Source organism: Compostibacillus humi (assembly GCF_014637175.1).
In the GTDB taxonomy this organism is placed as follows: Bacteria; Bacillota; Bacilli; order Bacillales; family Amphibacillaceae; genus Oceanobacillus; species Oceanobacillus humi.
Genome location: NZ_BMEV01000020.1, coordinates 1 through 51,342, shown reverse-complemented (window position 1 = coordinate 51,342; position 51,342 = coordinate 1). Strand labels below are relative to the sequence as shown.

General features: G+C 41.2%; 63 protein-coding genes and 2 pseudogenes. 58 read left to right on the top strand and 7 right to left on the bottom strand.

Features of this window, described 5'->3' with window-relative positions:
- Window positions 1–721: 721 nt before the first annotated feature.
- The 38 genes and pseudogenes from rpsJ (at window position 722) to IEV18_RS06930 (ending at window position 23,367) form a co-directional block, all read left to right on the top strand.
- Window positions 722–1,030: a 30S ribosomal protein S10 gene (gene rpsJ, locus IEV18_RS07115; protein ID WP_188391694.1), complete on the top strand. Its 309-nt coding sequence runs from the start codon at window positions 722–724 to the stop codon at window positions 1,028–1,030.
- Between the two features lie 29 nt (window positions 1,031–1,059).
- A complete protein-coding gene (gene rplC / locus IEV18_RS07110; protein WP_188391693.1) occupies window positions 1,060–1,689 on the top strand; it encodes a 50S ribosomal protein L3 in 630 nt (209 codons plus the stop codon).
- A 26-nt stretch (window positions 1,690–1,715) separates the two neighbouring features.
- The gene (gene rplD, locus IEV18_RS07105; RefSeq protein WP_188391692.1) at window positions 1,716–2,339 is read left to right on the top strand and encodes a 50S ribosomal protein L4; all 624 of its coding nucleotides are present in this window, start codon (window positions 1,716–1,718) and stop codon (window positions 2,337–2,339) included.
- A complete protein-coding gene (gene rplW, locus IEV18_RS07100) occupies window positions 2,339–2,626 on the top strand; it encodes a 50S ribosomal protein L23 (protein WP_188391691.1) in 288 nt (95 codons plus the stop codon). Before rplD ends, rplW begins: the two co-directional genes overlap by 1 nt.
- A 27-nt stretch (window positions 2,627–2,653) precedes the next feature.
- Complete coding sequence (gene rplB / locus IEV18_RS07095; RefSeq protein WP_188391690.1) at window positions 2,654–3,484, top strand: 50S ribosomal protein L2; 831 nt, start codon at window positions 2,654–2,656, stop codon at window positions 3,482–3,484.
- A 57-nt stretch (window positions 3,485–3,541) separates the two neighbouring features.
- On the top strand, window positions 3,542–3,820 hold the full coding sequence (gene rpsS / locus IEV18_RS07090; protein WP_188391689.1) for a 30S ribosomal protein S19: 279 nt from the start codon (window positions 3,542–3,544) through the stop codon (window positions 3,818–3,820).
- 18 nt (window positions 3,821–3,838) lie between these two features.
- Window positions 3,839–4,180, top strand: coding sequence for a 50S ribosomal protein L22 (gene rplV / locus IEV18_RS07085; protein ID WP_188391688.1), 342 nt, complete (start codon window positions 3,839–3,841; stop codon window positions 4,178–4,180).
- Between the two features lie 3 nt (window positions 4,181–4,183).
- Window positions 4,184–4,825: a 30S ribosomal protein S3 gene (gene rpsC / locus IEV18_RS07080; RefSeq protein ID WP_188391687.1), complete on the top strand. Its 642-nt coding sequence runs from the start codon at window positions 4,184–4,186 to the stop codon at window positions 4,823–4,825.
- Between the two features lie 18 nt (window positions 4,826–4,843).
- Window positions 4,844–5,278, top strand: a complete 435-nt coding sequence (rplP, locus tag IEV18_RS07075; protein ID WP_188391686.1) for a 50S ribosomal protein L16 — start codon at window positions 4,844–4,846, stop codon at window positions 5,276–5,278.
- Complete coding sequence (rpmC, locus tag IEV18_RS07070; RefSeq protein ID WP_188391685.1) at window positions 5,268–5,462, top strand: 50S ribosomal protein L29; 195 nt, start codon at window positions 5,268–5,270, stop codon at window positions 5,460–5,462. Before rplP ends, rpmC begins: the two co-directional genes overlap by 11 nt.
- A 28-nt stretch (window positions 5,463–5,490) precedes the next feature.
- Window positions 5,491–5,754: a 30S ribosomal protein S17 gene (gene rpsQ, locus IEV18_RS07065; protein ID WP_188391684.1), complete on the top strand. Its 264-nt coding sequence runs from the start codon at window positions 5,491–5,493 to the stop codon at window positions 5,752–5,754.
- A 41-nt stretch (window positions 5,755–5,795) separates the two neighbouring features.
- Window positions 5,796–6,164: a 50S ribosomal protein L14 gene (gene rplN / locus IEV18_RS07060; protein ID WP_188391683.1), complete on the top strand. Its 369-nt coding sequence runs from the start codon at window positions 5,796–5,798 to the stop codon at window positions 6,162–6,164.
- A gap of 36 nt (window positions 6,165–6,200) precedes the next feature.
- Entirely contained in the window at window positions 6,201–6,512 is a 312-nt protein-coding gene (gene rplX / locus IEV18_RS07055) for a 50S ribosomal protein L24 (RefSeq protein ID WP_188391682.1), read from the top strand.
- Between the two features lie 26 nt (window positions 6,513–6,538).
- Entirely contained in the window at window positions 6,539–7,078 is a 540-nt protein-coding gene (gene rplE / locus IEV18_RS07050; RefSeq protein WP_188391681.1) for a 50S ribosomal protein L5, read from the top strand.
- 29 nt (window positions 7,079–7,107) lie between these two features.
- Window positions 7,108–7,293, top strand: coding sequence for a type Z 30S ribosomal protein S14 (locus tag IEV18_RS07045; RefSeq protein ID WP_092494501.1), 186 nt, complete (start codon window positions 7,108–7,110; stop codon window positions 7,291–7,293).
- 29 nt (window positions 7,294–7,322) lie between these two features.
- Window positions 7,323–7,721, top strand: coding sequence for a 30S ribosomal protein S8 (gene rpsH / locus IEV18_RS07040; RefSeq protein WP_188391680.1), 399 nt, complete (start codon window positions 7,323–7,325; stop codon window positions 7,719–7,721).
- A 29-nt stretch (window positions 7,722–7,750) separates the two neighbouring features.
- Entirely contained in the window at window positions 7,751–8,287 is a 537-nt protein-coding gene (gene rplF, locus IEV18_RS07035) for a 50S ribosomal protein L6 (protein ID WP_188391679.1), read from the top strand.
- A 31-nt stretch (window positions 8,288–8,318) separates the two neighbouring features.
- A complete protein-coding gene (gene rplR / locus IEV18_RS07030; RefSeq protein ID WP_188391678.1) occupies window positions 8,319–8,681 on the top strand; it encodes a 50S ribosomal protein L18 in 363 nt (120 codons plus the stop codon).
- Window positions 8,682–8,704: 23 nt separating this feature from the next.
- Window positions 8,705–9,205 carry a 30S ribosomal protein S5 gene (gene rpsE, locus IEV18_RS07025; RefSeq protein WP_188391677.1) on the top strand — a complete coding sequence of 167 codons (501 nt, stop codon included), beginning with the start codon at window positions 8,705–8,707 and terminating at the stop codon, window positions 9,203–9,205.
- Between the two features lie 16 nt (window positions 9,206–9,221).
- Window positions 9,222–9,404 carry a 50S ribosomal protein L30 gene (gene rpmD / locus IEV18_RS07020; RefSeq protein WP_188391676.1) on the top strand — a complete coding sequence of 61 codons (183 nt, stop codon included), beginning with the start codon at window positions 9,222–9,224 and terminating at the stop codon, window positions 9,402–9,404.
- Window positions 9,405–9,436: 32 nt separating this feature from the next.
- Window positions 9,437–9,877: a 50S ribosomal protein L15 gene (gene rplO, locus IEV18_RS07015; RefSeq protein WP_188391675.1), complete on the top strand. Its 441-nt coding sequence runs from the start codon at window positions 9,437–9,439 to the stop codon at window positions 9,875–9,877.
- A complete protein-coding gene (gene secY / locus IEV18_RS07010; protein WP_188391674.1) occupies window positions 9,877–11,166 on the top strand; it encodes a preprotein translocase subunit SecY in 1,290 nt (429 codons plus the stop codon). Before rplO ends, secY begins: the two co-directional genes overlap by 1 nt.
- A 32-nt stretch (window positions 11,167–11,198) precedes the next feature.
- Complete coding sequence (locus IEV18_RS07005) at window positions 11,199–11,843, top strand: adenylate kinase (RefSeq protein WP_188391673.1); 645 nt, start codon at window positions 11,199–11,201, stop codon at window positions 11,841–11,843.
- A gap of 148 nt (window positions 11,844–11,991) precedes the next feature.
- Window positions 11,992–12,318, top strand: coding sequence for a KOW domain-containing RNA-binding protein (locus tag IEV18_RS07000; RefSeq protein ID WP_188391672.1), 327 nt, complete (start codon window positions 11,992–11,994; stop codon window positions 12,316–12,318).
- A complete protein-coding gene (gene infA, locus IEV18_RS06995) occupies window positions 12,305–12,523 on the top strand; it encodes a translation initiation factor IF-1 (protein WP_121524869.1) in 219 nt (72 codons plus the stop codon). The genes IEV18_RS07000 and infA overlap by 14 nt, the downstream gene beginning before the upstream one ends.
- A gap of 26 nt (window positions 12,524–12,549) precedes the next feature.
- Window positions 12,550–12,663, top strand: a complete 114-nt coding sequence (rpmJ, locus tag IEV18_RS06990) for a 50S ribosomal protein L36 (protein ID WP_010095733.1) — start codon at window positions 12,550–12,552, stop codon at window positions 12,661–12,663.
- 17 nt (window positions 12,664–12,680) lie between these two features.
- A complete protein-coding gene (gene rpsM / locus IEV18_RS06985; RefSeq protein ID WP_188391671.1) occupies window positions 12,681–13,046 on the top strand; it encodes a 30S ribosomal protein S13 in 366 nt (121 codons plus the stop codon).
- Window positions 13,047–13,067: 21 nt separating this feature from the next.
- On the top strand, window positions 13,068–13,457 hold the full coding sequence (gene rpsK, locus IEV18_RS06980) for a 30S ribosomal protein S11 (protein ID WP_188391670.1): 390 nt from the start codon (window positions 13,068–13,070) through the stop codon (window positions 13,455–13,457).
- 203 nt (window positions 13,458–13,660) lie between these two features.
- A pseudogene (locus tag IEV18_RS06975) lies at window positions 13,661–14,571 on the top strand (DNA-directed RNA polymerase subunit alpha).
- Window positions 14,572–14,606: 35 nt separating this feature from the next.
- The gene (rplQ, locus tag IEV18_RS06970; protein WP_188391669.1) at window positions 14,607–14,960 is read left to right on the top strand and encodes a 50S ribosomal protein L17; all 354 of its coding nucleotides are present in this window, start codon (window positions 14,607–14,609) and stop codon (window positions 14,958–14,960) included.
- Window positions 14,961–15,227: 267 nt separating this feature from the next.
- Window positions 15,228–16,067, top strand: a complete 840-nt coding sequence (locus IEV18_RS06965) for an energy-coupling factor ABC transporter ATP-binding protein (RefSeq protein WP_188391668.1) — start codon at window positions 15,228–15,230, stop codon at window positions 16,065–16,067.
- Window positions 16,043–16,906 (top strand): energy-coupling factor ABC transporter ATP-binding protein, encoded by an 864-nt coding sequence (locus tag IEV18_RS06960; RefSeq protein WP_188391667.1) that lies wholly within the window; start codon window positions 16,043–16,045, stop codon window positions 16,904–16,906. The genes IEV18_RS06965 and IEV18_RS06960 overlap by 25 nt, the downstream gene beginning before the upstream one ends.
- Window positions 16,906–17,709 carry an energy-coupling factor transporter transmembrane component T family protein gene (locus IEV18_RS06955; protein ID WP_188391666.1) on the top strand — a complete coding sequence of 268 codons (804 nt, stop codon included), beginning with the start codon at window positions 16,906–16,908 and terminating at the stop codon, window positions 17,707–17,709. Before IEV18_RS06960 ends, IEV18_RS06955 begins: the two co-directional genes overlap by 1 nt.
- Window positions 17,710–17,724: 15 nt before the next feature.
- On the top strand, window positions 17,725–18,474 hold the full coding sequence (gene truA, locus IEV18_RS06950) for a tRNA pseudouridine(38-40) synthase TruA (protein ID WP_188391665.1): 750 nt from the start codon (window positions 17,725–17,727) through the stop codon (window positions 18,472–18,474).
- Window positions 18,475–18,612: 138 nt separating this feature from the next.
- Complete coding sequence (rplM, locus tag IEV18_RS06945) at window positions 18,613–19,050, top strand: 50S ribosomal protein L13 (protein ID WP_188391664.1); 438 nt, start codon at window positions 18,613–18,615, stop codon at window positions 19,048–19,050.
- Window positions 19,051–19,069: 19 nt separating this feature from the next.
- The gene (gene rpsI, locus IEV18_RS06940; RefSeq protein WP_188391663.1) at window positions 19,070–19,462 is read left to right on the top strand and encodes a 30S ribosomal protein S9; all 393 of its coding nucleotides are present in this window, start codon (window positions 19,070–19,072) and stop codon (window positions 19,460–19,462) included.
- Between the two features lie 181 nt (window positions 19,463–19,643).
- Window positions 19,644–21,704 carry a catalase gene (locus IEV18_RS06935; protein ID WP_188391662.1) on the top strand — a complete coding sequence of 687 codons (2,061 nt, stop codon included), beginning with the start codon at window positions 19,644–19,646 and terminating at the stop codon, window positions 21,702–21,704.
- 253 nt (window positions 21,705–21,957) lie between these two features.
- Window positions 21,958–23,367 (top strand): ISLre2 family transposase, encoded by a 1,410-nt coding sequence (locus IEV18_RS06930; protein ID WP_188391661.1) that lies wholly within the window; start codon window positions 21,958–21,960, stop codon window positions 23,365–23,367.
- Between the two features lie 34 nt (window positions 23,368–23,401).
- On the opposite strand, the gene IEV18_RS17430 is transcribed toward IEV18_RS06930, so the two are convergent.
- On the bottom strand, window positions 23,402–24,196 hold the full coding sequence (locus tag IEV18_RS17430; protein WP_268235415.1) for a GntT/GntP/DsdX family permease: 795 nt from the start codon (window positions 24,194–24,196) through the stop codon (window positions 23,402–23,404).
- A complete protein-coding gene (locus IEV18_RS17425; protein ID WP_268235414.1) occupies window positions 24,181–24,816 on the bottom strand; it encodes a GntT/GntP/DsdX family permease in 636 nt (211 codons plus the stop codon). Before IEV18_RS17425 ends, IEV18_RS17430 begins: the two co-directional genes overlap by 16 nt.
- Window positions 24,817–25,083: 267 nt before the next feature.
- Between IEV18_RS17425 and IEV18_RS06920 the strand changes: the two genes are divergently transcribed.
- The 3 genes from IEV18_RS06920 to gnd all read left to right on the top strand — a co-directional run bounded on the left by IEV18_RS06920 (window position 25,084) and on the right by gnd (window position 30,582).
- The gene (locus IEV18_RS06920; protein ID WP_188391660.1) at window positions 25,084–27,501 is read left to right on the top strand and encodes a Lon protease family protein; all 2,418 of its coding nucleotides are present in this window, start codon (window positions 25,084–25,086) and stop codon (window positions 27,499–27,501) included.
- A gap of 222 nt (window positions 27,502–27,723) precedes the next feature.
- Window positions 27,724–29,121, top strand: coding sequence for a glucuronate isomerase (gene uxaC / locus IEV18_RS06915; protein ID WP_188391659.1), 1,398 nt, complete (start codon window positions 27,724–27,726; stop codon window positions 29,119–29,121).
- 51 nt (window positions 29,122–29,172) lie between these two features.
- A complete protein-coding gene (gene gnd, locus IEV18_RS06910) occupies window positions 29,173–30,582 on the top strand; it encodes an NADP-dependent phosphogluconate dehydrogenase (RefSeq protein WP_188391658.1) in 1,410 nt (469 codons plus the stop codon).
- 61 nt (window positions 30,583–30,643) lie between these two features.
- Here the strand turns inward: gnd and IEV18_RS06905 are convergent, their stop codons facing one another.
- Window positions 30,644–31,843: an ROK family protein gene (locus IEV18_RS06905; protein WP_188391657.1), complete on the bottom strand. Its 1,200-nt coding sequence runs from the start codon at window positions 31,841–31,843 to the stop codon at window positions 30,644–30,646.
- A 231-nt stretch (window positions 31,844–32,074) separates the two neighbouring features.
- Between IEV18_RS06905 and mgsA the strand changes: the two genes are divergently transcribed.
- The 14 genes and pseudogenes from mgsA to IEV18_RS06840 all read left to right on the top strand — a co-directional run bounded on the left by mgsA (window position 32,075) and on the right by IEV18_RS06840 (window position 45,897).
- Window positions 32,075–32,491 (top strand): methylglyoxal synthase, encoded by a 417-nt coding sequence (gene mgsA / locus IEV18_RS06900; protein WP_188391656.1) that lies wholly within the window; start codon window positions 32,075–32,077, stop codon window positions 32,489–32,491.
- A gap of 181 nt (window positions 32,492–32,672) precedes the next feature.
- Window positions 32,673–33,935: a nickel pincer cofactor-dependent isomerase, group 22 gene (locus IEV18_RS06895; RefSeq protein ID WP_188391655.1), complete on the top strand. Its 1,263-nt coding sequence runs from the start codon at window positions 32,673–32,675 to the stop codon at window positions 33,933–33,935.
- 15 nt (window positions 33,936–33,950) lie between these two features.
- The gene (locus IEV18_RS06890) at window positions 33,951–34,721 is read left to right on the top strand and encodes an SDR family oxidoreductase (RefSeq protein ID WP_188391654.1); all 771 of its coding nucleotides are present in this window, start codon (window positions 33,951–33,953) and stop codon (window positions 34,719–34,721) included.
- Window positions 34,722–34,869: 148 nt separating this feature from the next.
- Complete coding sequence (locus IEV18_RS06885; protein WP_188391653.1) at window positions 34,870–36,342, top strand: gluconokinase; 1,473 nt, start codon at window positions 34,870–34,872, stop codon at window positions 36,340–36,342.
- Window positions 36,343–36,509: 167 nt separating this feature from the next.
- Window positions 36,510–37,520 carry a hypothetical protein gene (locus tag IEV18_RS06880; protein WP_229733576.1) on the top strand — a complete coding sequence of 337 codons (1,011 nt, stop codon included), beginning with the start codon at window positions 36,510–36,512 and terminating at the stop codon, window positions 37,518–37,520.
- Between the two features lie 80 nt (window positions 37,521–37,600).
- On the top strand, window positions 37,601–37,807 hold the full coding sequence (locus IEV18_RS17235; protein ID WP_229733575.1) for a hypothetical protein: 207 nt from the start codon (window positions 37,601–37,603) through the stop codon (window positions 37,805–37,807).
- 228 nt (window positions 37,808–38,035) lie between these two features.
- Window positions 38,036–38,334, top strand: a pseudogene (locus IEV18_RS17565) (Gfo/Idh/MocA family protein).
- Window positions 38,335–38,378: 44 nt separating this feature from the next.
- A complete protein-coding gene (locus tag IEV18_RS06870; protein WP_188391651.1) occupies window positions 38,379–38,735 on the top strand; it encodes a Gfo/Idh/MocA family protein in 357 nt (118 codons plus the stop codon).
- A gap of 549 nt (window positions 38,736–39,284) precedes the next feature.
- Window positions 39,285–40,343: a TRAP transporter substrate-binding protein gene (locus tag IEV18_RS06865; protein ID WP_188391650.1), complete on the top strand. Its 1,059-nt coding sequence runs from the start codon at window positions 39,285–39,287 to the stop codon at window positions 40,341–40,343.
- Between the two features lie 90 nt (window positions 40,344–40,433).
- The gene (locus tag IEV18_RS06860; RefSeq protein ID WP_188391649.1) at window positions 40,434–40,922 is read left to right on the top strand and encodes a TRAP transporter small permease; all 489 of its coding nucleotides are present in this window, start codon (window positions 40,434–40,436) and stop codon (window positions 40,920–40,922) included.
- A gap of 30 nt (window positions 40,923–40,952) precedes the next feature.
- Window positions 40,953–42,248: a TRAP transporter large permease gene (locus tag IEV18_RS06855; protein WP_188391648.1), complete on the top strand. Its 1,296-nt coding sequence runs from the start codon at window positions 40,953–40,955 to the stop codon at window positions 42,246–42,248.
- Window positions 42,249–42,296: 48 nt separating this feature from the next.
- A complete protein-coding gene (locus IEV18_RS06850; RefSeq protein ID WP_188391647.1) occupies window positions 42,297–44,711 on the top strand; it encodes a glycoside hydrolase family 31 protein in 2,415 nt (804 codons plus the stop codon).
- A 349-nt stretch (window positions 44,712–45,060) separates the two neighbouring features.
- Window positions 45,061–45,468 (top strand): DUF948 domain-containing protein, encoded by a 408-nt coding sequence (locus tag IEV18_RS06845; RefSeq protein ID WP_188391646.1) that lies wholly within the window; start codon window positions 45,061–45,063, stop codon window positions 45,466–45,468.
- 27 nt (window positions 45,469–45,495) lie between these two features.
- Window positions 45,496–45,897, top strand: coding sequence for a DUF948 domain-containing protein (locus IEV18_RS06840; protein WP_188391645.1), 402 nt, complete (start codon window positions 45,496–45,498; stop codon window positions 45,895–45,897).
- Between the two features lie 454 nt (window positions 45,898–46,351).
- Here IEV18_RS06840 and IEV18_RS06835 read toward each other — a convergent pair whose 3' ends face one another.
- The gene (locus IEV18_RS06835; RefSeq protein ID WP_188391644.1) at window positions 46,352–46,750 is read right to left on the bottom strand and encodes a DUF948 domain-containing protein; all 399 of its coding nucleotides are present in this window, start codon (window positions 46,748–46,750) and stop codon (window positions 46,352–46,354) included.
- 133 nt (window positions 46,751–46,883) lie between these two features.
- On the opposite strand from IEV18_RS06835, the gene cwlD reads away from it, so the two are divergent.
- Together cwlD and salA are read left to right on the top strand one after the other, a co-directional pair.
- Window positions 46,884–47,603 (top strand): N-acetylmuramoyl-L-alanine amidase CwlD, encoded by a 720-nt coding sequence (gene cwlD / locus IEV18_RS06830; RefSeq protein ID WP_188391643.1) that lies wholly within the window; start codon window positions 46,884–46,886, stop codon window positions 47,601–47,603.
- 79 nt (window positions 47,604–47,682) lie between these two features.
- Window positions 47,683–48,744 carry an iron-sulfur carrier protein/transcriptional regulator SalA gene (gene salA / locus IEV18_RS06825; protein ID WP_188391642.1) on the top strand — a complete coding sequence of 354 codons (1,062 nt, stop codon included), beginning with the start codon at window positions 47,683–47,685 and terminating at the stop codon, window positions 48,742–48,744.
- A 98-nt stretch (window positions 48,745–48,842) separates the two neighbouring features.
- Here salA and gerD read toward each other — a convergent pair whose 3' ends face one another.
- Window positions 48,843–49,499: a spore germination lipoprotein GerD gene (gene gerD, locus IEV18_RS06820; RefSeq protein WP_188391641.1), complete on the bottom strand. Its 657-nt coding sequence runs from the start codon at window positions 49,497–49,499 to the stop codon at window positions 48,843–48,845.
- A 133-nt stretch (window positions 49,500–49,632) separates the two neighbouring features.
- Here gerD and IEV18_RS06815 point away from each other — a divergent pair, with 133 nt between their 5' ends.
- Window positions 49,633–50,271, top strand: a complete 639-nt coding sequence (locus IEV18_RS06815) for a KinB-signaling pathway activation protein (RefSeq protein WP_308421553.1) — start codon at window positions 49,633–49,635, stop codon at window positions 50,269–50,271.
- 93 nt (window positions 50,272–50,364) lie between these two features.
- On the opposite strand, the gene pdaB is transcribed toward IEV18_RS06815, so the two are convergent.
- On the bottom strand, window positions 50,365–51,123 hold the full coding sequence (gene pdaB, locus IEV18_RS06810; protein ID WP_188391640.1) for a polysaccharide deacetylase family sporulation protein PdaB: 759 nt from the start codon (window positions 51,121–51,123) through the stop codon (window positions 50,365–50,367).
- Window positions 51,102–51,342, bottom strand: a 241-nt coding sequence (locus tag IEV18_RS17230) for a hypothetical protein (protein WP_229733574.1), incomplete at its 5' end; no start/stop codon positions are given. The genes IEV18_RS17230 and pdaB, both read right to left, overlap by 22 nt.

The following is a 51,342-nucleotide window of genomic DNA, read 5'->3' as shown; positions in this document are numbered from 1 at the left end:
GCTAGATATGAAATTTTGCGTCATACATAATCTGGAACCGCCGTATACGGAACCGTACGTACGGTGGTGTGAGAGGGACGGAGGTTAGTCACCTCCCCCTATCTCAATTTCAGTTTAAGTTTTCTGAATGAAACTGCGCAGCTTTTAACAGACTGTGATACTCAGGTTAAAGATTGTGCTCGGACAGAGTCGATCATTGGAACTGATTTTGTAATATACATTATTAAACATAAAACTCATATTGTTGCTGTTAACCATGCAATGGAAATACACGGAGGAATCTGCAGGAACAGCACAAGTTGAAGACCTCACAGAGCGTAGTGCGAGGAGGCTGAGGTCGTGCCGGTGGAATGAGAAGTGTATCTCCGAACTGGCAAATTAGCGGTTCAAATCCAAAATGTAGCTTTACAGCTTCCGCGTTTGGCCATAGCGGGAAAAACTAGATTATATATGGATTCTGATGCCGATTTTTTCTGAAATTTATTCCGGGATTCCCTTGCAATCAATGTTTCACCAATGTATAATAACTAAATGTGTGACCATAAATTTGGGATAATTTAAGGTTGCTTTGACCATACTGTTTTGTTATAATACTAACGTTGGTCAAAAAAGGCGATGAAGTGAGAGGTTGTTGGTACGCCCGGCCCCTTTGCCATGGCTGGCTGCCAAGAAATTTTCACGGAGAAGTCTATCAAGATATGGGCGAAAAGGAGGGAAAGTAATGGCAAAAGAAAAAATCAGAATCCGCTTAAAAGCATATGATCACCGTATTTTAGATCAGTCTGCTGAGAAAATCGTAGAAACAGCAAAACGGTCTGGAGCAAATGTTTCTGGTCCGATTCCATTGCCTACAGAAAAATCCGTTTATACGATTTTACGTGCGGTTCATAAATATAAGGATTCACGTGAACAATTCGAGATGCGTACACATAAACGTCTGATCGACATTGTGGATCCAACGCCAAAAACGGTGGATTCATTAATGCGGCTTGACTTACCATCTGGTGTAGATATCGAAATCAAACTATAAAAAACTGTTTATAAATGGAGGTGTAACGGATGACGAAAGGAATCTTAGGTCGTAAAATCGGCATGACGCAGTTGTTTACTGAAAACGGTGAGTTAATCCCGGTAACTGTAATCGAAGCAGAGCCGAATGTAGTTTTACAAAAAAGAACATTGGAAAATGACGGCTATGAAGCGATTCAATTAGGGTTTGCCGATAAGAAAGAAAACCGCGCCAACAAAGCGGAAAAAGGTCATGCTGAAAAAGCAAACACAACCCCTAAGCGCTACATTCGTGAAATCCGTAATGCTAATCTTGACGAATATGAAGTAGGTCAAGAAATTAGTGTTGGAATTTTTGAAGCTGGTGAAAAAGTGGATGTTACCGGAACGTCTAAAGGTAAAGGATTCCAAGGCGCGATTAAACGCCACGGCCAGCAGCGCGGACCAATGTCCCACGGTTCCCACTACCATCGTGGTCCAGGTTCCATGGGTGCCATTGATGCAATGCGCGTATTTAAAGGAAAGAAATTGCCTGGACGTATGGGTTCTGATCAAGTAACGATTCAAAACTTAGAAGTAGTTAGCGTTGATACTGAGAAGAATCTTATCCTTATTAAAGGAAACGTTCCAGGAGCGAAGAAATCTTTCGTAAAAATCACAAGTGCGATTAAAGGTAACTAATTTTAAAGACGAAGGGAGGATATGTCATGCCTAAAGTAGCACTATACAAACAAGACGGTAGCAATGTTGGTGAAGTAGAATTAAACGACGATGTGTTCGGTATCGAACCACATGAGCACGTATTGCATGAAGCGGTAGTAATGCAGCGTGCATCATTAAGACAAGGTACGCACAAGGTGAAAAACCGTTCCGAAGTGCGCGGCGGCGGTCGCAAACCATGGCGCCAAAAAGGAACAGGCCGTGCTCGTCAAGGTTCTATCCGTTCCCCGCAATGGGTTGGCGGAGGTGTTGTATTCGGTCCGACACCAAGAAGCTACAGCTATAAACTGCCGAAGAAAGTTCGTCGTTTAGCATTAAAATCTGCTCTTTCTTCTAAGGTAAAAGAAGATAACATTATCGTATTGGATTCGATTCAAATCGATGCTCCAAAAACAAAAGAAGTCGTAAATATGCTTAAAGCATTGAACGTAAACGACAAAGCAGTTGTAGTGACTGCAGAAAAAGACGAAGTGGTGATTCGTTCAGCAAATAACCTTCAAACAGTTAAAGTATTAACTGTAGAAGAGATGAACGTATTAGATTTGCTTGCGCATGACAAGCTCATCATCACGAAAGATGCAGCGGAAAAAGCAGGGGAGGTGCTTGCATAATGAAAGATCCACGTGATATTATTAAGCGCCCTGTCATCACAGAACATTCAACTGATTTGATGGCAGAAAAGAAGTACACTTTTGAAGTATCCCCTAAGGCAAATAAAACGGAAATCAAAAACGCTATTGAAGAAATCTTTGGCGTGAAAGTTGTTAAAGTAAACACAGCTAACCAAAAAGGTAAATTCAAGAGAATGGGAAGATACGGCGGCTTCCGCCCGAATCGCAAAAAAGCGATTGTACAGCTTTCCGAAGACAGTAAAGAATTAGATTTCTTTGAAGTATAAGATTGATAAGAGAAGGAGGGAAAAAAGATGGCGATTAAAAAGTACAGACCAACGTCAAACGGTCGCCGGAACATGTCTGTATTAGATTTCTCAGAAATCACTACAGATAAACCGGAAAAATCCCTGCTTGCGCCACTATCAAAACGCGGTGGACGTAATAACCAAGGGAGACAAACAGTTCGTCATCAAGGCGGCGGTCATAAGCGTCAATACCGTATTATCGATTTCAAACGCAACAAAGATGGAATACCAGGACGCGTTGCTACAATCGAGTACGATCCAAACCGTACAGCCAATATTGCATTAATCCATTATGTTGATGGTGAAAAACGTTATATTTTAGCACCTAAGGGACTACAAGTTGGACAAATGATAGAATCAGGAGAAAATGCAGATATCAAAGTAGGTAATGCATTGCCACTTGCAAACATCCCTGTAGGTACCGTTATTCATAACGTAGAATTAAAACCAGGTAACGGCGGACAATTAGCTCGTTCTGCAGGTGCTGAAGCACAAATTCTAGGACGGGAAGGAAAATATACACTAGTACGTTTAGCTTCTGGTGAAGTTCGTTTAATTTTGAGCACTTGCCGTGCAACTGTAGGTCAAGTGGGCAATGTTGAACACGAACTCGTTCGCGTTGGTAAAGCAGGACGTTCCCGCTGGTTAGGCAAACGCCCGGCTGTTCGCGGATCTGTTATGAACCCGAATGATCACCCGCACGGTGGTGGTGAAGGACGCGCGCCAATCGGACGCAAATCACCAGTTACACCTTGGGGTAAACCAACACTTGGATACAAAACGCGTAAACGCAATAAACCGTCTGATAAGTACATTGTTCGTCGACGCAAAAAATAGTAAAAATAACAGACGGGTAATATCTCCCGTCTCTTACTTGCGGAAGGAGGTTTATCCATGGGTCGTAGTTTGAAAAAAGGACCTTTTGCAGATGACCATTTGTTGAAAAAGATTGACAAATTGAACGAAGAAAACAGCAAAAAGGTAATTAAAACCTGGTCTCGTCGTTCTACCATTTTCCCGTCTTTTGTAGGTCATACTATCGCGGTATATGATGGACGTAAACACGTGCCGGTATACATTACAGAAGATATGGTCGGACATAAATTAGGTGAATTCGCGCCAACCCGTACTTTTAAAGGGCATGCAGGCGACGATAAGAAAACAAGACGTTAATGAGAGGAGGCATCTCACATGCAAGCAAAAGCCGTTGCAAAAACAGTTCGTATCGCTCCTCGTAAAGTTCGTTTAGTCGTTGATTTAATTCGAGGAAAAGATGTTGGCGAAGCAATTGCAATTTTGCGTCATACAAGACGCGGAGCTTCTCCGGTTGTTGAAAAAGTATTGAAATCTGCGATTGCAAATGCAGAGCATAATTACGAAATGGATCCGGATAATTTAGTCATCTCTGAGGCTTATGTAAATGAAGGTCCAACGTTAAGAAGATTCCGTCCGCGGGCTCAAGGACGTGCAAGCAAAATTAACAAACGCACAAGCCACATTACTGTGGTTGTATCAGAAAAGAAGGAGGGGTAGTTAGTGGGTCAAAAAGTACACCCAATCGGTCTTCGCATCGGTATCATTAAAGATTGGCAATCGAAATGGTACGCCGAGAAAGATTATGCCGATTTATTACATGAAGATATTAAAATCCGTGAATATCTGGAAAACCGCTTAAAGACTGCTGCTGTTTCATCCATTGAAATCGAAAGAGCGGCAAACCGTGTGAACATTACCATTCATACAGGCAAGCCTGGTATGGTAATTGGAAAAGGTGGATCTGAAGTTGAGGCGTTAAGAAAATCTCTAAACGCATTAACAGGCAAAAAAGTCCACATTAACATTGTTGAAATCAAGAAAGTAGACTTAGACGCTAAATTAGTTGCAGAAAACATTGCGCGTCAGCTGGAAAACCGTATTTCTTTCCGTCGTGCACAAAAACAAGCAATTCAGCGGGCAATGCGTGCAGGCGCTAAAGGAATTAAAACGCAAGTATCCGGTCGTCTAGGCGGAGCTGACATTGCTCGTGCGGAACATTATAGCGAAGGAACTGTACCACTACACACTTTGCGTGCAGACATCGATTACGCTACTGCGGAAGCAGACACAACTTATGGTAAGTTAGGTGTCAAAGTGTGGATTTACCGTGGAGAAGTCCTTCCAACGAAGAATGATAAATAAGGAAGGGGGCAACATCTTATGTTAATGCCTAAACGTGTGAAATATCGCAGACAGCATCGTGGTAAATTAAATGGCCAAGCAAAAGGTGGTACCACTGTTTCATTTGGTGAATACGGAATGCAAGCACTTGAACCGGCTTGGATTACCAGCCGTCAAATCGAAGCAGCTCGTATCGCTATGACTCGTTATATGAAACGTGGAGGTAAAGTTTGGATTAAAATTTTCCCAGACAAACCATACACGAAAAAACCTCTTGAAGTCCGTATGGGTTCCGGTAAAGGTTCCCCAGAAGGATGGGTGGCAGTTGTAAAACCAGGGAAAGTACTTTTTGAAATTTCTGGTGTATCTGAAGAGGTAGCACGTGAAGCGTTACGTCTTGCTTCCCACAAACTGCCTATTAAAACGAAATTTGTAAAACGCGAAGAAACTGGTGGTGAAAATAATGAAGGCTAATGAAATCAGAGATTTAACCACTGCCGAAATTGAAGAAAAAGTAAAGTCTTTGAAGGAAGAATTGTTTAATTTACGGTTCCAGCTTGCCACAGGTCAATTGGAAAACACAGCTCGTATCCGTGAAGTGAAAAAATCCATCGCACGCATGAAAACGATCATTCGTGAACGGGAATTGAACGTATAACATTTTCAAGAGAGGGGGTTAGCCTCAAATGACAGAACGGAACAATCGTAAAGTGTACACTGGACGGGTCGTATCCGATAAGATGGACAAAACGATTACTGTTTTAGTGGAAACTTACAAAAACCATAAATTGTACGGCAAACGCGTTAAGTATTCCAAGAAATTTAAAGCGCATGACGAGAATAACCAAGCAAAAGTTGGCGATATCGTTCGCATCATGGAAACTCGTCCGCTATCTGCGACAAAGCGTTTCCGTTTAGTAGAAATTGTAGAAGAAGCTGTTATTATTTAATTTAAGTTGGCTCGGAGCGTTTCCGAAAGGAGGTCAATGTAATGATTCAACAAGAAACCCGATTAAAAGTAGCTGATAACTCTGGTGCTCGTGAACTGCTGACGATTAAAGTTTTAGGCGGATCAGGCCGTAAGACTGCGAATATTGGTGACGTGGTTGTATGTTCGGTGAAGCAAGCAACACCAGGAGGCGTTGTCAAAAAAGGTGACGTCGTGAAAGCAGTTATTGTTCGCAGCAAATCCGGTACACGTCGTAAGGACGGTTCCTACATCCGTTTTGATGAAAATGCTGCTGTAATTATTCGTGACGATAAAAGTCCAAGAGGTACCCGTATCTTTGGACCGGTTGCACGGGAATTACGTGACGCTAAATTTATGAAAATCGTATCTCTAGCTCCAGAAGTACTTTAAGCTCTATATTTCCGTTATCAAGGAGGTGCGTAACGCATGCATGTCAAAAAAGGTGACAAAGTAAAAGTTTTAACCGGTAAAGACCGCGGTAAAGAGGGAGTAGTTTTGCAAGTCTTCCCTAAGAAAGAGCGTGTTCTTGTTGAAGGTGTGAACATGATTAAAAAACATGCTAAACCTTCCCAAGAAAATCCGCAGGGCGGTATTCTTAACATTGAAGCACCAATCCATATTTCCAACGTATTGCCAATCGATCCGAAAACGGGCGAACCGACCCGTGTAGGGTATGAAATAAGGGACGGCAAAAAAGTTCGAATCGCCAAAAAATCTGGTGAACCTTTAGATAAATAATTTGCTGATGAAAGGAGGGCCCTTACATGAACACATTACAAGAAAAATATCAAAAAGAAGTAGTGCCATCTTTGATGAATAAATTTAACTATAAATCGGTAATGCAAGTACCAAAGGTTGAAAAAATTGTAATTAACATGGGCGTTGGTGACGCAGTTCAAAATTCGAAAGCATTAGACAGTGCTGTAGAAGAACTTGCGCTCATTTCGGGTCAAAAGCCGTTAATTACTCGTGCGAAAAAATCTATTGCTGGCTTCCGTTTGCGTGAAGGAATGCCTATCGGCGCAAAAGTTACTTTGCGCGGTGAACGCATGTACGACTTTTTACAAAAGTTAATTGACGTTGCCCTTCCACGTGTACGTGATTTCCGTGGGGTATCGAAAAAGGCTTTTGATGGTCGTGGCAATTATACACTTGGTGTAAAAGAACAATTGATTTTCCCGGAAATTAATTATGATAAAGTAAACAAAGTCCGCGGCATGGATATTGTCATTGTTACAACATCCAATACGGACGAAGAAGCTCGTGAACTTTTGGCAGAACTAGGCATGCCTTTTCAAAAGTAAGCTAGAAGCCAAAACAAGGAGGGAAAATAGTGGCTAAGAAATCGATGATCGCGAAGCAAAAGCGCCCGCAAAAATACAAAGTACGTGAATACACTCGCTGTGAACGTTGTGGTCGACCACATTCTGTAATTCGCAAATTTAAACTTTGCCGTATTTGTTTCCGTGAACTTGCCTATAAAGGTCAAATTCCTGGTGTCAAAAAAGCAAGTTGGTAATCCCCGATTCGGGAAGGAGGTAATTAGTAATGACGATGACAGATCCAATCGCAGATATGCTTACTCGGATTCGTAATGCAAACATGGTAAGACATGAACAATTGGAGCTACCAGCTTCCAATATTAAAAAAGAGATTGCGGATATCTTAAAACGTGAAGGTTTCGTGAAAGATTATGAAGTAATCGAAGATAACAAACAAGGAATCTTGCGTATTTTCCTTAAGTACGGTCCGAATAATGAACGTGTAATTACTGGTCTGAAGAGAATCAGCAAGCCGGGATTGCGTGTCTATGCAAAAGCTGACGAAGTACCTCGTGTACTTAACGGTCTAGGTATTGCTATCGTTTCGACATCTAAAGGGGTGCTATCTGACAAAGAAGCACGCGCTCAGGCTGTCGGCGGCGAAGTTTTAGCATATGTCTGGTAATTATTTTAAACTTAGAGGAGGTGCAACGAATGTCTCGTATCGGACTAAAACCAATCGAAATTCCTGATGGCGTAGAAGTAAGCCTCAATAATAATACAATCAAAGTAAAAGGACCTAAAGGCGAACTTACCAAAGATCTTCATCCGGATATGATCGTGAAAATTGAGGATAAAGTGATTACGGTAGAACGTCCTAGCGACCAAAAAGAACATCGCGCATTGCACGGAACGACTCGCAGCATCATTAACAATATGGTTGAAGGTGTTAGCAAAGGATTCGAAAAATCTTTAGAAATTATCGGGGTTGGATATCGTGCACAAAAACAAGGCAACAAATTAGTTGTTAATGCAGGATATTCCCATCCTGTTGAAATTGACCAAATCGACGGTATTGAAATTGACGTGCCAAAAAACACACAAATTATCGTTAAAGGTATCGATAAGCAATTAGTTGGTGCTGTTGCAGCGAATATTCGCGCGATTAGACCGCCAGAGCCGTATAAAGGTAAAGGAATTCGCTATGTTGGCGAACATGTACGCCGCAAGGAAGGTAAAACCGCTAAGTAGGAAAAGTTAGGCAGAAAGGAGTGACCTGGGAATGATCACAAAACCTGATAGAAATGCAGTTCGTAAAAGAAGACATTACCGCGTACGCAAACAGGTACATGGAACTGCGGAACGCCCGCGTTTAAACGTTTTTCGTTCCAACAAACATATATACGCCCAATTGATTGATGATGCGGCTGGTAAAACTCTAGTCAGTGCTTCTACTGTTGACAAGGAGTTAAATCTGGATGCTACAAGCAACGTGGAAGCTGCAAAGAAAGTCGGAGAATTAATCGCAAAACGAGCACAGGATAAAGGATATAAATCAGTTGTATTTGATCGCGGAGGATACCTTTATCACGGCCGAGTGCAAGCTCTAGCGGAAGCCGCTCGCGAGGCAGGGCTTGAATTTTAAAAAACAAAGGAGGGAAATCCTAAATGAATATGATCGATCCAAATAAATTAGACCTAGAAGAACGTGTTGTTGCGGTAAACCGGGTATCTAAAGTTGTTAAGGGTGGACGCCGCATGCGTTTTGCAGCAATCGTTGTCGTCGGAGACAGGAATGGTCACGTTGGTTTTGGTACTGGCAAAGCACAAGAAGTACCAGAAGCGATTAAAAAGGCTGTAGATAACGCGAAGAAAAATCTAATTACAGTACCGATTGTAGGAACAACAATTCCTCACGAGGTTATTGGCCGCTTCGGTTCTGGCCGGGTTCTAATGAAGCCAGCCGCAGAAGGTACTGGAGTTATTTCCGGCGGATCTGTCCGTGCGGTATTGGAATTAGCTGGCGTAGGTGATATTCTTACAAAATCCTTAGGTTCTAATACACCAATCAATGTTATCCGCGCGACAATCGACGGCTTAACACAGCTGAAACGCGCTGAAGACGTTGCTAAATTGCGTGGAAAGTCTGTAGAAGAACTGTTAGGATAATAAGGAGGGAAATAACATGTCTAAAAAATTAGAGATCACCCTCACTCGGAGTGTTATTGGCAGAAAAGAAAAACAGGTGAAAACTGTAGAAGCACTAGGATTAAAGAAAATCCGACAATCCGTGGTTCTTGAAGATACTCCGGCAGTACGCGGTATGATAAACCGAGTATCTCATCTTGTAACGGTTAAAGAAGTGTAAGAGTTACTATTGAAATAGAGGAGGTGCCAAGCTTGAAACTTCATGAATTAAAAGCAGCAGAAGGAACGAGAAAAAACCGTAATCGTGTTGGCCGCGGACCTTCTTCAGGAAACGGCAAAACAGCTGGAAGAGGTCATAAAGGGCAAAAAGCACGTTCTGGCGGAGGTGTGCGTCCAGGCTTTGAAGGCGGACAAATGCCATTGTTCCAACGTTTGCCAAAACGTGGGTTTACAAATATTAACCGTAAAGAATATGCTATCGTTAATTTAGATAAGCTGAATCGGTTTGAAGACGGTACGGAAGTGACACCAGAGCTATTACTTGAAGAAGGCGTTGTTTCGAAGTTAAATGCGGGTATTAAAGTACTCGGCAATGGAGCAATTGAAAAGAAACTAACAGTAAAAGCTCATAAGTTCTCTGCTTCTGCCAAAGAAGCAATTGAAGCAGCGGGCGGTAAAGCAGAGGTGATCTAATGTTTCGCACACTGTCCAATTTTTGGCGCGTTGCTGATATCCGGAAAAAGATTCTTTTTACGCTATTAATGCTGATCGTTTTCCGGATTGGAACATTCATCCCGGTTCCATTTACGAATAAAGACGCAATCGACTTTATGAACCAGCAAAATGTGTTTGGATTTCTAAATACGTTTGGCGGCGGTGCGTTGCAAAACTTCTCTATTTTTGCAATGGGAATTATGCCTTACATTACAGCATCCATTATTGTGCAGCTTTTGCAGATGGATGTTGTACCTAAATTTGCGGAATGGAGAAAACAGGGAGAAATGGGCCGAAAAAAACTGGCACAGTTTACGCGCTATTTTACGGTTGTGTTAGCATTTATCCAAGCGATTGCAATGTCCATTGGATTTAATGCTCTCGCAGGCGGATTGTTAATTGAAAATCCTAGCTTTGGGAAGTTTCTTGTAATTGCAATTGTGCTGACTGCAGGTACTGCCTTTCTAATGTGGCTCGGTGAACAGATTACAGCCCACGGCGTCGGTAATGGAATTTCCATTTTGATTTTCGCCGGTATTGTGGCGGCAATCCCTAACGGTGCAATGCAGCTGTACAGTCAGTATTTCCTAAACCCTGGGGATGAGTTGTTTATCAACATCGTCATCGTATTGCTCATTGTTTTAGTTGCGCTGGCAGTTACGGTCGGAGTTATTTATGTCAACCAGGCGTTGCGGAAAATTCCAATTCAATATGCTAAAAAACTAGTGAACCGTTCACCGGTAGGAGGACAATCCACCCACCTTCCTTTGAAAGTGAATGCTGCAGGGGTTATTCCGGTAATTTTTGCTGTAGCATTTATGATGGCACCAAGCACGGTGGCCAGCTTTTTTGAGGGCGGGGTGGCATCGACAATTGAACGTGTTTTTGACTATACTCAACCTGTCGGTATGGCCCTTTATGTAGCAATGATTATCGCTTTCACGTACTTTTATACTTACGTGCAGGTGAACCCGGAACAAATGGCGGAAAACTTGCAAAGACAAGGCGGTTATATTCCGGGAATACGGCCTGGTAAAAACACAGAGACGTATTTGAGCCGGGTAATCAACCGATTAACCTTTGTCGGCTCGATTTTCCTGGCAGTTGTTACAATTTTACCGATTATATTGGGCGGTCTAGCAAATTTGCCTACTGCAGTTCAAATCGGCGGTACTAGTTTAATCATCGTAGTTGGTGTGGCACTGCAAACAATGAAACAGCTGGAAGGCCAGCTTGTAAAACGGCACTATAAAGGGTTTATTAAATAATTTCCTGCTGCCAATGGAAGCGAGGGGAAATAATGAATTTAATTTTAATGGGATTACCTGGTGCAGGTAAAGGTACGCAAGCAGAAAAGATTAAAAGCAAATATAATATCCCCCATATTTCAACAGGGGATATGTTCCGATCTGCCATCCAAGAAGGAACAGAACTCGGTAAAAAAGCTAAACAATACATGGATCAAGGACAGCTTGTACCTGATGAAGTTACCGTTGGCATTGTAAAAGAACGGTTAGGGAAAGAGGATTGCAAAAAAGGCTTTCTGTTAGATGGTTTCCCAAGAACGTTGGATCAGGCAAAAAGCCTGGATGCCATACTGGATGATTTAGGTGTAAGCCTTGATCATGTTTTACATGTTGACGTGCCGGAAGAAAAATTGATGGAGCGTTTAACAGGTCGCAGAATTTGCCCTACATGCAAAACGGCTTACCACGTCTTGTTCAACCCTCCAAAACAAGAAGGTATTTGTGATAAAGATGGGTCAGCATTAATCCAACGGGACGATGATAAACCGGAAACGGTAAAAAACCGTTTATCTGTAAATTTGGAGCAAACAAAACCATTGCTTGATTTCTATGAAGAAAAAGGATATCTTGTAAAGGTAAATGGTGACCAGGACATTGACAAGGTTTTCCAAGACATCGAAAAAGTGCTAGAGAATTAAAAAAAATCTCTATCACGATGTTTCGCGCAGCGATTTAGCGGAATAATGTAAATATAGTAATGCGAGAAAACTCATGTATTGCTGTTGGGCTCAGTGACACAGAAAGACATTTTCATGTGAAATAATGCCTATAGTGCAGGTGATCTTGTTGAACGAAGGTGAACAGATTCCGCTATTAGGTCAAGTTGTTCGTGTTTTGCAAGGACGGGAAGCAGGACAATACATGATTATCGTTGGAATGATCGATGATCGGTTTGTCTTGCTGGCAGACGGGGAAAAGCGTAAAATGAACAAACCAAAGAAGAAAAATATTCAGCATGTCGAACTTACAAACTACATTTCCCCAGAAGTCCAAAACAGCCTTCTAGAAACTGGTCGTGTCACAAATGGGAAATTGAGATTTGCGATATCTAAATTTGCGGGTGAGATTGTGACTGATTATAGGAAGGGAGATCTACACGATGGCGAAAGATGATGTTATTGAAGTGGAAGGAACTGTTACCGAAACATTGCCGAATGCAATGTTTAACGTCGAGTTGGAGAACGGCCATACCGTTTTGGCCCATGTTTCCGGGAAAATCCGGATGCATTATATTCGTATTTTGCCCGGCGACAAAGTAACGGTAGAACTATCTCCATATGATTTAACTAGAGGACGAATTACGTACCGTTATAAATAAGCTCCGATATAAAAGGAGGTAAACTGATGAAGGTAAGAGCATCTGTTAAACCGATATGCGAAAAATGTAAAGTTATTAAGCGTAAAGGTAAAGTGATGGTTATTTGTGAAAACCCTAAGCATAAACAAAAACAAGGCTAATCAAGGAGGTGCAGCGAATGGCACGTATTGCTGGTATTGACATTCCGCGTGATAAACGTGTAGTCATTTCATTAACATACATTTACGGAATCGGAAAGAAAACCGCCCAAAAGATCCTAAAAGATGCTGGTGTATCCGAAGACACCCGTGTACGTGATTTAACCGAAGATGAACTAGGAAGAATCCGTAAAGAAGTGGACAAATATACGATTGAAGGAGACCTTCGTCGTGAAGTATCCTTAAACATCAAACGTCTGATGGAAATTGGTTGTTACCGAGGATTGCGTCACCGTAGAGGACTTCCGGTTCGTGGACAAAACACGAAAAATAATTCCCGCACTCGCAAAGGCCCACGGAAAACAATGGCGAACAAGAAAAAATAATAAGGTAAAGGAGGTTTATTCATGGCTCGTAAAACTAACACACGGAAACGTCGCGTGAAAAAGAATATAGAATCTGGAGTAGCACACATCCGTTCTACATTCAATAATACAATTGTTACTATTACTGACAAACAAGGTAATGCAATCGGCTGGAGCTCAGCAGGTGCATTAGGATTTAAAGGTTCCCGTAAATCAACACCTTATGCTGCACAAATGGCTGCCGAAACAGCGGCTAAGTCGGCAATTGAAAACGGAATGAAAACCTTGGAAGTAACTGTAAAAGGACCAGGAGCTGGGCGTGAAGCAGCTATCCGTTCCTTACAGGCAGCTGGATTGGAAGTTACGGCAATTGTAGACGTTACACCGGTTCCGCATAATGGCTGCCGCCCGCCAAAACGTCGTCGTGTATAATTAACGTATAGATTTTGTTGCCCTGTCTATAATGGGTTATGATGGCCTAAAAAGCAGTGTGATTTGATTCACCGCTCACAGCTCAAGAGAAACTGTACGTATGGATAAGGCAGTATCAATCCACCTACTGCTTGCCCGAGGAATTTCGGTTAGACAATGAGTCTAGCCGGGGTTTCGACGTTTTAAAGGAGGGTTTTAATTAGATGATCGAAATTGAAAAGCCAAGGATTGAAACAGTTGAGATCAGTGATGATGCTACATTTGCCAGATTTGTAGTTGAACCGCTGGAACGTGGTTATGGTACCACTTTAGGAAACTCCTTGCGTCGTATGTTACTATCCTCACTTCCAGGTGCTGCTGTTACATCCGTTCAGATTGATGGAGCACTACATGAGTTTTCAACCATTGACGGTGTCGTCGAAGATGTCACGCAGATTGTGCTCAATCTTAAAAAGCTGGCATTAAAAATCTATTCGGATGAAACGAAAACCTTAGAGTTAGATGTACAAGGAGAAGGAATCGTGACTGCTGCTGATTTAATGTATGACAGCGATGTGGAAGTTCTTAATCCGGACCTCCATATTGCAACATTAAATGAACGGGGAAGCTTACACATGAAAATCACAGCAGAACGGGGACGGGGGTATCGCCCGGCAGAGGAAAACAAACGGGATGACCAGCCAATCGGCGTGATTCCAGTCGATTCCATCTTTACCCCGGTTTCACGAGTAACTTACCAAGTGGAAAACACCCGTGTCGGTCAAAGTACAGATTTTGACAAATTGACATTGGATATTACGACAAATGGCAGTATTCGGCCAGAAGAAGCTATTTCTTTAGGCGCAAAAATTATAACGGAACATTTTAATATTTTCGTTAATCTTACCGATGAAGCTCAAAATGCAGAAATCATGGTAGAAAAAGAAGAAGATCAAAAAGAAAAAGTAATGGAAATGACGATTGAAGAACTGGATTTATCGGTAAGGTCTTACAACTGTCTGAAGCGGGCAGGAATTAATACGGTACAAGAACTGTTAACTTAGGACGGAAATCATTAGAAGAAGTTAAATCGAAATTAGCGGAACTTGGACTAAGTTTACGCCAAGATGACTGATTCCATAAGGAGTCATAGAAAGGGAGGGAAAGTCCATGACTAGAAAACTAGGACGTACAACTGATGCCCGTATGGCACTTCTTCGCAACCTTGCTTCTGATTTAATCATCTATGAACGTTTGGAAACAACTGAAGCAAAGGCAAAAGAATTAAAGTCAGTCGTTGAAAAAATGATTACTTTAGGAAAACGCGGCGATTTACATGCACGTCGTCAAGCTGCTGCATTTCTTTACAATAAAGAAGCAGGAGAAGACAACAATGTCGTTCAAAAACTTTTTGATGACATTGCCAAACGTTACGAAGACAGACAAGGTGGATACACCCGTGTTCTTAAACTAGGTGAACGCCAAGGTGATGGAGCGAAAATGGCAATCATTGAATTAGTTTAATGAAACGTCTTACGGCAAGGGCAGGACTCAGATCTCTTTCGAGGTGGATCCAAGCCCTTTTTTTGTACCGACAATTCATGAGAAGCTGCTTTTTTCCTTCTTGGCGGGAAGGATAAATAACTCTTTTGTGTAGTTTAGATCCTGCCATCAAGGAAAGTCTCGGGATAAAAAGAAAAACTGACACCCTTCCTGTTGCGGGAAGCTTTGAGGATAATTGATGAGACGAGCTGGAGGGAAAGAAGAGCAGAGTATAGGGGGAGAGAAAATTTGGCGAAACCAGTTATCAGCTTTCAGAATGTTTCATTTCGCTATGATGAAAATCAGCCATGGGTATTGAAAAACGTCTCATTTGAAATTCACAAAAATGAATGGGTAGCGATTATCGGGCATAACGGCTCTGGAAAATCAACGATTGCGAAATTGTTAAACGGCCTGCTCTTTCCCCAAAAAGGAGAAATTGCCATTAACGGCAAGCCGATTAATGAAGAAACGGTATGGGATATCAGGAAAGAAGTCGGTATGGTTTTCCAAAACCCGGACAACCAGTTTGTCGGAGCTACGGTACAGGACGATGTTGCTTTTGGCATGGAAAATCGGGGTATTCCAAGGGAAGAAATGGAAAAAAGAATTGACGAGACGTTGCAAGCCGTTGGCATGGGAGAATACCGCCTTACAGAGCCCCATCGCTTATCCGGAGGGCAAAAACAGCGGGTTGCCATTGCCAGCGTACTTGCCGTTTCTCCAGAGGTGCTTATATTAGATGAAGCAACGGCCATGCTGGATCCAAGGGGAAGAGAAGAAATCATGCATACGGTAGCAAACTTGCAGCAAAGCAAGGAACTGGCACTTATTACGATAACCCATGACCTGCATGAAGTTGTCCAGGCGGATCGGGTAATTGTTATGAATGAAGGCGAAATATGGGATGAAGGGCTACCAAGGGAGATATTTTCAAAAAAGGATGAGCTGCAAAAAATCGGCTTGGATGTGCCTTTTATTACTGCATTGGCAGCCGAACTGCAAAAAAATGGAATTGCATTACAGCGAGAACCTTTATATGGTGAGGAGCTATTGGAGGACTTATGGACATTATATTCAAAAATGTAACCCACATATACCAGCCTCGCAGCCCATTTGAGCATATCGCCTTAAAAGATATATCTCTATTCATTCCCTCTGGTTCATTTGTGGCGGTCATCGGCCATACCGGTTCCGGGAAGTCGACCTTAATCAGCCATTTAAACGGCCTTTCTCTGCCGACAGAAGGGGAAATTCGCATCGGTGAATTTACGCTTACAAAAGATAAAAAACCGGAAAATTTGATGGAATTACGCAGCCGTGTCGGCGTTGTTTTTCAATATCCGGAACATCAATTATTTGAAGAATCCGTCAGGAAGGATATTGCTTTCGGGCCAAAAAACTTTGGCGTTTCTGAAGAAGAAATTGAAAGCAGAATCCGCGAGGTTCTCCCTGCTGTAGGCCTGTCAGAAAGTTTGCTGGCCCGTTCCCCCTTTGACTTAAGTGGAGGACAGATGCGGCGGGTCGCCATTGCAGGTGTTCTGGCGACAAAGCCGGAAGTAATCGTCCTGGACGAACCAACAGCCGGGCTGGACCCTAGAGGACAGAAGGAAATTATGGAAATGTTTTATCACTTGCACCATAGTGAAAACTTAACGACTGTCCTTGTTACCCACAGTATGGAAGATGCTTTGAAATACGCAGATTATGTCATCATATTAAATAAAGGCAAAAAGTATATGGAAGGAAAGCCAGAGGATATTTTCATACAAAAAGAAGCCCTACATCAGGTCGGACTGGATGTACCGGAAATCGTTGAATTCATCGCTTCCTTCGAAGAGAAATTTCAAACGAAGATTCCTTTTCATAATCAATCGATTTCCCAGCTGGCGCAGCACATTGCAGAACAGTTAAGGGGGGTCGGGTGATGAACAACTTGATGATTATCGGACAGTACGTCCCAGGGGATTCGGTCATCCACCGGCTAGATCCGCGGACGAAAATTACCGTTATCTTCTTTTTTGTCGTCATTGTTTTTTTTGCCAATAACCTATGGAGTTACAGCACGTTAATTATTTTTGCTTTATTAAGCATGTTTTCTTCGAAAGTGCCGATTCGGTTTATATTAAAAGGTTTAACCCCGGTCTGGTTTCTAATTATTTTTACATTTCTGCTCCATTTATTTATAACAAAAGAGGGAACAAAGGTTGTCGACTTTTGGATATTTGAATTTTATTCCGGCGGCATCCTGCAAGGAATTGCGATATCCATTCGCTTTTTCTTGCTCATTCTCGTAACCTCTCTATTAACGCTAACGACAACGCCGATTGAAATTACCGACGCGGTAGAGGAAATGTTGGCTCCACTGAAAAAAGTGAAATTTCCAGTACATGAATTGGCACTGATGATGTCGATTTCGTTACGGTTCATACCAACATTAATGCAGGAAACAGAAAAGATTTCCCGTGCCCAGGCATCCCGGGGAGTCGACTATCGGACTGGCCCCTTAAAAGAAAGAATTAAAGCGATCGTTCCCCTGCTTGTTCCACTCTTTGTCAGTGCGTTTAAACGGGCAGAAGAGCTGGCCATGGCGATGGAAGCCCGCGGTTATCGCGGTGGAGAAGGCAGGTCAAAACTAAGGGAATTACGAATTGAGAAAATCGATATCGGCATTTATATATTTTTTATTATCGTTGCAGCAATCGTCTTTGCCACAAGATCCTACGGTTAGGAAGGTACCGATGCAATGAAGAGATGGAAATGTACGATGAGTTATGACGGTACTTTGTTTTACGGATTTCAAAAGCAGCCGAATAAACGGACGGTACAGGGAGAATTGGAGAAAGTGCTGTCCCGCATGCACGGCGGTGCTGAAGTCCGCGTTACCGGCTCAGGAAGAACCGATGCAGGGGTCCATGCGAAGGGGCAGGTAATTCATTTTGATTCACCCCTTCACTTGCCCCCTGCTGCTTGGAAAAAGGCGCTGAATGCCCAGCTTCCTGAAGACATTTATATAAATGAGGCAGAATCCGTTTCCGACGACTTTCATGCCCGATTCAGCGCGGCAGAGAAGGAATACCGATATTTCCTTCATACTGGATCAGAAGCGGATGTCTTTAAGCGGAACTACGAGTATCATTTTCCTTATGAACTGGATTGGGAAAGGATCAATGAAGCATGCCGCATTTTTGAAGGAACCCATGATTTTACTGCATTTTCCTCAAAAAAAGCGACAGTTAAAGGTTCTAAAGTGAGAACGCTGTATGAAGTATCCTTTCGTAAAAATGGGGATTCTGCAGTATTTATTGTTCGCGGGAGCGGCTTTTTATACAATATGGTCCGCATCCTTGTCGGAACCCTGCTCGATATCGGACAAGGGAAGGCAGAACCGGAAGAGATACGAACGATGATAGCAAAAAAAGACCGCGGCAATATCGGGAAAACCATGCCTCCGCAAGGGCTGTATTTGTGGAAAGTAATCTATGAAAAATCGTGACAGAACTTGACATTAGGGTGTAATATGGTATATTATGATTTATGGCATTTTACTCTTAGAAAAACCATGATTAGCCCCGGAAACTTAATCATGTTGAAATAAGAATGAAAATGAATGGATAATTTGGAGGGAAACAAAATGCGCACAACGTTCATGGCAAATAACGAAAATGTTGAACGTAAATGGTATGTTGTGGATGCAGAAGGCAAACGTTTAGGCCGTCTTGCAAGTGAAGTTGCTGCAATCCTTCGCGGAAAGCATAAACCGACTTACACTCCACACGTTGATACTGGAGATCATGTAATTATTGTTAACGCTGAAAAAGTTGTATTAACCGGAAACAAATTAAACGACAAAAAATATTATAACCACTCCCAACATCCAGGTGGTTTACGTGTACGTACGGCTAACGAAATGCGTACGAAATATCCTGAGGAAATGCTGGAAAGAACCATTAAAGGTATGCTTCCAAAAGGTCCTTTAGGTCGTAAAATGGCGAAAAAACTGCATGTTTTTAGAGGCCCAGAACATAATCATCAAGCACAAAAACCAGAAGTCTATGAGCTTCGCGGGTAATAAAGGGAGGGAATAAATCTTGGCACAAGTACAATACTACGGAACTGGTCGTCGTAAAAAATCTACCGCTCGTGTACGTTTAGTACCAGGTACAGGAAATATTACTATTAACGGTCGTGATGCAAAGGAATATTTTCCTTACGAAACACAAATTTTAATTATTAACCAGCCATTAGTTGCTACGGAAACACAAGGAACATACGATGTATTAGTAAATGTTCACGGTGGCGGCTTCACTGGCCAAGCTGGAGCAATCCGTCACGGAATTGCCCGGGCATTGCTGGAAGCAGATCCAGAATACCGTGCAGTATTAAAACGTGAAGGATTCTTAACTCGCGATGCACGCATGAAAGAACGTAAGAAATACGGTCTTAAAGGCGCTCGTCGTGCACCTCAGTTCTCCAAGCGTTAATCTGCTTTATACAAACAGTAAGAACCTCTTCCCGGCGATATCGGGAGGAGGTTTTTTGTGAAGTGAAATTAAGAGCACCCATCCATGTATTCTTCTTGTTGGGAAATTTGTTATAAATTCCAAATCATGACATAAGAATATAAAAGTAAGTTAAAAAATAAAATTTAGGATGGGTGATTACATGGACGAGAAGTCATCAAGAGACCAAAACTCTCATTACCAAAATCCTAAACAGGAGCAGCTTGATCAGTTTAGGGTAAAAAATACAGGAAAGCCTTTGACGACGAAACAAAATCTTAAAGTTTCCAATGACAGTGAAATTTTAAAGGCAGGGGTACGAGGGCCTGGGTTAACTGAAGATTTCTATTTCCTGGAGAAAATGGGCCACTTTAACCGGGAAGAGATACCGGAAAGGGTCGTACATGCACGGGGATATGGCGCCCACGGCGTGTTTGAATGTTATCAGTCCATGAGCCATGTGACAAGAGCTGGCTTCTTGCAGGAAGCCGGGAAAAAGACGCCGGTGCTTGTTCGCTTTTCTACCGTACAAGGGCCTAAAGGATCGTATGATACAGCGAGGGATTTGCGCTGTAAAGGAGTGAAATTCTATACAGAAGAAGGGAATTACGATCTGACCACCATCGCAATGCCGGTATTGATTATACAAGACCCGATGAAATTCCCGGACGTCATCCACGCTTATCAAAATAAGCAGGATGAGGGAATACCAACGGGAACAGGCGCTCATGACCGGTTTTGGGACTTTGTAGCCAATAATCCAGAATCGCTTCATATGGTGACATGGATTATGTCTCCGCGGGGCATTTTAAGAAGCTACCGTATGATGGAGTCCTGGTCGATAAATACTTATTTATTTATTAATAAAGAAGGCATTGCCACCTTTGTCCGCTTTGTCTGGAAGCCACTCCTTGGCGTGCATTCCTTATTGCAGGATGAGGCGATAAAGCTGGGGGGAATCGACCCGGATTTTCACCGGAAGGATTTGCGGGAAGCCATTGACCGAGGATATTGCCCGGAGTATGAATTAGGCGTTCAGCTAATTGCCATGGAAGATGAATTCAAATTCGACTTTGATATCCTTGACCCTGCAAAATTCTGGCCGGAGGAGCTCGTTCCTGTACAGCCTATCGGGAAGATGACGTTAAATAGAAATGTAGATAATGAATTCGCCGAGTTGGAACAAGCAGCTTTTAACCCGGCTAATGTTGTACCTGGAATTGGATTTTCCAATGACCCTGTTCTTCAGGGAAGATTGTTCGCCTATCGTGATACACAGCACCATCGGCTAGGCAGTGCCAATTATGATGAACTTCCTGTAAACCGTCCGCTATGCCCTTTTCATAACAATACTCGAAGAGGTTTTATGAGATACAGAATTGATGTGGATCAAGTAAACTATCGCAATAATTCTTTAGCGGATAATACACCTTATACAACACCGCCAGAGCAGGGCGGATATGAACATTATCCGAAACGGGTCGAAGGACATGTGATTCGCGGCCGCAGTGAATCTTTTAATGACTTCTTTTCCCAAGTAAGGATATTTTGGAACAGCCTGACACCGGTAGAGAAGCAGCAAACGATTGAAGGGTTCAGCTATCAGCTTGGCAAGGTAAAAAGTGAATCCGTCCGTCAGCAAAATGTAAATTTACTGGTTAATGTAGATCAGCAATTAGCATACATTGTGGCGGATAATATTGGTGTTAACCGCCCAAGCGGTACCCATGTCCCCGTATCGACCAGCTACGCATCCCTCAGTCAGGCAAACACGCCGCGTTACGCCGCCACCTTAAAAGTAGGAGTGCTTATCAGTGATGGTTTTGATGGAAATGAGGTTAAAAGTGTATTAGCTGCTTTAGAACAGAATGGTATATTTACTGTTATCGTAAGTGAGACACTGAAGCCGGTTACGGGAAATGATGGCACGAGAATAAAGGTAGATCAGACATTTATTACCGGAAGTCCATATCTGTATGATTCTTTATACGTTGTCGGAGGAACAGCCAGAAATAAAGCAAAATTCAATGGGGATATGACGTACTTTATTCAGACAGCCTATAAGTATTATAAGCCGATCGGCGTCGCCACTACGGGCCAGGCTTATTTCCAGCCATCGAAAAGCAATAATTTATCAGGCGTTGTATTTGCTGCAAATAATCCAAATTTCGCGAAAGACTTCGTGAACGCTATTGCTCAACAGCGCTTTTGGGACAGAACATAACCACTGGTGACAGGCACCTAAAAAAGACCTGTGCTCTATTTTGCACAGGTCTTTTTGTTATTACATAAAGATATCAAGAGTTAATACTACACCAATTCCCACGAGGGAAGTCGTTAATAGGAGCAGACCCCAAGTTCTATGTGTAAAATATTTCTCGAGGGGTATTTAAGCTAAATTCTGGTAAAAAAAGAGAAAGCACTCTATCATAAATGTATGCTTTGACGGGCAAATACATTTAGAAAGAGGCCTTCTCATGGAAAAAATTATATCAAAAATATATGAAATAATAAAGCGAACCGATAACTTAATTGAACTAGAAGAAAGTGTTAGAACGTATATGTATGAAATGTTTGCGTCGTTGTTGGGGGATGTATTTACTCAGTTGGATCAAGTGATTAAGATACAAAAACAAGAAGAGGGTTGGACCGTCATAAGAGCTGACGAAAAAACCGTTCAGTTTACCTTTGGAAGTGTCACTTTCCGACATACATCCATGCGAGATGGAAAGGGAAATTGTCGGCATCCTTTTGATGAGTGGTTAGGACTACGAAAGCATCAACGTCATAGCCCATTAGTGGAAGTGAAGGTAGCGGAAATGGCAAGTGAAACGGACTACCGCGAAGTCGCACGTGTCTTGAAGGAGTGGACAGCTGTTCATCTTAGTCATACCACCGTAGGAAGTGTTGTAAGGCGTGTTGGAGAAGCACAAGCACAGGCGGATGAAGAAATGGTTTCGGAACTGGAAGAAGCCGCCTCTCTACCTGAAGGGAAAAAAGTAGACTTTTTATATGCAGAGGCAGATGGTGTATTTGTACGTGGCACAGAAAAGAAGAAAAGTCATGAGGTTCATCATGCCATTATCCATGAAGGATGGGATAAGAATGGGAAACGTGTATCTTTAAGGAACCCAAAAGTAATCATGACGACGCAAGCTACAGAGGGATTTTGGAAAGAGGTTCAAGCTTTTACAGCTCATCACTATTCTTTAGAGGACACACAAATCGTTAGTAATAGTGATGGTGGTGCAGGATATACCGCCGAGAAGTTCCAGGAGGCATTTTCCCAATCGAAGTATTCCGTGCTCAATCAACTAGATCCATACCACATTTCCCAAGCTCTCAATCGTGCATTTGGTGGAGGGAAAAACGAGTATAAAGATGGCGTGAAAAAAGCCATCAAAGAGCATCATTTAGATAATTTCAAGCTTTGGGTGGACACCTATGAAAGTACGCTAGAGGACGAGAAAAAGATAGAAAAGCTAGAGGGGTTTTGTACGTATATTACCCATAATTGGGAACGGATTTTTGATTGGAGAGAAAAGGTAGAAAATCCTCCTGAAGATGCCCGAAGTCTAGGCGCTATGGAATCCAATCAACGGCACATTTCCTTCCGTATGAAGAAACGGGGAATGCATTGGAGTAAAGAAGGTGCAGAGGGTATGGTGAAGATTATCCAAGGTATTTTAAATAGGACATTACGTGAGGTTTACCTGGAGCATCAAAAGCGAAGTAAGCGCAAGCAGCGTCATGTGAAACAGGTGGTACGACTAGCAGAACTCCTACGTCAGCCTACTCGTCCATCGATAGGGGCAAAGCAAGGTTCTATAAGCTTATATACCGCCCATTCATCAGCCATAGGAAACCTGATGAAGAGTTTTCATTAATACTACCTCGACGTTTTTGTCAGGTTCTTGTTTTTTAGAACGTGACAAAAACGTCGAGGCCAGCAAGCGACAGCGCGGTAGCCGAAAAAAGTGTACAAAAATAGAGTGCTGGAAATAGCATGATAAAAACAACATCGAGAAAAACTTGACACATACCCCCAAGTTTTAAAAGTATCTTTAATTGATAAGTTAAAGTACTCTTTAATAGCCAGAAGGAAGCATCATTAACGTGGGTAATCGTATTACTACCTGCTGCTGTTGCCAATACCATTAATACCGGATTAACATCAAAGGTAGGAATAAGCGGACCAACAATACCTGCTGCGGTAATGGCAGATACGACTCCTGTTCCTGTAGCAATACGGATAAGTACCGTAATGAGCCAAGCCATAATTAAAGGATTCCAGCTGCTATTTTGCATTAAGGTGGCAATATAATCGCCGACACCAGCTTCTAGAATGATCTCCTTAAAAGCACCACCGGCCCCTACGATGAAAATAATCATGGCAATTCCTTTAATTGCATCAGAAAATGTATCCATCACTTGAGTCATATTTCTGCCAACACGCAGTCCAAATACAAAGATACCAATAATAACTGCAATTAATAAACTGACTTCCGCACTTCCAAAGAAGTTTACAACATTGTAGACTGAAGACCCTTCTTCTATAAATAAATTTATAATTGTCGCACTCGTAATCATAATGGCAGGAATTAAAGGTACAAGCAAACTGATGCCAAAGTTAGGCATTTCTTCATCTGTAAATTCTTTCGGTTGTTTCATCAATGGCGGCAACGGGCGATCTAAGTTTTTCAATAGCCGCGGCAAGATGATTCCGGCAGCCGCGGCAAGATAATTCCGGCAGCAAGAACGGCAGGAATAAACACGACGACACCGAAAATATAAACCATTCCCATATCTGCACCGTAAGCATCCACAAGTGCAGTTGGCCCTGGCTGAGGCGGGAAAAGACTATGAGAAAGTGTTGTTGCTGCAACCATGGTTATACCAAGACGCATATAAGGCACTTTTGCTTCTTTCGCAATGCTGATTACCAATGGAGCCAAAATCATAAAGGCAACTTCATGAAATACAGAAATTCCAAAGACAGCACCGATAATAATTAATGCCCATTCAACTTTTTTAACACCAAATTTATCTAGTAGGGTGGAAGAAATCCGCTGAGCAGCACCAGAATCTACCATAAGTTTACCGAGTATAGCACCAAACCCGATTATTAATGCCAGGCTTCCTAACGTACTGCCAAATCCTGCCTTAACTGTTGCCAAAGTATCGGTTAATTGCATGCCATTTAATATTCCGACGAATATGGCAGATAACAGTAAGGCAATAAAACTATTAAGTTTGCATTTCATATTCAAAAATAACAGCAATGCCACACCGAGGACTAAGGAAATCACCGGCATGTTATTTATTATCCAATCCATAAGTGTTCCTCCTAAATGTAATATGATGGGAAAAGGCTTTCAACAACGTGGTTGCGCTTTCTTTTCTTTGCATTTAGTTTGTTTATCAAACAAACTAATAAACTGCAATTTTATAGAATACATAATGATTGTCAGTATATGCAAGTATAAATTTCTCTCACACTGTACCAATTTTTGTTAATAAAAGGGAACATTAGCGTTGCTCCGCTGGATGCGGTTCGATATGCTTAAAATAGATAGAAAATTTTTGTTGAGGAGAATCGGAAGATGGTTGTGAAAACAGATAAGGATATTAAAAAGTATGCGGAAGTGCCGGCAGAAAAATTGAAACGATTTATCGATCCGGAGAAGCTTCCTTTTCAAACAACAGAAGAAGTTCCAGCTTTAAAAGGCATCGTCGGCCAAGATCGGGGACGGGCTGCAATGAGCTTTGGCTTAAAGGTAAATAAAACCGGTTACAACATTTATGTGGCTGGGTTGGCGGGCACGGGGAAAACAAGCTATACAAAATCGATTGTAAAAGAATTTGCCCAGAAAGATACAGAGCTTTTTGACTGGTGCTATGTATACAATTTTGAAGACCGGTCCAAGCCAAAAGTACTCAAGCTTCCTAAAGGGACCGGCAAATTGCTGAAACAGGATATGGAAGACTTTGTCAATCATTTAAAAACAGACATTCCAAAAGTGTTTCAGGAAGAAAGCTATCAAAAAGATCGGTCTGCTATTATTCGCGGATTTCAGGAAAAAAGCCAATCGGTATTTGAACAGCTGAATGCAATCGCACAAAGCTATGGTTTTGTCATCCGTCAATCGGGATCAGGCATATTAAGTGTCCCGGTATATCAAGGCAAGCCTCTAAGGGAAGAGGATTACCAAATGTTAGATGCGGAAACCCAGCAGCAAATTGAAGAAAAATCCCGCATCGTTCGGGAAAAGATTATGGAGTTTACAAGAAAACTTCGTCTTTTGGAGCAAGAAACGAAGAAAACGTTGGAAAACTTGGATTATAAAGTAGCATCTGCTGCCGTAGACTATCACATGGATGAACTCCTGGAAAAATATCAGCATAATAGTGAAATATTATCGTATCTTCGAGCGGTACAACAGGATATTTTGACCAATGTAGATGACTTTAAACAGGAGGAGGAAGAAGAGGAACAACAGCTGTTTCAGGGGATGATACAAAGAAAAAACGTTATCCATAAATACACTATCAATCTCTTTATCGATCACAGTGAAACGAGCGGAGCCCCTGTCGTATTTGCCGACAATCCGACTTATTATAATTTGCTCGGTAAAGTAGAGTACGAGAATAAAATGGGCATGTTAAGCACTGATTTTACAAAGATTAAGCCTGGTTATTTGCACCAGGCAAATGGCGGTTACCTCATTATTCAGGCAAAGGATGTTTTATCCAACCATTTTGCTTGGGATGCCCTCAAGCGCGCATTGAAAAATCAGCAAATCCGGATTGAAAATATTGGTGAACAATTAGGAACACAGGCGGCTGCCACGTTAAGGCCGGATTCCATCCCGTTAGATGTAAAGGTCATTTTAATCGGCGGGGCAGACCTGTATCAGCTGCTCTACCATTACGATGAGGATTTCCGGAAACTTTTTAAAGTCCGTGCTGATTTTGACGTGGAAATGGATTATAACGAAGATAACGTCCTTAGGATGGCCAGCTTTATCCATACCCGCTGCGAGGAGGACGGATTAAAAGTATTTGACAAAACAGCTGTAGCAAAGATTGTGGAGTTCAGCGCCAGAATTGTAAGTCATCAGCAAAAACTGTCTACAAGGTTTAACCAGATTGTCGAAATCATTTACGAAGCAGATACGTGGGCACAGCTCATGGGGGACCCCGTTGTCGAAGGAAAGCATGTTGAAAAAGCCATTGAGGAAAAGCGTTACCGTTCCAGCCTTTACGAAGAAAAACTGGCAGAAAGCATGGAAGAGGGCGACATTCTCATTGATACCGAAGGAGAAAAAGTTGGTCAAGTAAATGGGCTTGCCGTCTATCAGCTAGGAGAATACAGTTTCGGAAAACCGACCCGCATTACTGCAAGTACATTCGTTGGCCAGAGCGGCATTGTCAACATTGAACGGGAAAGCAAAATGAGCGGCAATATCCACAATAAAGGGGTCTATATTTTGGCCGGTTATTTAGGTGCTATGTTTGCCCAGGAACAGCCGTTGGCATTAACTGCCCATTTGGCCTTCGAGCAGTCCTACGGAGGGGTTGATGGGGATAGTGCATCGAGCACCGAATTATATGCCTTGCTGTCCAGCATTGCCGATATTCCGATAAATCAAGGGTTAGCTGTTACCGGTTCGGTTAACCAAAAAGGAGAAATTCAGCCTATCGGCGGAGTGAACGAAAAAATTGAAGGGTTCTTCGATTTATGTAAATCACGAGGATTTACCGGAGAACAAGGGGTGCTCATTCCCCATCAAAATGTAAAAAATCTCATGCTAAAAGATGAGGTTATAGAAGCGGTTAAAGAAGGGAAATTTCATATTTATCAGGTGAAAACGATCGAAGAGGGAATTGAGCTGCTTACCGGAATAAAAGCAGGAAAGAAAAATGCTCACGGGGAGTTTGAAGAAGGTACCGTATATTGGAAAGTTGCTGAAAAGCTAAAGAAATTCATTCAGTATGCGGAGGAAACAGAAGACGAATAAATCAATGCACCCGAAAGGTCAGCAGGCACGAGACCTTCAGGGTGCTTTCTTTTTTTGCTCTCCTCCATTGGCATAAAGATGCGTTCTTCTATTGAGAATATCTTGAATTATAAAGCGTTTACATATAGTATAAAAAGTAGAAGTTGATAGTTTGTTTGGCAAACAAATATTAGCATCGAGATAGATACTTCATCCTAATTTATTTGAAAGGTGGAAGAGCAAATGAAAACATTTATCACAGATGATTTTTTGCTTTATAACGAGACAGCGAAAGAACTTTATCATCAAACGGCAAAAAAATTGCCAATCATTGATTACCATAACCACTTGAACCAATATGAGATCCTCGAAAATAAAAATTACGCTAACCTTGCTGAAGTTTGGCTTGGCGGTGACCACTACAAATGGAGAGCAATGCGGGCGAATGGGATTAGTGAAGATTATATTACGGGAAATAAAGACGATTATGAAAAATTCCTCGCTTGGGCAAAAACAGTGCCTAACACGCTAGGCAACCCGCTTTATCATTGGACTCATCTTGAACTGTTACGATACTTTGAAATTGACGAATTGCTTAACGAAGATTCTGCGCCAAAGATTTGGAATGAAGCGAATGAAAAACTGGCAAGTCCGGAAATGTCGGCCCGTTCTTTACTTTTAAATAAAAACGTGGAATTTGTCGGGACGACCGACGATCCCGTCGATGATTTAAAAGCCCATAAAAAATTGTCCGAGGAAGATTTTGGTATTACTGTTTCCCCATCATTCCGTCCGGATAAAGGCTTAGCTATCGAAAAGGAAGAATTTAACAGCTGGGTTGAAAAATTAGAGGAAGCAACAAATCGTTCCATTGAAAATTATGATACATTCTTGCAAGCATTAAGCGAAAGAGTAGATTATTTTGATGAACATGGCTGCCGCAGTTCAGACCATGGCATCAATGTTATGTTTTATGAGGAAGCGACAAAGGATGAAGTAGACAACATTTTCCAAAAACGGCTGAAAGGTGAAACATTAAACGAAAAAGAAGTGGACCAATTTAAGACGTATACGTTAGTTGCCCTTGGCGAAATGTATGCCGATAAAGGCTGGGTCATGCAGCTCCATATTAACCCGCTGCGGAATAATAGCACAAGAATGTTTAAAAAGCTTGGTCCAGATACAGGTTTTGATTCGATTGGCGATCAGTTATTAGCTTATCCGCTGTCGAGACTGCTTGATGCGATGGACGTAAATGACAAGCTGCCAAAGACAGTGCTCTATAGCTTAAATGCAAGAGATAACAATGTGCTGGCGGCAATGGCTGGCAATTTCCAAACAGATGAAATCCCTGGCAAAGTACAATTTGGTACGGCATGGTGGTTTAACGATACGATCGACGGTATGGAAGACCAAATGCGGACGTTGGCTAATATTGGCTTAATCAGCAATTTTATCGGCATGTTAACGGATTCCAGAAGTTTCCTTTCTTTCCCTCGTCATGAATATTTCCGCAGAATCTTGTGCAATTTATTTGGGAAATGGGTAGAAGAAGGCAAAGCACCAAAAGACATGAAGCTGTTACAATCCTATGTGCGGAAAATTTGTTATGAAAATGCGAAGCGATATTTTGCAATCTAAGTCGATTTTTGCTATAAAATAACAGTAAAGGAAAATGGAAAGGAAATGACTATGGGAAAACAACAAATTGGTGTAATCGGCTTAGCCGTTATGGGCAAGAACCTTGCCTTGAATATGGAAAGTCGGGGTTATTCGGTAGCCGTATATAACCGTACATATGCAAAAACGGAAGACTTTTTACAAAATGAAGCAAAGGGTAAAGACTTTGTCGGAGCAAAAACGATTGAAGAATTTGTCAATGCTTTAGAAAAGCCGAGAAAAATTATGCTGATGGTGAAAGCCGGCCAGGCAACCGATGCTACCATCGAATCCCTCATGCCGTACTTGGAAAAAGGGGACATTTTAATTGACGGCGGAAATACATTGTACGAAGATACGATGCGCCGCAATCAAAAATTAGATGAATCGGGCATTCATTTTATCGGGACAGGTGTTTCCGGCGGAGAAGAAGGAGCATTAAATGGCCCTTCCTTGATGCCGGGCGGACAAAAGGAAGCGTATGATTTAGTTGCACCTATCTTTGAAGCAATATCTGCCAAAGTGGACGGTGAACCATGTGTAACGTATATCGGACCAAATGGAGCAGGCCATTTCGTAAAAATGGTCCATAACGGGATCGAATATGGCGATATGCAGCTGATTGCAGAAGCATACTTCATTATGAAACACGTCCTTGGCATGGATGCGAAGGAACTCCATGAAGTGTTCAGCGAATGGAATAAAGGTGAACTGGACAGCTACCTGATCGAAATTACAGCAGATATCTTTACAAAAGTCGACGAGGAAACTGGAAAACCACTAGTTGAAGTTATTATGGACAAGGCTGGGCAAAAGGGTACCGGAAAATGGACGAGTAAAAATGCCCTTGATTTAGGGGTTCCACTTCCGTTAATTACAGAGAGTGTTTTCGCCCGCTTTATTTCCAGTCTGAAAGACGAACGGGTGAAAGCAAGTAAAGTATTAAGCGGACCGACGAATGTGAAATACGACGGGGACCGGAAAGAGCTCATTGAAGCGATTCGCAGAGCTTTATACATGAGTAAAATTACTTCCTACGCTCAAGGTTTTGCCCAAATGCGCGCAGCTTCGGATGAATATGGCTGGGATTTAAAATACGGAGATATTGCCATGATTTGGCGCGGCGGATGTATTATTCGGGCTCAATTTTTGCAAAAAATTAAAGAGGCATTTGACCGGGATCCGCAGCTTGCCAATTTAATGCTTGACCCGTATTTTAAAGAAATTGTAGAAAATTATCAGTCTGCATTGCGAAAAGTAGTATCAATTGCAATTGAACATGGAATTGCTGTTCCTACTTTTGCCAGTGCAATTGCCTATTATGACAGTTATCGTTCCGAAGACTTGCCAGCTAATTTAATTCAGGCACAACGGGACTACTTCGGAGCACATACGTACGAAAGAAAAGATAAAGAAGGAACTTTCCATACGGAATGGTTTTAAAATAAATGGAACTCCCTAATATATTGGTGATGAGTCACCTTTACATAGGGGAGTTCTTTTTCTAATAAATATATTCCATTTGTTTTGCTTGGATTAAAGATTCGGGCAGCTCCAAATAAACCTCTTTGATTTCAAAAAATCGTTTAATGCCCATGGCGCATGCGCCGAGGACACAGGATTTGTTTCCGAGTTTTGATAAGACGATTTCCCGATATTGACTGACGCTCGATTTAAGATTGCTTTCGATTTCTTTTATCGCATTTGGATACATCTTCAGCATATCGCTGTTAAGGACAATAATTTCCGGATTATAAATGTTAATAATATTATTTATTCCTATCGTTAAATACATGATAAATTCTTTAAAGTATTCTAGAACGACAGGGTCTTTTTTATCCAATAATTGCCGAACGTCACTATACGTAAGCTGTTCTTTATTCAGCAAGATTTGCAATTCCTTTAACGCAGCCGGTTCAGAAGCATATTTTTCCCAACAGCCATGATTGCCGCAGGAGCAGCTTTTTCCGTTAGGCGAAATAATCATGTGGCCCATTTCACCGGCATAGCCGTCGTAACCTTTATTCAGTTTGCCATCCATTATAATTCCTGCGCCAATTCCCGAAGATAAAATAATATTAAGCAGGTTATTGCTATAATGGTGGACAAATACTTTTTCGGCAAAGGCGGATAAATTAGCGTTATTATCAATATGAATATCGATATCCAGCTGTTTTAGCAGGTCTTCTTTGATTTTCTTTTTATGCCATTTGAATTTTGGTACGAAGTTAATCATTTCATTGTTATTTACCGTTCCATGGATGCCGATTACTACGTTAATTAATCCATAGACACTTTCGGAATATTTCTCCTCGTATTGTTTTATATGTTGTACAAGTATGTCTATAACTTTTTCATAGTTGTCTGTATCTAAGTGGAGATGATGTACTTCAACTGGTTTGCCGGCAATATTTGTTACGGTAAATTGGATTAACGGAAAGTCAAGGTCAATGCCTAAAATATACCCAGCTTTCCCGTTAATGGAAAGGATGATCGGTCTGCGGCCGATGGAATTATGTTCCTGCTGGGTTTCGATAATCAGCTTTTCATTAAGCAAATCTAACACTTGGACGGATACAGTAGCTTTATTTAATCCTGTTTGTTTAGATAATTCTGCCCTGGATATCATTCCATTTTCAATAATTTTTTGCAATAATAGACTGCGGTTAATTTTTTTTATATATGCACCATCACCCGTAACCATGTTGTAACTCCCCCTTTGTTTCGTGCAAACAACTTGGTCTATACCAAATCATTTTGGCAACTAAACAGTTGTAATCGCCTTCATGTAAGGGATTACATTTTGCTTGACACAAAAAATTCACACCGCATTTATAGTAATTATAACAAAAAAAGAGGCTTTTGAAAGAAGTTTCTTATATGATAATTATATACATAATTCCGGTTTAAAATTTCTTACTGAAGGGATGATTCGATGAAAATTGCTTTAATTGCCCACGACAAGAAAAAAGATGATATCGTCAAATTTGCGGAAGCATATAAGTATAGTTTAGAAAAGCACGAACTGTATGCTACAGGAACAACAGGAAAGAGAATATCCGAAAGTACAGGCCTTCCTGTACATCGATTCCAATCCGGTCCGTTGGGGGGAGACCAGCAAATTGGTGCATTAGTTGCAGAAAATAAAATGGATGTTGTAATTTTTTTCCGAGATCCTTTAACGGCCCAGCCCCATGAGCCGGATATTTCAGCACTAATGCGATTGTGCGATGTATATTCCATTCCCCTTGCGACGAATATGGGTACTGCTGAACTGATTATTCACGCGTTGGAGCGGGGAGATCTTCAATGGAGGGAAATTGTCCGCGGGAAAAGCATGAAAGAATCTTAAAAATAAGCTTGCCAACAGCTATTAACTGTTTTTTGACGATATAAAGCTGTAAATGGTATGATAAAATTGATAATTTGTTGGATAAACAAATTAACTAACGATTATGATTATGTATATACTATGTTAATACATAATGCTTCTCCATTTTATGAAAAGGATTTCACGCGAAGGAGGCGATGACGTGAGTATTTTGTATGAGCTGTTAAAAGATATTCCTATTCCAAAAATGGCTAAGGTAAAACAGACCTTTGATGACACAAAATTAGAAGATGTTGTCGGTACGTTACAACACGAACTGCAAAGAGTGAAAGACCTTGTAAAAGAAGGGGATGAAATTGCCGTTGCTGTCGGCAGCCGGGGAATCGACCGTTTGGTGGATGTTACAAAAACAACGGTTTCTTTTCTGAAAGATTTGGGAGCAAAACCTTTTATCGTCCCGAGCATGGGCAGCCATGGCGGAGCAACCGGCCCGGGGCAAAAAGCGGTATTAGAACATCTTGGTGTGACAGAGGAAAGCGTTGGAGCAGAAATCCGTTCCTCCATGGACGTAATAAAAATCGGCGAATTGCCGAATGGGTTGCCTGTTTATATCGATAAGCTCGCTTCTGAGGCCGACGGAATCGTTGTCATTAACCGGGTGAAGCCTCATACAGCCTTTCGCGGCAAAGTAGAAAGCGGCATTATGAAAATGATCAGTATCGGCTTAGGCAAACAAAAGGGCGCGGAAGCATGCCATCAATTAGGATTTAAACATATGGCAGAACATGTCCCAGCCATGGCGAAAATGGCAATTGAAAAAATGCCGATTATTTTCGCGGTGGCAACCGTTGAAAACGCTTTTGATAAAGTGGCAGAATTGAAAGTTCTGCGGGCGAATGAAATTGAAAAAGTAGAGCCAGACTTGCAAGCCCTTGCAAAGAAACTGCTGCCGAAAATATTTGTAGACCAAATTGACGTGTTAGTAATTGATGAAATTGGCAAAAATATAAGCGGAGATGGCATGGATCCGAATATTACCGGCCGGTATCCGACTCCTTATGCCCACGGCGGTCCGGAAGTGACGAAAATGGTTGTACTTGATTTAACACCGGAAACGGAAGGAAATGCAAACGGTGTAGGTACGGCAGATTTTACTACACAGCGGCTTGTGGACAAAATGGACCGGGAAGCAACCTATGCCAACGGACTAACTTCTACCGTTGTCGGACCGACCCATATTTCCACAACGTTGCCTAACGATAAGATGGCAATTCAAGCGGCGATCAAAACCTGTAATATTTTGGACTTTACGAAGGTAAAAATGGTTAGGATTAAAAATACGCTGCAAATTGGCGAAATCGAAGTTTCGGAAAACCTGCTGGACTATGTGAGAGAACATCCAAACTTAGAACAAATTTCTGATTTATATGACCTTCCTTTTGATGAAAAAGGAAATTTACGATAAGAGAGGGGACGAAACATGTCGAATTTATTTGATTTAACTGGTAAAGTCGTTGTCGCTATTGGAGGCAATAGTACATTGGGAGCTTCCATGTCCAAAGGATTGGCTGACCATGGGGCAAAACTTGCAATCGTCGGCCGGAATTTGGAAAAGGCGGAAGCAGTTGCTCAAGAGATTATTGCATCCGGCGGAGAAGCAAAAGCTTTCCAGGCAGACGTAAGCGATTTAGAAACAGTTAAAAAAGCAGCAGAAGAGATTGAAGAATGGGCTGGCGGCTGGGATGTTATCTTAAATGCGCCCGGCAAAAATAGTTCGACCCCATTTTTAGAGCTGGATACGGAAGAATGGGACGACATTATGGATGTTAACTTAAAAGGATTAGTCTTTTCTACGCAAATTTTTGCAAAGAAGATGATTGAGCAAAAGAGAAAAGGAAGTATTATTAATATTTCTTCCGTCTCTTCTACGACACCTTTATCAAGAGTATTTACTTATTCAGCATCGAAAGCGGGAGTGAACAGTGTTACCCAATTTTTGGCAAGGGAATTCGCGCCATATGGAATCCGGGTAAATGCAATAATTCCAGGATTTTTCCCTGCAGAACAAAACAGAAAGATTTTAGACAAGGACCGGATTGATTCGATTATGAAACATACCCCTATGGCACGGTTCGGTGAACCAGAAGAATTGCAGGGGGCGGCCGTATATCTTGCGTCGGATAAAGCTTCCGGATTTGTTACCGGAACTTTCTTAAGGGTTGACGGCGGCTTTGGCAGCATGACAATATAATAGGTGCAGTAAACAAAAAGGTACATATTTTATAATATAATCTTTGTCGAAAGTGTTTGGCTAGTGAATAAGCACCGGTTAAAAGGCTTTAGGGCCATCCCTAAAGCCTTTTTTAAAGAAATGTGCATAAATAAAGGAAGAGGTATTTATGGCAAGAGAACTAGTACTAGGTCTTGACCTTGGAACAACAAGCATAAAAGCAGTTCTATTTGAACCGACGGGAAAACTCATTGCGGAAGCTGAAGAGATGGTAAAGACGAATTATCCCCATCCCGGCTGGGCGGAGCAAGATCCGCGGCAAGTTGAACAGGCAGCGATGAATGCTGTCATTCGGGTTGTGCAGCAGGCAAATGCCGAAGAAGAGGAAATCATTGCAGCGGGATTTTCTGCTGCGATGCATTCGCTTATTTGCCTTAATGAACAGGTGGAGCCGATTTCCCCGATGATTATTTGGGCCGACGGCAGAAGCAGCAAACAAGCAGAGCATTTAATGAATACAAATGGATTGGATATATTTCAGCGTACAGGAACACCCATTCATCCGATGACCCCTTTCTTAAAACTGTGCTGGATGAAGGATACCGGTTACAAAGCTTACAAAGAAGCCCGATATTTTATGTCCATGAAAGAATATTTAATCTACCGCTGGTTCGGAAAGCGCTGGATTGATTATTCCATGGCAGCGGCAACTGGTCTGTTTGACGTGAAAAAATTGCAATGGGACGAGGAAGCATTGCAAATCGCTGGTGTGAAGGAGGAACAATTATCCGAAATCGTGCCTCCGACAACCATTTTGTCAAACATGGATAAAGAAACGGCAACAAAATTAGGATTATCTACAGCGATGCCTTTTGTTATTGGAGCAGCAGACGGGCAGCTTGCGAATTTGGGCAGCGGTGCTATCGCGCCTTTAGAAGCCAATATTTCCGTCGGCACGAGCGGTGCAATACGCCAATTTGTTCAAGGAGCACCAGTGAATGAGAAGATGGAAACCTTCACCTATCCTTTTACTGCGGAAACGTCCATAATCGGCGGACCGACAAACAATGGCGGAATCGTTTTGCAATGGCTGAAAGAGACAGTCGAATTTAAAGGAACCCATGAGGAATTTTTAGCCGGGGCTGAAAATGTTTCCATTGGCTCTGAAGGAATTATTTTCCTCCCTTACATTAACGGAGAGCGGGCTCCCCTGTGGAATGAGCAGGCAAAAGGGAATTTCTTCGGCCTAAGGGTCGGTCACCGGAAAGAACATCTAACTCGTGCTGTGCTTGAAGGCATTGCCTTTAATATATATCAAATTAGCGAATCATTGGAGAGAGTTGCCGGTGCACCGAAAAAAATAAGTGTAAATGGTGGATTATCCAAGTCGAACTTATGGGTGCAAATCATGGCGGATGTTTTTGGCAAAAATATTCACGTATCAAATACTCATCATAATGCAGCTTGGGGTGCAGCATGGACGGCTTTAGTCGGTACTGGCCGGGCAAAAGCTTTCGAGGACATTCGCCAAAGCTTGCCGCCGGAGATAGTTGTAAAACCGAATATGGAAAAACATCAAAAGTATCAAGAAATTTACTCCAAATATGAAGAACTTGCTTTGAATTTATCTCAGTATTTTTGACAAAAACCTGCTTAGCTGTCTAGAACAATTGCTAGACAGCTCATTTATTTATTCCGGGAAATCTGATGAAAGATCATTCAGGTGCAGTTGTTTGCTTCTGTACTCCACGCTGATAGATAATTATAGACAGGGCAATCTTTATGACTACAATCTTGAGGGAGACACAAATGCGTACTCATCCAATCTTTCAGCATTTATTTATCTTTTATTCATTTGTTTTTCTATTGAATATGTTGAACGTATTTTTTCAGAATGAGAATTTAAACCATTTTATCGGAATCTTGGCTATTCTTATGCTGGCGGTTTCTTTTGTCGGCGCCTCCAGGCTGTTTCGCATTTTGGGAACTGTTTTTATTGGAGTCGGAGCAGCCGTATTTGCTGCAACAGGCCAATATTTTGCCGACATCCCGGCAATGTTCGCTTCGAATTTGCCACTCTTGACACTATTTGCTATGCTGCCATGGATGAATAGTGTGGTAAAAAGCGGAAGGTTCGACCGAATTTTAAATAATGTACTGCGTGCAAAAGTAAAGGATTTAGGGCAATTATACCCCCGAAGCTTAATCACTACGGTAACACTAGGAGCATTTTTAAATTTATCGGCAGTTATCATTGCGCAAGAAGTGTTGCAGGAGAACTTAAAGTCTGTCCGCCAAAAGGTAAGGAATTCGTTTATTAGCACCGCTACACTTAGGGGGTACGTTTTAGCGTTGATTTGGAGCCCGTTAGAAATTTTACTTGCTACGGCAATTTTTGTGACCGGTGTTGATTATGTTTCATTGCTTCCGTGGTTATTAATCATTGCTGTCATCACATTTGTATTGGATTCCTTATGGGGAAGAGTATTTTATAAGAAACATCATTATGAGCAAGAGCAAGTGAAAATTAACTATAAAAAAGTTGGCAAAAAATTAATCCATCTTTTAATTTCTTTAGTGCTATTCCTCGCTTTGGTTATTTTAATCGGCAATGCTTTTAATCTGGATTTTATTTTTACAGTAACTGTTCTAATCTTTCCATTTGCTTTTATTTGGGCAATTCTGCTGAAACGTTGGCGCAGTTTTTGGATTATCGGCTGGGCAACGTGGAAGGAAAAAACAAACTCCATGCAAAATTTTGCGGTATTATTTACTTCACTCGCTTTTTTGCTAATAGTATTGATGGAACAAACGTATTAGATTTCATACAGCAGCCGATAATTGCTTTTTCGGATTACCCGCTGATCATCTTTTTCTTTATTCAGCTCGTTTTTATCTTTATGAGCTTATTTGGGGTTCATCCGATAGCCACCATTGGAGTGTTAACAGGAGTTGTCAATCTGCTGTTAGAAACATTCAACCCGGTTAGTTTAGCTATCGTCATTGTCACTGGGGCAATTTCGACATTACCCGTTGGCTCATATGGATTAGTGGTGCAATTAACATCCATGAATACGGGTCAAATCCATATCGGATTACATGGCTGAACTTGTCTTTTGCCCTTATCTATGGAGGGATTGGCACCCTTGTTGCCTATGTGCTTTTATAAAAGGAGGAAAATAATGAAAAAGGTACGCTGGTGAGTATTAAGCACAGCAAAAATTGCTCAAAACGAACTGATTCCTGCATTTCAACGTGCAGCAAATGCCGAAGTTGCTGCAATCGCAATAGACAGTGATATCAATAAAGCGAAAGAAATTGGATAGCGATTTCAAATTGCTAAAATCTATGACAGCTATGAGCGTTTATTGGATGATCCTGAAATTGATGCAGTCTACATCCCGTTGCCAAATCACCTTCATAAAACATGGGTTATGAAAGCAGCAAGAGCAAAAAGCATATTTTATGTGAAAAACCAGCTGCTCTAAATGCACAAGAAGTATTAGAGATGAAACAAGTTTGTGAAAAAGAAAAGGTACTTTTTATGGAAGGATTTATGTATTTTTTTCACCCGCAGCAGAAATGGGTAAAGCAAATCATTGCTTCGGGGGGTTTGGGAAATAACTTTTATTAGTGCAGCTTTCTCCTTTCCTTTGGCTCAAAGGGAAAACAATAAAGATGAGCAAAGAAAAGGGCGGAGGGTGTTTATACGATGTTGGCTGCTATGGGATACATTCCATCCGCAATATTTTGGGCATGGAACCAAAATCAGTGTATATTCATGCAATACTGGATGAATCCTATGGAGTGGATACGGATGTTGTCGGCTATTTATCATTTCCGCAAAATGTTCGGGCTGTATTTGATGCGAGTTTTAACATGGCAAAAAGAGCAGAATATGAAGTTGCCGGGACGATAGGAAGAATCCTGGTACCAAGAGCATTCCTTCCAGACTGGTATGGCGGGGATAAAGAAATAATTGTAGAAAAGGAAGGAGAAAAGAAGATAACTTATGTACAGGGGGGATCAGTATAGGGAAGAAGTAGAATACTTTTCTCAGACAATTTTAGATGGAATTTCTCTTTCCGATCTGAAGCATACCTTTGCAAACTCCATTGGAGATATGCATGTAATTGATGCGTGTTTTCACTCACTTCTATCAGACAAAAGGGTATCTATTTAGTAAATGTTACAACCCCTGCAGTAACACCTATAGCTCAAATTCAAATGGGGTCTGCAGGTGTTGGGCAGAGAAGTGCTTGATTAATAAAGCGCTTGCAATTATAATAAAAACAGTTAGTTTGTTTGATGAACAAATAATATTTTACAGAATAGTAAGAAAATGCTAAGGTGCGACCTTTAATTGTTGTGAAAACACGTAATTATTTGACACATGGAAGAATACATTTTTTTACCCCGTATGGAAAGGGGTTACAAGTTCGAATAGTATGTATTTTTAGGGGGGTGATGCAGACATCACGAAGCAGTGCTCAAAGAAATTCATTGAAGCTTAGGATGGTTGGAAGCTTCACCGATTATTAGAACTTCTATCAGTAACAATTATTTGTTGGGGGGAAAAATATTATGAAGCTGAAAAAATTATTTACAGTTGGAATTGCTATTTTACTATTAGTGCTTTTATTAGCAGCCTGTGGAGGCAATTCGGAAGATACAAATGATGCATCCGGAGAAGGAGAAAGCAGCGGAGACGAAGCAAATACGGAAGAATCTGTAAGTTTTCGTCTAGCGCATAATCAGCCTGAAAACCACCCTATTCATTTATCTCTTGAAGAATTTACAAATCTTGCAACCGAAAAGTCTGATGGCAACATAGAAATCCAAATCCATCCAAACGGTCAGCTTGGTGCTGAAAGAGAAGTTATTGAATCTGTAAAAGCTGGTACATTGGAAATGGCAAAAGTTAGTGCTGGTGCACTAGAAGCATTTGAAGAAAGCTATAAAATATTCTCTTTACCATACTTATTCGAAAGTGAAGAACACTATTATGACGTAATGGACAACAGTGAAACGGTTAAAGAAATCTATAATTCCACTGAAGATGATGGGTTTATCGCTATCGGCTGGTACACTTCTGGTCAGCGAAGCATTTACACAGTTGATCAAAAAGTAGAAACTCCAGATGATATGAAAGGACTTAAAATTCGTGTTCAAGAAAGTCCAACATCTATTGCTATGATTGAAGCAATGGGCGGTTCTCCAACTCCAATGGCTTTTGGTGACGTGTATACGTCCCTGCAGTCCGGAATTTTAGATGGTGCAGAAAATAACGAAAACGCGCTGACACAGAACAATCACGGTGAAGTAGCGAAAGCATATTCCTATACCGAGCACCAATTTGTACCAGATATTCTAATTATTAATTCAAATACTTGGAATGGTCTATCCGATGAACTTAAACAAGCATTAATAGATGCAGCTGAGGAATCAAAAGAAAGCCATAAAGACCGCTGGGCAGAATCAATTGAAGAAGCTAAAGCGGCCGCTGAAGAAATGGGTGTAGAATTCTTCGAGGTGGATAAGCAAGCGTTTATTGATGCTGCAGCTCCTCTACATGACGAGTTCGTTTCTGAAAGCGATACAAATGCTAAATACTTTGAAGATATTAAAAGCTTTGCACAGTAACATTGACTCTTAATTTTCCGGCTCTCACTGGTTTTAATTACAAAAAATCAGTGAGAGCCATCCATTCTTTATGAAAGTGAGGTTTTACACTTGAAAAAGATTTTGGATAGGATTATGGAGTATCTTACCGCAACCTTGATGGCAGTTATGGTAATCGTTGCCTCCTGGCAAGTATTCACCCGATTTGTCCTCGATGACCCCAGTACCATATCGGAAGAAATGCTGCGATACTCACTCATTTGGTTAACGATGGTAGGATCGGCTCTAGCCTATAGCAAGAAAAAACATGTTGCCATCGTATTCGTTACCCGTAAATTTTCTGGAAAAATGTATTATGTGGTGAACATAGCGGTTGAAATTATCGTTATTCTATTTTCGGTATTTATCTTATTGTTCGGCGGTATCAATGCCCTGCAAAATGCGGTAGGACAAGTCTCTTCCGCTATGCAGATGCCGATGGAATATTTATATTTGAGTCTTTCGGTGGGAGGAATTTTATTCATTCTTTATGCGATATTCCACATTATTGATCATGTGAAAAGCATGAGGAATGAAATGGGTGCCGAAACCGGCAATTAATAAAGCAAATGATTGAAGGGAGTGTGTCTGATGGCATTACAGGCCGGTCTGATACTATTAATCGTTTTTGCACTATTATTGATTTTAAGTGTCCCGATTTCTATCAGTATTGTAATATCGTCACTGGTAACGATATTGATATATTTACCATATGATATATCTATTTTTACTGCAGCCCAAAAGCTTGTCACAGGATTAGACAGTTTTTCATTGCTGGCAGTTCCGTTTTTTATTTTGTCGGGAATGTTAATGAATAACGGGGGAATTGCTGAAAGACTGATTAATTTTGCGAAAGTGCTCGTCGGAAGAGTCCCGGGGTCATTGGCCCATACAAATATTTTGGCAAGTACTATGTTCGGTTCGCTTTCGGGTTCATCTGTAGCATCTGCCGCTGCCATGGGACAGGTTATGTTACCGGTAATGGAGAAAGAGGGGTATGATCCTAAATTTAGTGCAGCGGTCAACATCGCGTCTTCTCCAACGGGGCTAATTATTCCGCCAACAGGTGCTCTGATTTTGTATTCGCTTGTAAGCGGGGGTACATCCATCGCTGCACTATTTATTGCTGGTTATATACCAGGAATATTGTGGGCATTAGCCTGTTCGTTAGTGGCATATATTGTAGCAAAGCGCCGCAGTTATCCTGTTTCCGAAAGATTAACATTTAAAATGGCAATGAAGACGATTGTCGAAGCGATCCCATCTTTGTTAATGATTGTGATTGTTATTGGAGGAATTATTGTTGGGGTATTTACAGCTACAGAAGCATCAGCAATTGCCGTCGTTTATTCACTTGTTTTATCTTTGATTTATAAAACAGTTAAGTTAAGAGATCTGCCAAAGATTCTAATGGAATCCGTTGAACTTACGACGGTCATTATGTTGCTCGTTGCTGGTTCGGCAGTAATGTCCTGGATTATGTCATTTACTGGCATCCCGCAGGCAATAAGCAACCTTATTGTCGGAATTACAGACAGCCCAATCCTAATTTTGTTAATTATCAATGTAATCTTGCTGATCATTGGCTGTTTTATGGATATTACTCCTGCAATTCTCATCTTCACACCTATCTTTCTTCCGATTGTAACAAGTTTTGGAATGGATCCAATTCATTTCGGTATTATGCTTGTTATGAACTTAAGTGTTGGAAATATTACACCGCCTGTAGGTAGCTCTCTTTTTGCGGGAGTCAGTGTTGCCAAGCTCGATTTAGAAGATGTAATAAAACCGATGATACCTTTTTATGTAGCGATTATCGTTACCCTGCTGCTAGTAACTTATGTTCCGGAATTAAGTCTGTTTCTGCCAAGATTATTGGGTTACTAGAGAACGAATGTTTTGCATCATCATTGAGGGAAGGACGGTTGAATCTTTATGTCAATTATGGACAGCTATCAATTTAATCTATTAACTGAGGAAAATAACGTGATTTCCTTCCAATTGGAAGACAGTTCCTTTATGGCTAGAATTTTTATTTTAGAGGAAGACATTATTAGAGTGCTCCTAACACCAAGCAGCGAACCGGAAGTAAAGCAAACTTGGGCTGTTGCTCCAGGAATGGACGATGTTCCTATGGAAGGACGCAACCGACTCGACATTTCTCCATTTACCCTTCCTGCTTATTCATCGAAAATAGAAAACAATTACTTTATCGTTGAAACGTCGAGACTGAAACTTGCTGTGAATTTGGATGGCTTTAAAATTACTTGGTATGCGAAAGATGAATCCGGAAAATACCAGCAAATTGCATCAGACAGAAAGACGCAGGCGTACAATTTTGACGGCGCCCTTGGAGAAGGAGTTTTTCATTATTTAGAAAGGAATTTGGACGAGCAATATTTTGGGCTTGGAGAAAAGAGCGGGGAAGTTGACCGCCATGGCGAACGTTATCGGATGGTAAGCGTCGATCCGATGGGTTATGACGCTCAAAGTACTGATCCCTTATATAAACATATTCCATTTTACATTACGAGAAACAGAAACAGCGGAATCTCCTTCGGTATCTTTTACGACAATATGGCTCAAAGTATTTTTGATATGGGGAAAGAATTAGATAACTACCACGGTTTTTACCGTTATTTTCAGTCTGAGTCGGGGGACTTGGATTACTATATCATCCTTGGACCGACCGTAAAAGACACAGTCGAAAAGTACTCCTGGCTAACCGGTAAAACCATTTTTCAGCCAAAATGGAGCCTTGGTTATTCTGGTTCTACAATGACTTATACGGACGCTCCAGATGCCCAGAATCAATTGCAAAACTTCCTGAAAAAATGCCAGGAATATGATATTATTTGTGACTCCTTTCAGCTGTCATCTGGATATACGTCCATCAATGATAAGCGGTATGTATTTAATTGGAACCGGGATAAGTTTCCTAATCCAAAGCAGTTTACCGATGATTTCCATGAAAAAGGGGTTAAGCTTTGTGCGAACATAAAACCTGCCTTGCTGAAAGATCATCCGATGTTTGATGAACTGAAAGATGCTGGTATGTTTATCAAAAATGATAAAGATGAAACGGTGATGGCGCAGTTTTGGGACGGAACAGGAGCATATTTGGATTTTACCAATGAAGAGACAGTTCAATGGTGGAAGGATAAAGTAAAAGAACAGCTATTAGAATTTGGCATTGATTCTACTTGGAATGACAACAATGAATTTGAAATTTGGACTAAGAATGCTTATTGTAATGGATTTGGAGAAAAAATAAATTTCGAGGAATTAAGGGCAGTCCAGCCGCTGTTGATGATGAAGGCTTCCTATGAAGCTCAAAAAGAATATAATCCTGACATTCGCCCTTATTTGATTTCAAGATCCGGTATGCCGGGCATGCAGCGTTACGTACAAACTTGGTCAGGAGATAATTATACAAGCTGGAAGACGATTAAGTACAATATTAAGATGGGAATAGGCTTAAGCTTATCCGGCATATACAATATCGGTCACGATGTCGGAGGTTTTGCCGGTCCAGCTCCAGAACCGGAATTGTTTGTCCGCTGGGTTCAGAACGGCATTTTTTATCCGCGTTTTACGATTCATTCTTGGAATACGGATAAAACGGTTAACGTACCTTGGATGTACGAGGAGACAGCAGATATTGTGCGGGATCTGATTAAATTCAGACACCGGATTTTACCATATATTTATACTGCATTGTACCAGGCGCATAAACATTACGAGCCAATTATCCGGCCGACATTCTATGATTTTGAAAATGATGAAAACACCTTTAAAGAAAACGATGACTTTATACTGGGAGATTCCATGCTAGTTGCTTCCGTAGTGGAGAAGGGAGAAAGAGAACGGACTGTCTATCTGCCAAAATTTGAAGCCGGCTGGTTTGATTTCCATACTGGTCAGTGGTATGAAGGCGGACAAACGGTGACGATTCCTGCTCCATTAAATTACAATCCGCTGCTGGTTAAGGCAGGAAGCATTATTCCGATTAATGACTATGAAGCAACCTTTGAAACAAAGGAAAAAGATGAGCGGGGCTTTTTATTGTTCCCAGCTAAAGGAAAAGAACAATCCGCATATCAGCTTTATGAAGATGACGGTATTTCTGCCAATTACGAGGAAAACCATAGCATTGTAGCGGTGAAAATGAATAGTTCAGATGAGCAAATCCAGCTAAACGTGACCGTGGACGGAAACTATGAATTACCATATACAACGGTTCGTTTCTACTTGCCGGAAAGTGAACAAAGAACAGTCACTGTTAATGGTAAAGCCGTTGAGAAAAAAAATGATTATTATGAAGTAGCGCTGTCAGACATCGGTGTTTAGGTTCATTTCTTGACATATCTATAACGGAGGACAGCTGCGGCACCCTGAAAGTTATTGGCTTTTAGGGTGCTTCATTATGTGTGGCGATGATGGCTATCTTTCGGCTATCAATAAAATATAATTTGCCAAACGCGTTCTTTGCCGAAGTTTAACTAGCTGAATGAGCTTTAGCAAAACTTTATTTGTAGATATGAAAGGAATATGGACGCTGCAGCTGTATAAGCAGTCTAATAAATTTCCCTCCTTTTGTTTCCTCTATGTTAAGATATTGCTAACAATTATTAGGTGTTATTATCCGTTTTAAATATGAACTAAAATGGTATAATACTCTTAAAGGAGGGGTGGGAATTTGGAAGCCGTATCGCTCGGTATCTTGTTGTGTTCCATTGCATTTGCTATTGTCGTGATATATCTCTCGTTTATGTTAAAAAGGGTGGCCGATGTAACAAGAACTTTAGGTACATCGGTTAAGTTTGCGGAACAGCAAATCCTGGAAGTGTTGCCTGAACTTCATCAGACACTGAGGGAAACAAGGGTTACCGTAGATGAATTGGAGAAACATGTACATACAGCGGATCAATTAGTCGATACAGTACATAATGCTGGAAAGTCTATGCAGCATCTGAACGAAGCGTATAGTCAATATAGACAATCTGTATCGGAAGAATCCTTTCAGAACCAGATTAAATCGGTCATCGAAGGCATCAAATGGGGAGAAGCTGTAAATCAGGTTGTAACGAAAAAACAATCAAATTAAAGGTACTATTGGAAGAGAGGGATTTCAATGACGTTGGTTGGAATTGGTGTAATTATCATTGGGGTGGCATTATTGATTATGGCAATCTTCCTTGGACATACGCTGAATCAATTTGCAAACGTTTTACAGGGTGTGGATAAAACTGTTCAAAAATTGCCTGAACAAATCGATGATATGATTAAACAGACAACACAGATGATTCACGAAGGAAATGAAACATTAGCTGATGTAAACGACAAATTAAAGCAACTGAGTCCGTTATTTTACGCTGTTGGAGATGTCGGTAAAATTACCAACACCCTTACTTCCTCCCTGGTGCAGGTAACAGATACGATCAAGACAAAGGCTTCAGTTACGGGAGAAAAAGGCGGAGGATTATTTAGTACCTTTGCGATGGCGTACTACTGGTTTAAAAAAGGGAAGAAGTGAATATCATTAAAAGAAAAAATGTCTCTTGAACAGGAGACATTTTTTTGCCTAATTTTTGGCAAGGTCATGGCAGAAATTGATTGGGAAATCGTGAAAAAGAGGAAAATTTGAATAGGAGGCGCCGTTATATTAAATAAGGAAAAACTGCTGTAAATAGGGGGCGGGGAATTCTGGATAAAGGATCGCGATAAGTGAAAAACAACAGAGTTACCGTCACGGCAACTAGAATCTTTCTTGTTGCGGGCTTTATAATACCGATATTATTTGAACGGATTCTTTCATAAAGCAAGCTACTTGGTGGCGGAGTGATCCCTGTTTAATTTCTATTATTATATCGCTATTTACAGGAGAACAGCAGGAACTGAAATAGGAGTCTTAATGAGGATTGTTTTTGTTAATGCTATGATTTATAAGAGGGTTAGTAGAAAAAGCAGGGCAAGCAGGGGGATCCCTCCTACTTGCATTTTTTATTATTAAATAATAGTAAGAGAACCGCTACAATACCAAGCAGTCCTTTTGTGTTTTTTACTGCGTTTTGAAAAAAAGGTGTTTTTGTTATTGACCCCGCTTTTTGAGTCAATGAGTTTGCAGTTCTGCCAAATTTCCCCACTATATGAAAAACCGGCTGTAAGTCATTTAATTTCCCTTTAACGTCATGCAGGACATCAACGCCAGTTTCCATGGCGGCCGTTGTCTGTGAAGTAATTTCATTTACGGTTTTTGGCAATTCATCGGTCGTTTGTTTTAAGCTGCCAAGAACGTCGGACAATCGTTTCAATGGTTTAATAGCAACAACGGATATGATAAGCAAAGCAAGCCCGATAATACATAATCCTATACCTAGCCAAATCATGTTCAAGCCCCCTTCTGTTGACTCTAATGTTAGTATACATTTCCATAATCAATAGCATACCATAATTTGCTCCATGTCATAAACTTCAAACTTGTCCCATACAATAGTGAGAGAAAATAAAGAGGGTGAGACGATGAGCAGATTAGTCAAAATTGCATTATGGATGTTTGGGTTGATGTTATTAATATTTTTAATTCGAATGCCTATTCAAGTTAACGAAGAACAATTTGTAATGGGCTTTTCCCTTCCCCTTAGCGGCAAAGTCATCGTTGTGGACCCGGGCCATGGCGGACCAGACGGAGGAGCGGTTGGCGCGGACGGAACGCTGGAGAAGGATATTGCCCTTAATGTATCCTTTAAGCTGCGGGATTTTTTGCAGCAAGCTGGAGCAGAGGTATACATGACAAGGGAAACAGACAGGGATCTCGCCCAGGAAGGAACGAAAGGATTGTCCCGAAGAAAGTCTGAAGATATACGCCAGCGATTAGCGATTATTGAAATGAAAAACCCCGACCTATTTGTAAGTATTCATCTGAATGCACTTTCTTCCACGCGATGGCGCGGGGCCCAAACTTTCTATTATCCAAGCAGGGAAGAGAATAAACATTTGGCCAGACTGATTCAGGAAGAGATTATTCGCAATTTGGAGAATACAAATCGGGAAGCTCTATCGATAGACGGGGTTTATTTGCTAAAACAAGTAAAAAGCCCTGGAGCATTGGTGGAAATCGGTTTTTTATCCAATGCGGAGGAACGGGAATTGCTGAAACAGGAGATTTACCAGGAAAAAATGGCTGCAAGTATTTACGAAGGTATTTTACGCTTTTTTACAGAGGAACTTCCTGAAGAGTGAGAGCCTCATCACATTAATTTGTCCCTGTTTATGTTATACTAACAATTGTTATAGTATATTCAAGGGATGGTGGCGAAAAATGTTTCTGACAAAAGAAGAGGTCATTGAGTTATTAAATCCTGTAAAGGATCCATTTTTATACATAACATTTGAAGAGGCCGGAGCAATTAAGGAAGTTTCGATTAAAGAGGATAAGAAACATGTCAGTGTGAAACTTGCAATCGCCAAGTTAAATACAGGAGAACAAATGCAGCTGCAGCAGGAAGTTGTAGGCATTTTAAAGCGGGCAGGGGCAAATACGGTAGGACTCCGATTTGAAAAGCTGCCGGATGAAGTCATTCGGAAATACCAGCCTGTAGCTGATAAGAAAAAGGAGCAGTCGTTAATTGGCGGCAGCGGAAACACAAAATTCATAGCGGTTGCCAGCGGTAAGGGCGGCGTTGGAAAATCTACCGTTACCGTAAACCTTGCTGTCTCTTTAATGCGTCTTGGCAAGAAAGTAGGCATTATTGATGCGGATATTTATGGCTTTAGTGTCCCAGATATGATGGGGATTGAAAACCGCCCGGTCGTAAGAGGGAAGAAAATTTTGCCGGTGGAGCGATTTGGGGTAAAAGTCATTTCTATGGGATTTTTCGTGGAAGATAATTCCCCGATTATCTGGCGCGGACCAATGCTCGGAAAAATGCTGAACAGCTTTTTTACAGAAGTAGAATGGGGCGACTTAGACTACTTGTTGCTTGATTTGCCGCCAGGAACCGGAGATATTGCCATGGATGTCCATGAACTGCTGCCGACATGCAAAGAAATCATCGTTACCACTCCGCATCCTTCAGCGGCTTTTGTTGCTGCCCGTGCAGGACAAATGGCATTGAAGACGAATCATGAAATTCTTGGTGTGATTGAAAATATGTCTTATTTCGTCAGTGAAAAAACCGGAGAAAAGGAATATGTTTTTGGACAAGGCGGCGGCAAGAAGTTAGCAGAAGTGCTTAATACAAAAGTGCTTGGACAATTACGGCTCCAGCAGCCATATATGGAAGAAGATATTTTTGCCCCAGGGGTGTATCAAGAAGATCATCCGAATGGGAAGGAATATCATAAGATCGCTGCCAAGATTATTGCCAAATTAGAAGAATAACGGAATGAAAAAGTGCTTAGAAGGAATGAAAAAATCCTTTTAAGTACTTTTTTTAGCAGGAAAAGATGTTTGCTGCAAAATAAAGGAGGCAGGGAATTTTATTCTCCGCTTCCGCCGCCTCTCGTGCCACTTCCCCCTCTGCCGCCGCTTTCCTGTCCGCCTCCGCCAGGGGAATCGCCTTGGCCTTTGCTGCTTTGTTCCCCTTTTGCTTGTTCTTCAGCAGCTTTTAGAAGGATATCCTGCATCTTTGCTTGGAAGGTAGGCGTTTCTAACGTTTGTTGAATCGTTTCCTCAAGGTGGGCACGGAACTGTTGTCCCTTTAGTACGGAAAGAATTTGATCTGTGACCTCCGGATTCTGCATCAGCTCCAGCATTTTTTTCTGATATTCCGAGTCATTCATCAGTTTCTTTTGCAAATCCATTTGGCTTTCTTCCATGGATTTAGCAAATCCTTCCGCAAACTTCGGGTCTTCAAACAGTTTCTTCCACATTTCTTTTCCCTTATCTGAAACAAGGGTTTCGTTAATGGATTGCTGAACGACATCAGAATTTATTACTAATTCCTGTTTTAGTTTTTCATCGGATAAAATTTCCGTCAATGCTTTCTTTCCATCTTCTGTCTGCAATATATCTACAACCATGCTTTTTGTCTTTTCATAATCTGCATCATTGCCGGAGGAATTTGTTCCTCCGCCGCAGCTCGAAAGAACGAATAGGCAAAAACCTATAATCACAAGAGCGTTATATCGGTACATAAGGAATCCTCCTTCCTATATGCTTAATATGAGTGACAAAATTGGAAACTATACATATTCAGAAGGGAAAAGTGGATTCCTTTATGTTAAAATATCCATTGATACCATTTGCCTAAATTAGGAGGACGTTACGTTGAAAACAAGGAATCTTGTACATTTTCTCGGCATGACTTTTCTTATTGGCGGAATTGCCGGATTATTAATCAGCTTTTTTATACATGCAGAATTATATATGGAGCATTTAAATCCGTTTAATTTTATGGAGCTTGTAGGGCTTATCATATTTGATGCAGGTCTAGGTTTCACTTTTAGCGTGTTAAGCATGACTGGCTTCTTTGCCTATTTATTTATCCACCGTTATGGCATTAGTCTGTTTCGTTCCTTTTGGCCGACGGTACAGATATTATTAATTGCCTTTGTACTTTTTGATTTGGTGTATTTCCCTTACCAGTCCACCAAAGGAGAAGTTTCCCTGTTTTATTATATTGCCATAGCTTTTGGTCTTCTCGTCTATAGCTGGATTATCGCCAAAATCAAAGCAAAGGAAACAAATAATAAGGCATTTATCCCCGCTTTATTCTTTATGGTTGTAATAACAACGGTCGAATGGGTTCCTGGATTGCAGGCGGAAGGAACGGATTATGTTTGGTTAATGATTGTACCGCTGCTTGCATGCAATACGTACCAATTATTGAAATTGCATCGGATAACTGAGGCAAATGCTGCGTCTTCGGAGAATAAGGGAACGAAGATGAAGCCGAAAAAAGCATAAAATTCCATTTCATAATGGAATTGGTTAAGGATTATCAGTCAAATATAAAAGGCAAGCAGAATTTTCTGCCTGCCTTTTATTATATTCGTACATTCATTCCACTAGCTTTGATTCAGCATTAGCCTGATTAATCAGTTCTGTAATGCTTACAAAGTGATATCCTTTATTTTTAAGCGCCGGAAGGATAGTCGATAAAGCATCTGCAGTTTGTTTTACAGAATCAGAGGCATGCAATAGAATGATGTCTCCATTATCCGTCTCCTTTATTACTTTATCAATAATAGTTTGAGTACCAGGGTTCTCCCAATCGTTTGGATTGACGTTCCAATGAATGACTTGAAATCCAAGCCCTTCTGTCAGTTCTAATATTTCTTTATTAAACTGTCCGCTCGGAGGCCTTACCAGGTGTATGTCTTCATAACCCAATTTGCGGAAAATTTCCTTTGCATACAGCAAATCTTTTCTGACCTGGTCTTTTTCTTGTTTTAAATAACTTTTATAACGGTAGCCCAGCATACCGATTTCATGATTTCCTTCAGAAATTTTTTCGACAATCGCCGGATGGCGCTCCGCCCATTCCCCGCTTAAAAAAAAGGTAGCTTGTACTTGGTGTTCCTTTAATTGATCCAGAATATCATGGACCTTTTCTTCCCCCCAGCTTATATTGAATGTAAGGGCAATATTCGGTTGCTCTTTATTTCCTCTCGATATTGCCGCCGGAGCTTCTTTGCCAAATACGGAAAGAAAATTATTGTTTCCAATCCAGAGGAAAAGCGCTGTAGCGAAAGCCAATATTATGACGATTCCCCAACGTAATGCATTGCGTATTTTTATGACATAGAAATGATCCATTCCTTTACTCCCCTTGCTTTAAAGGTTTTACTAAAGCATATGAACCAAATTTTAAAATATGAACAAGCTATGCGGCGGGAGCGAGTGAAAATATTTTTTAATATTACTTTAAGTTTACCCAAAAATAAAGCTTGACTTTGAAACAAAAACAGGCATCCGAAAATTTGGTGCAAAAGAGCACTTTTGATGCCTGTTTTTCTCTCTATGGATCCAAAATGG

What these genes read in the sequence shown, in the direction of transcription:
- rpsJ (WP_188391694.1), top strand. Translation starts at nt 722, where the DNA reads ATGGCAAAAGAAAAAATCAGAATCCGCTTAAAAGCATATGATCACCGT.
- rplC (WP_188391693.1), top strand. Translation starts at nt 1,060, where the DNA reads ATGACGAAAGGAATCTTAGGTCGTAAAATCGGCATGACGCAGTTGTTT.
- rplD (WP_188391692.1), top strand. Translation starts at nt 1,716, where the DNA reads ATGCCTAAAGTAGCACTATACAAACAAGACGGTAGCAATGTTGGTGAA.
- rplW (WP_188391691.1), top strand. Translation starts at nt 2,339, where the DNA reads ATGAAAGATCCACGTGATATTATTAAGCGCCCTGTCATCACAGAACAT.
- rplB (WP_188391690.1), top strand. Translation starts at nt 2,654, where the DNA reads ATGGCGATTAAAAAGTACAGACCAACGTCAAACGGTCGCCGGAACATG.
- rpsS (WP_188391689.1), top strand. Translation starts at nt 3,542, where the DNA reads ATGGGTCGTAGTTTGAAAAAAGGACCTTTTGCAGATGACCATTTGTTG.
- rplV (WP_188391688.1), top strand. Translation starts at nt 3,839, where the DNA reads ATGCAAGCAAAAGCCGTTGCAAAAACAGTTCGTATCGCTCCTCGTAAA.
- rplP (WP_188391686.1), top strand. Translation starts at nt 4,844, where the DNA reads ATGTTAATGCCTAAACGTGTGAAATATCGCAGACAGCATCGTGGTAAA.
- rpmC (WP_188391685.1), top strand. Translation starts at nt 5,268, where the DNA reads ATGAAGGCTAATGAAATCAGAGATTTAACCACTGCCGAAATTGAAGAA.
- rpsQ (WP_188391684.1), top strand. Translation starts at nt 5,491, where the DNA reads ATGACAGAACGGAACAATCGTAAAGTGTACACTGGACGGGTCGTATCC.
- rplN (WP_188391683.1), top strand. Translation starts at nt 5,796, where the DNA reads ATGATTCAACAAGAAACCCGATTAAAAGTAGCTGATAACTCTGGTGCT.
- rplX (WP_188391682.1), top strand. Translation starts at nt 6,201, where the DNA reads ATGCATGTCAAAAAAGGTGACAAAGTAAAAGTTTTAACCGGTAAAGAC.
- rplE (WP_188391681.1), top strand. Translation starts at nt 6,539, where the DNA reads ATGAACACATTACAAGAAAAATATCAAAAAGAAGTAGTGCCATCTTTG.
- rpsH (WP_188391680.1), top strand. Translation starts at nt 7,323, where the DNA reads ATGACGATGACAGATCCAATCGCAGATATGCTTACTCGGATTCGTAAT.
- rplF (WP_188391679.1), top strand. Translation starts at nt 7,751, where the DNA reads ATGTCTCGTATCGGACTAAAACCAATCGAAATTCCTGATGGCGTAGAA.
- rplR (WP_188391678.1), top strand. Translation starts at nt 8,319, where the DNA reads ATGATCACAAAACCTGATAGAAATGCAGTTCGTAAAAGAAGACATTAC.
- rpsE (WP_188391677.1), top strand. Translation starts at nt 8,705, where the DNA reads ATGAATATGATCGATCCAAATAAATTAGACCTAGAAGAACGTGTTGTT.
- rpmD (WP_188391676.1), top strand. Translation starts at nt 9,222, where the DNA reads ATGTCTAAAAAATTAGAGATCACCCTCACTCGGAGTGTTATTGGCAGA.
- secY (WP_188391674.1), top strand. Translation starts at nt 9,877, where the DNA reads ATGTTTCGCACACTGTCCAATTTTTGGCGCGTTGCTGATATCCGGAAA.
- IEV18_RS07005 (WP_188391673.1), top strand. Translation starts at nt 11,199, where the DNA reads ATGAATTTAATTTTAATGGGATTACCTGGTGCAGGTAAAGGTACGCAA.
- infA (WP_121524869.1), top strand. Translation starts at nt 12,305, where the DNA reads ATGGCGAAAGATGATGTTATTGAAGTGGAAGGAACTGTTACCGAAACA.
- rpmJ (WP_010095733.1), top strand. Translation starts at nt 12,550, where the DNA reads ATGAAGGTAAGAGCATCTGTTAAACCGATATGCGAAAAATGTAAAGTT.
- rpsM (WP_188391671.1), top strand. Translation starts at nt 12,681, where the DNA reads ATGGCACGTATTGCTGGTATTGACATTCCGCGTGATAAACGTGTAGTC.
- rpsK (WP_188391670.1), top strand. Translation starts at nt 13,068, where the DNA reads ATGGCTCGTAAAACTAACACACGGAAACGTCGCGTGAAAAAGAATATA.
- rplQ (WP_188391669.1), top strand. Translation starts at nt 14,607, where the DNA reads ATGACTAGAAAACTAGGACGTACAACTGATGCCCGTATGGCACTTCTT.
- IEV18_RS06960 (WP_188391667.1), top strand. Translation starts at nt 16,043, where the DNA reads ATGGACATTATATTCAAAAATGTAACCCACATATACCAGCCTCGCAGC.
- IEV18_RS06955 (WP_188391666.1), top strand. Translation starts at nt 16,906, where the DNA reads ATGAACAACTTGATGATTATCGGACAGTACGTCCCAGGGGATTCGGTC.
- truA (WP_188391665.1), top strand. Translation starts at nt 17,725, where the DNA reads ATGAAGAGATGGAAATGTACGATGAGTTATGACGGTACTTTGTTTTAC.
- rplM (WP_188391664.1), top strand. Translation starts at nt 18,613, where the DNA reads ATGCGCACAACGTTCATGGCAAATAACGAAAATGTTGAACGTAAATGG.
- IEV18_RS06935 (WP_188391662.1), top strand. Translation starts at nt 19,644, where the DNA reads ATGGACGAGAAGTCATCAAGAGACCAAAACTCTCATTACCAAAATCCT.
- IEV18_RS06930 (WP_188391661.1), top strand. Translation starts at nt 21,958, where the DNA reads ATGGAAAAAATTATATCAAAAATATATGAAATAATAAAGCGAACCGAT.
- IEV18_RS17425 (WP_268235414.1), bottom strand. Translation starts at nt 24,816, where the DNA reads ATGGATTGGATAATAAATAACATGCCGGTGATTTCCTTAGTCCTCGGT.
- IEV18_RS06920 (WP_188391660.1), top strand. Translation starts at nt 25,084, where the DNA reads ATGGTTGTGAAAACAGATAAGGATATTAAAAAGTATGCGGAAGTGCCG.
- uxaC (WP_188391659.1), top strand. Translation starts at nt 27,724, where the DNA reads ATGAAAACATTTATCACAGATGATTTTTTGCTTTATAACGAGACAGCG.
- gnd (WP_188391658.1), top strand. Translation starts at nt 29,173, where the DNA reads ATGGGAAAACAACAAATTGGTGTAATCGGCTTAGCCGTTATGGGCAAG.
- IEV18_RS06905 (WP_188391657.1), bottom strand. Translation starts at nt 31,843, where the DNA reads ATGGTTACGGGTGATGGTGCATATATAAAAAAAATTAACCGCAGTCTA.
- mgsA (WP_188391656.1), top strand. Translation starts at nt 32,075, where the DNA reads ATGAAAATTGCTTTAATTGCCCACGACAAGAAAAAAGATGATATCGTC.
- IEV18_RS06890 (WP_188391654.1), top strand. Translation starts at nt 33,951, where the DNA reads ATGTCGAATTTATTTGATTTAACTGGTAAAGTCGTTGTCGCTATTGGA.
- IEV18_RS06885 (WP_188391653.1), top strand. Translation starts at nt 34,870, where the DNA reads ATGGCAAGAGAACTAGTACTAGGTCTTGACCTTGGAACAACAAGCATA.
- IEV18_RS06880 (WP_229733576.1), top strand. Translation starts at nt 36,510, where the DNA reads ATGCGTACTCATCCAATCTTTCAGCATTTATTTATCTTTTATTCATTT.
- IEV18_RS17235 (WP_229733575.1), top strand. Translation starts at nt 37,601, where the DNA reads ATGAGCTTATTTGGGGTTCATCCGATAGCCACCATTGGAGTGTTAACA.
- IEV18_RS06870 (WP_188391651.1), top strand. Translation starts at nt 38,379, where the DNA reads ATGAGCAAAGAAAAGGGCGGAGGGTGTTTATACGATGTTGGCTGCTAT.
- IEV18_RS06865 (WP_188391650.1), top strand. Translation starts at nt 39,285, where the DNA reads ATGAAGCTGAAAAAATTATTTACAGTTGGAATTGCTATTTTACTATTA.
- IEV18_RS06855 (WP_188391648.1), top strand. Translation starts at nt 40,953, where the DNA reads ATGGCATTACAGGCCGGTCTGATACTATTAATCGTTTTTGCACTATTA.
- IEV18_RS06850 (WP_188391647.1), top strand. Translation starts at nt 42,297, where the DNA reads ATGTCAATTATGGACAGCTATCAATTTAATCTATTAACTGAGGAAAAT.
- IEV18_RS06840 (WP_188391645.1), top strand. Translation starts at nt 45,496, where the DNA reads ATGACGTTGGTTGGAATTGGTGTAATTATCATTGGGGTGGCATTATTG.
- IEV18_RS06835 (WP_188391644.1), bottom strand. Translation starts at nt 46,750, where the DNA reads ATGATTTGGCTAGGTATAGGATTATGTATTATCGGGCTTGCTTTGCTT.
- cwlD (WP_188391643.1), top strand. Translation starts at nt 46,884, where the DNA reads ATGAGCAGATTAGTCAAAATTGCATTATGGATGTTTGGGTTGATGTTA.
- salA (WP_188391642.1), top strand. Translation starts at nt 47,683, where the DNA reads ATGTTTCTGACAAAAGAAGAGGTCATTGAGTTATTAAATCCTGTAAAG.
- gerD (WP_188391641.1), bottom strand. Translation starts at nt 49,499, where the DNA reads ATGTACCGATATAACGCTCTTGTGATTATAGGTTTTTGCCTATTCGTT.
- pdaB (WP_188391640.1), bottom strand. Translation starts at nt 51,123, where the DNA reads ATGGATCATTTCTATGTCATAAAAATACGCAATGCATTACGTTGGGGA.